51 protein-coding genes (2 of these 51 cut by a window edge) are annotated in these 57,671 nt (G+C 49.2%); 36 read left to right on the top strand and 15 right to left on the bottom strand.

All coding sequences use genetic code 11. The annotated features are described in order from the left end of the window. From KJS65_RS21320 to KJS65_RS21180, 29 genes are all read left to right on the top strand, one after another. On the top strand, positions 1-1,778 hold the 3' portion of the coding sequence (locus KJS65_RS21320) for a cache domain-containing sensor histidine kinase (protein ID WP_213651848.1). 52 nt of this gene lie to the left of the window's left edge; 1,778 of the gene's 1,830 nt are visible here — the last part of the coding sequence; its start codon lies beyond the left edge, outside the window; it ends in the stop codon at positions 1,776-1,778. Beyond that, the gene (locus KJS65_RS21315; RefSeq protein ID WP_213651847.1) at positions 1,771-3,354 is read left to right on the top strand and encodes a response regulator transcription factor; all 1,584 of its coding nucleotides are present in this window, start codon (positions 1,771-1,773) and stop codon (positions 3,352-3,354) included. Before KJS65_RS21320 ends, KJS65_RS21315 begins: the two co-directional genes overlap by 8 nt. 184 nt (positions 3,355-3,538) lie before the next feature. Next, the gene (locus KJS65_RS21310; RefSeq protein WP_136607510.1) at positions 3,539-4,477 is read left to right on the top strand and encodes an ABC transporter permease; all 939 of its coding nucleotides are present in this window, start codon (positions 3,539-3,541) and stop codon (positions 4,475-4,477) included. A 21-nt stretch (positions 4,478-4,498) separates the two neighbouring features. Then, a complete protein-coding gene (locus tag KJS65_RS21305) occupies positions 4,499-5,410 on the top strand; it encodes a carbohydrate ABC transporter permease (protein ID WP_213651846.1) in 912 nt (303 codons plus the stop codon). Positions 5,411-5,528: 118 nt separating this feature from the next. Next, positions 5,529-7,001: an ABC transporter substrate-binding protein gene (locus KJS65_RS21300; protein ID WP_213651845.1), complete on the top strand. Its 1,473-nt coding sequence runs from the start codon at positions 5,529-5,531 to the stop codon at positions 6,999-7,001. A gap of 136 nt (positions 7,002-7,137) precedes the next feature. Next, on the top strand, positions 7,138-8,424 hold the full coding sequence (locus KJS65_RS21295) for a glycoside hydrolase family 125 protein (protein ID WP_213651844.1): 1,287 nt from the start codon (positions 7,138-7,140) through the stop codon (positions 8,422-8,424). 44 nt (positions 8,425-8,468) lie between these two features. Continuing rightward, entirely contained in the window at positions 8,469-11,612 is a 3,144-nt protein-coding gene (locus tag KJS65_RS21290) for a beta-galactosidase (RefSeq protein WP_213651912.1), read from the top strand. A gap of 57 nt (positions 11,613-11,669) precedes the next feature. After that, entirely contained in the window at positions 11,670-14,423 is a 2,754-nt protein-coding gene (locus KJS65_RS21285) for an alpha-mannosidase (RefSeq protein ID WP_213651843.1), read from the top strand. A gap of 869 nt (positions 14,424-15,292) precedes the next feature. After that, positions 15,293-17,023, top strand: coding sequence for a peptide-binding protein (locus KJS65_RS21280; protein WP_213651842.1), 1,731 nt, complete (start codon positions 15,293-15,295; stop codon positions 17,021-17,023). Between the two features lie 118 nt (positions 17,024-17,141). Further along, positions 17,142-18,113 (top strand): ABC transporter permease, encoded by a 972-nt coding sequence (locus KJS65_RS21275; RefSeq protein ID WP_213651841.1) that lies wholly within the window; start codon positions 17,142-17,144, stop codon positions 18,111-18,113. A gap of 14 nt (positions 18,114-18,127) precedes the next feature. Then, entirely contained in the window at positions 18,128-19,099 is a 972-nt protein-coding gene (locus KJS65_RS21270; RefSeq protein ID WP_213651911.1) for an ABC transporter permease, read from the top strand. Next, positions 19,066-20,088 carry an ABC transporter ATP-binding protein gene (locus KJS65_RS21265; protein WP_213651840.1) on the top strand — a complete coding sequence of 341 codons (1,023 nt, stop codon included), beginning with the start codon at positions 19,066-19,068 and terminating at the stop codon, positions 20,086-20,088. Before KJS65_RS21270 ends, KJS65_RS21265 begins: the two co-directional genes overlap by 34 nt. Next, entirely contained in the window at positions 20,081-21,091 is a 1,011-nt protein-coding gene (locus tag KJS65_RS21260; protein WP_213651839.1) for an ABC transporter ATP-binding protein, read from the top strand. The genes KJS65_RS21265 and KJS65_RS21260 overlap by 8 nt, the downstream gene beginning before the upstream one ends. Before the next feature lie 312 nt (positions 21,092-21,403). After that, positions 21,404-22,978, top strand: a complete 1,575-nt coding sequence (locus tag KJS65_RS21255; RefSeq protein WP_213651910.1) for an MFS transporter — start codon at positions 21,404-21,406, stop codon at positions 22,976-22,978. A 312-nt stretch (positions 22,979-23,290) separates the two neighbouring features. Beyond that, positions 23,291-24,301 (top strand): LCP family protein, encoded by a 1,011-nt coding sequence (locus KJS65_RS21250; RefSeq protein ID WP_213651838.1) that lies wholly within the window; start codon positions 23,291-23,293, stop codon positions 24,299-24,301. 160 nt (positions 24,302-24,461) lie between these two features. Continuing rightward, a complete protein-coding gene (locus KJS65_RS21245; protein ID WP_213651837.1) occupies positions 24,462-24,887 on the top strand; it encodes a CBS domain-containing protein in 426 nt (141 codons plus the stop codon). Between the two features lie 213 nt (positions 24,888-25,100). Continuing rightward, positions 25,101-25,403 carry a MazG-like family protein gene (locus tag KJS65_RS21240; protein ID WP_213651836.1) on the top strand — a complete coding sequence of 101 codons (303 nt, stop codon included), beginning with the start codon at positions 25,101-25,103 and terminating at the stop codon, positions 25,401-25,403. 11 nt (positions 25,404-25,414) lie between these two features. Beyond that, positions 25,415-26,326 carry a DUF2232 domain-containing protein gene (locus tag KJS65_RS21235; RefSeq protein WP_244864701.1) on the top strand — a complete coding sequence of 304 codons (912 nt, stop codon included), beginning with the start codon at positions 25,415-25,417 and terminating at the stop codon, positions 26,324-26,326. Between the two features lie 10 nt (positions 26,327-26,336). Then, entirely contained in the window at positions 26,337-28,355 is a 2,019-nt protein-coding gene (locus KJS65_RS21230) for a DHH family phosphoesterase (protein ID WP_213651834.1), read from the top strand. Next, positions 28,352-28,795, top strand: coding sequence for a 50S ribosomal protein L9 (gene rplI / locus KJS65_RS21225; RefSeq protein ID WP_213651833.1), 444 nt, complete (start codon positions 28,352-28,354; stop codon positions 28,793-28,795). The genes KJS65_RS21230 and rplI overlap by 4 nt, the downstream gene beginning before the upstream one ends. A 1-nt stretch (position 28,796) precedes the next feature. Next, positions 28,797-30,158: a replicative DNA helicase gene (gene dnaB, locus KJS65_RS21220; RefSeq protein ID WP_136607495.1), complete on the top strand. Its 1,362-nt coding sequence runs from the start codon at positions 28,797-28,799 to the stop codon at positions 30,156-30,158. A 351-nt stretch (positions 30,159-30,509) separates the two neighbouring features. Beyond that, a complete protein-coding gene (locus KJS65_RS21215) occupies positions 30,510-31,793 on the top strand; it encodes an adenylosuccinate synthase (protein WP_213651832.1) in 1,284 nt (427 codons plus the stop codon). A 167-nt stretch (positions 31,794-31,960) separates the two neighbouring features. Then, on the top strand, positions 31,961-32,704 hold the full coding sequence (locus KJS65_RS21210) for a hypothetical protein (protein ID WP_213651831.1): 744 nt from the start codon (positions 31,961-31,963) through the stop codon (positions 32,702-32,704). A gap of 284 nt (positions 32,705-32,988) precedes the next feature. Next, on the top strand, positions 32,989-34,548 hold the full coding sequence (locus KJS65_RS21205) for a M23 family metallopeptidase (RefSeq protein WP_213651830.1): 1,560 nt from the start codon (positions 32,989-32,991) through the stop codon (positions 34,546-34,548). A gap of 198 nt (positions 34,549-34,746) precedes the next feature. Continuing rightward, positions 34,747-35,478, top strand: a complete 732-nt coding sequence (yycF, locus tag KJS65_RS21200) for a response regulator YycF (protein WP_136608177.1) — start codon at positions 34,747-34,749, stop codon at positions 35,476-35,478. After that, entirely contained in the window at positions 35,479-37,305 is a 1,827-nt protein-coding gene (gene walK / locus KJS65_RS21195) for a cell wall metabolism sensor histidine kinase WalK (RefSeq protein WP_213651829.1), read from the top strand. Then, the gene (locus KJS65_RS21190) at positions 37,302-38,582 is read left to right on the top strand and encodes a YycH family regulatory protein (protein ID WP_213651828.1); all 1,281 of its coding nucleotides are present in this window, start codon (positions 37,302-37,304) and stop codon (positions 38,580-38,582) included. The genes walK and KJS65_RS21190 overlap by 4 nt, the downstream gene beginning before the upstream one ends. Positions 38,583-38,703: 121 nt before the next feature. After that, positions 38,704-39,501, top strand: coding sequence for a two-component system regulatory protein YycI (gene yycI / locus KJS65_RS21185; RefSeq protein WP_213651827.1), 798 nt, complete (start codon positions 38,704-38,706; stop codon positions 39,499-39,501). A 5-nt stretch (positions 39,502-39,506) separates the two neighbouring features. Continuing rightward, on the top strand, positions 39,507-40,313 hold the full coding sequence (locus KJS65_RS21180; protein ID WP_213651826.1) for an MBL fold metallo-hydrolase: 807 nt from the start codon (positions 39,507-39,509) through the stop codon (positions 40,311-40,313). Here KJS65_RS21180 and KJS65_RS21175 read toward each other — a convergent pair. Continuing rightward, positions 40,282-40,488, bottom strand: coding sequence for a hypothetical protein (locus KJS65_RS21175; RefSeq protein WP_213651909.1), 207 nt, complete (start codon positions 40,486-40,488; stop codon positions 40,282-40,284). The genes KJS65_RS21180 and KJS65_RS21175 overlap by 32 nt on opposite strands. Before the next feature lie 660 nt (positions 40,489-41,148). On the opposite strand from KJS65_RS21175, the gene KJS65_RS21170 reads away from it, so the two are divergent. The 4 genes from KJS65_RS21170 to KJS65_RS21155 all read left to right on the top strand — a co-directional run bounded on the left by KJS65_RS21170 (position 41,149) and on the right by KJS65_RS21155 (position 43,846). Beyond that, a complete protein-coding gene (locus KJS65_RS21170) occupies positions 41,149-42,396 on the top strand; it encodes a S1C family serine protease (RefSeq protein ID WP_213651825.1) in 1,248 nt (415 codons plus the stop codon). Positions 42,397-42,524: 128 nt separating this feature from the next. Further along, the gene (locus tag KJS65_RS21165; protein WP_136607486.1) at positions 42,525-42,692 is read left to right on the top strand and encodes a CxxH/CxxC protein; all 168 of its coding nucleotides are present in this window, start codon (positions 42,525-42,527) and stop codon (positions 42,690-42,692) included. Positions 42,693-42,924: 232 nt separating this feature from the next. Further along, positions 42,925-43,404, top strand: a complete 480-nt coding sequence (rlmH, locus tag KJS65_RS21160; protein ID WP_213651824.1) for a 23S rRNA (pseudouridine(1915)-N(3))-methyltransferase RlmH — start codon at positions 42,925-42,927, stop codon at positions 43,402-43,404. A gap of 100 nt (positions 43,405-43,504) precedes the next feature. Further along, the gene (locus tag KJS65_RS21155) at positions 43,505-43,846 is read left to right on the top strand and encodes a hypothetical protein (protein ID WP_213651823.1); all 342 of its coding nucleotides are present in this window, start codon (positions 43,505-43,507) and stop codon (positions 43,844-43,846) included. Positions 43,847-43,864: 18 nt separating this feature from the next. On the opposite strand, the gene KJS65_RS21150 is transcribed toward KJS65_RS21155, so the two are convergent. The 11 genes from KJS65_RS21150 to KJS65_RS21100 form a co-directional block, all read right to left on the bottom strand. Further along, entirely contained in the window at positions 43,865-45,514 is a 1,650-nt protein-coding gene (locus KJS65_RS21150; protein ID WP_213651822.1) for a recombinase family protein, read from the bottom strand. Beyond that, entirely contained in the window at positions 45,426-47,069 is a 1,644-nt protein-coding gene (locus KJS65_RS21145) for a recombinase family protein (RefSeq protein ID WP_213651821.1), read from the bottom strand. The genes KJS65_RS21150 and KJS65_RS21145 overlap by 89 nt, the downstream gene beginning before the upstream one ends. A 7-nt stretch (positions 47,070-47,076) precedes the next feature. Next, complete coding sequence (locus tag KJS65_RS21140; RefSeq protein ID WP_213651820.1) at positions 47,077-47,241, bottom strand: hypothetical protein; 165 nt, start codon at positions 47,239-47,241, stop codon at positions 47,077-47,079. 29 nt (positions 47,242-47,270) lie between these two features. Beyond that, positions 47,271-47,588, bottom strand: coding sequence for a DUF960 family protein (locus KJS65_RS21135; RefSeq protein WP_213651819.1), 318 nt, complete (start codon positions 47,586-47,588; stop codon positions 47,271-47,273). A 29-nt stretch (positions 47,589-47,617) separates the two neighbouring features. After that, a complete protein-coding gene (locus KJS65_RS21130; RefSeq protein WP_213651818.1) occupies positions 47,618-48,085 on the bottom strand; it encodes a JAB domain-containing protein in 468 nt (155 codons plus the stop codon). Then, positions 48,082-48,483, bottom strand: a complete 402-nt coding sequence (locus KJS65_RS21125; protein ID WP_213651817.1) for a hypothetical protein — start codon at positions 48,481-48,483, stop codon at positions 48,082-48,084. Before KJS65_RS21125 ends, KJS65_RS21130 begins: the two co-directional genes overlap by 4 nt. Positions 48,484-48,670: 187 nt before the next feature. Beyond that, complete coding sequence (locus tag KJS65_RS21120) at positions 48,671-50,098, bottom strand: hypothetical protein (RefSeq protein ID WP_213651816.1); 1,428 nt, start codon at positions 50,096-50,098, stop codon at positions 48,671-48,673. A 140-nt stretch (positions 50,099-50,238) separates the two neighbouring features. Beyond that, a complete protein-coding gene (locus KJS65_RS21115; protein WP_213651815.1) occupies positions 50,239-50,772 on the bottom strand; it encodes a hypothetical protein in 534 nt (177 codons plus the stop codon). A gap of 452 nt (positions 50,773-51,224) precedes the next feature. Further along, positions 51,225-51,728 carry a hypothetical protein gene (locus KJS65_RS21110; RefSeq protein WP_213651814.1) on the bottom strand — a complete coding sequence of 168 codons (504 nt, stop codon included), beginning with the start codon at positions 51,726-51,728 and terminating at the stop codon, positions 51,225-51,227. A 220-nt stretch (positions 51,729-51,948) separates the two neighbouring features. After that, positions 51,949-53,103 carry a hypothetical protein gene (locus tag KJS65_RS21105; protein ID WP_213651813.1) on the bottom strand — a complete coding sequence of 385 codons (1,155 nt, stop codon included), beginning with the start codon at positions 53,101-53,103 and terminating at the stop codon, positions 51,949-51,951. A 102-nt stretch (positions 53,104-53,205) separates the two neighbouring features. Continuing rightward, the gene (locus tag KJS65_RS21100; RefSeq protein ID WP_213651812.1) at positions 53,206-53,469 is read right to left on the bottom strand and encodes a hypothetical protein; all 264 of its coding nucleotides are present in this window, start codon (positions 53,467-53,469) and stop codon (positions 53,206-53,208) included. A gap of 252 nt (positions 53,470-53,721) precedes the next feature. On the opposite strand from KJS65_RS21100, the gene KJS65_RS21095 reads away from it, so the two are divergent. Beyond that, on the top strand, positions 53,722-54,099 hold the full coding sequence (locus KJS65_RS21095; RefSeq protein ID WP_213651811.1) for a helix-turn-helix domain-containing protein: 378 nt from the start codon (positions 53,722-53,724) through the stop codon (positions 54,097-54,099). Positions 54,100-54,141: 42 nt separating this feature from the next. Here the strand turns inward: KJS65_RS21095 and KJS65_RS21090 are convergent, their stop codons facing one another. The 3 genes from KJS65_RS21090 to KJS65_RS21080 all read right to left on the bottom strand — a co-directional run bounded on the left by KJS65_RS21090 (position 54,142) and on the right by KJS65_RS21080 (position 56,132). Beyond that, a complete protein-coding gene (locus KJS65_RS21090; protein WP_213651810.1) occupies positions 54,142-54,390 on the bottom strand; it encodes a hypothetical protein in 249 nt (82 codons plus the stop codon). A gap of 111 nt (positions 54,391-54,501) precedes the next feature. Then, on the bottom strand, positions 54,502-55,539 hold the full coding sequence (locus KJS65_RS21085) for a hypothetical protein (protein WP_213651809.1): 1,038 nt from the start codon (positions 55,537-55,539) through the stop codon (positions 54,502-54,504). A gap of 74 nt (positions 55,540-55,613) precedes the next feature. After that, complete coding sequence (locus KJS65_RS21080) at positions 55,614-56,132, bottom strand: hypothetical protein (RefSeq protein WP_213651808.1); 519 nt, start codon at positions 56,130-56,132, stop codon at positions 55,614-55,616. Between the two features lie 149 nt (positions 56,133-56,281). Between KJS65_RS21080 and dcm the strand changes: the two genes are divergently transcribed. Together dcm and KJS65_RS21070 are read left to right on the top strand one after the other, a co-directional pair. Next, positions 56,282-57,559 carry a DNA (cytosine-5-)-methyltransferase gene (dcm, locus tag KJS65_RS21075; RefSeq protein WP_213651807.1) on the top strand — a complete coding sequence of 426 codons (1,278 nt, stop codon included), beginning with the start codon at positions 56,282-56,284 and terminating at the stop codon, positions 57,557-57,559. Continuing rightward, a protein-coding gene (locus tag KJS65_RS21070; RefSeq protein WP_213651806.1) for a very short patch repair endonuclease crosses the window boundary here: on the top strand, positions 57,552-57,671 show its start. It continues 339 nt past the right edge of the window; only the first 120 of its 459 coding nucleotides appear in the window; it begins with the start codon at positions 57,552-57,554; its stop codon lies beyond the right edge, outside the window. The genes dcm and KJS65_RS21070 overlap by 8 nt, the downstream gene beginning before the upstream one ends.

The following is a 57,671-nucleotide window of genomic DNA, read 5'->3' as shown; positions in this document are numbered from 1 at the left end:
TGATCCTGATCTATACGATTATCACCACAACCACGTTTTTGACGCTGGCATTCGTTATTTTTTATTTTATCTCCCAATCATTTCAGGAAAAGGAACTGGCAGCACAGCAGAAGACCGTGCACAGTGTATCCGAATATTTAAATCTGAAAATGACAAACGCGGAGCAGGCCGTACTGCAAATTTATCAGGACAATGCACTGTCCGATGATTTTTTGGCTTTTATGAAAAATGATTATGAAACCTACATTAAACATCATCTGGACGTGTATACGGAATCCGGATATTTCGCTTCCAGGAATGTAGACAGCTTCATTCGCGGCCAGCTGGAAAAAGATACGGATCTGTCCAGCATTATGCTGTACAGCAAAGAGAAGAAATTCGTGTATCGTTATGAGCAAAATGATAACCAGGAGTACCAGCAGCTGAGGGAAGGCGAAGGAATCCCCAAAGAAATGATTCCTTTACTGGGCAAGGACCTGTCAGGAGATATTAATCTGAAGTTTAATACGGTGATTGCTTCACCGGAAACAGGCACATACAGCATTGCATACCGGATCAACGATCCCGCGACGCTGAAGGATGTCGGATATATTCTGCTCGTGTATCCCACTCAAAATATATTCAAGGCGATCGATAACATGAATCAGAACTTTACCGGTCATTTGATGGTGATGCTGCCAAACGGGGAGATCATGTTCGATACAGCGGCCAAGCCGACAACGAAGCCATATCCCTATTACGATCAAGTCATATCGGTGAAGGGACAGGAGCGGTTGATGCTGGATGAAGACTCGTTTGTTACCCGGCAGGATAACAGCAAGTCCAAGCTGGAAGTCGTGCAGGTGGTCCATGTGTCGGATGTGGAAAAAAGCTATGGCAATTTGAAGAGGCTAATTATCGGTCTGACGGGACTTAGCATCGTAGTAACCTTTTTATTATCGTATTTGGCAGTGAAAAATGTATCCAGGCGTACTCAAAATATTATTCACGGGATGCGGATCGTGCGTAACGGAAACCTGTCGGTCCGGCTGCCGGTCGTACGTGAAGACGAGCTTGGAGATATATCCGCCAGCTTTAATCAGATGTGTGAGGACTTAAACCGGCATATCCATCAGGTCTACATTTCCGAAATTAAACAGAAGCATGCGGAGCTGGTGGCTTTTCAGGCTCAGATCAATCCGCATTTTTTATATAACACGCTTGAAGTCATCCGGATGAGGGCGATCGCCAAAGGTGCGGATGATGTGGCTGAGATGACATATATTTTATCATCGCTGTTCAAATATCTGGTGAAGAAAGAAACGATGGTAAAAATCAGCGAGGAAATTGAAAATTCCCGCAATTACCTGGAGATGTTCCGAATTCGCTACAAGGAGCGGTTTCATTTTACCATCGATGTGGAACCGGGTGTGCAGCAGGCTTCCATTTTAAAGTTATCAGTTCAGCCCGCGATTGAAAACTATATTCTTCACGGGATTCGTTCAGGCCGAACCGATAACTGGATAGGTATTCATGCGTATGCGGGAGAGCAGGGCATCCTTATTGAGATTGAGGATAACGGAAAAGGTATATCCGGTGAAAAACTGGCTGAAATTCAAAGTAAGCTAAAGGAGCCGGGTGAGTTTTCATCGGATTCGCTGGGACTCAAAAATGTGGCGGAACGCCTGCGGCTGATGTACGGAGATCCTTACGGATTGAAGATTGACAGCACACCGGATCAAGGAACGCGGGTATCCATCTGCATCCCGTTTTCAACAGAGGAGGAACAGCATGTATAAAGTGTTTCTGGTGGATGATGAGCCGTTTATTGTAGAAGGACTTTATTCCATCTTGGACTGGTCCGATTATCAGCTCGAGATTATTGGAAGCGCAGAAAATGGAAAGGAAGCGCTCGCTTCGCTGCAGGAGCATCCGTCGGATATCTTGATTACGGACATCACGATGCCGGAGATGACGGGGCTGGAGCTGATTCGGGAAGCAAGAGCCTTGTTTCCCGATTTGAAAATAATCATCCTCAGTGGTTACAACGAGTTCAACTATGTTAAAGAGGGCATGAAATACGGGATTGAAAATTATCTGCTCAAACCGATCAATGTGGAAGAACTGAAGCAGACATTGATAAGCACGGTGGATAAAATCCAGAGCACTCAAGCGCAGACCATGGCCCATCAAGATATGGACATTCTACGTAGCAATATCCTGAACCGGTGGGTGAGTGGACAAATTGAGCATGATGAGCTGCTCGAACGCGGCCAGCTGTTAGGCTTAGAAGTCTCGCATGAATGTTATGAAACCGCTGTGATTAAACCAATGATTCCCCCAAGCCCGCAGCATGACGACTTGATTCTATACCGCAACGAAAAGCTGGAGCAGGTGTATCAGCGGGTACGATCAATGACGGAGCATGATGAACTGGCACCAGGAATTTGCTTTGTGGATTGGGACAGCGATATTGTCGTTGTGTTTGGATACAGCAGCAGTGAAGATCAAGATGCCGTGGAAGCTGCATTTAGCCAGCTGATGGATCAGCTGCGCATTATTTATCCGTTTGAGCTGTTGGTATCGATGGGCGAGCTGCAGAGCGGCCGTGACGGGGCGGCGGAAAGCTATCGGGATGCCAAGAGAGTGCAGCAATTTTTCCTGATCAGCCCGCATCATCTGATTTTGACGATCAAGCGGGTAGAGGAGCTGAAAAACCAATCCGGAAGCAGTATCCATGTGCCGGATTGGGGGGAGTACTCCAGGCTCCTTCTATCCCTTCAACAGGAGGAACTGCTGCAGCGGATTGAGACCGATCTTGATCAGCTTTCCAGTACGGAAGGGATTACGCCGTACCAGGTTCAGAACCGTGTTGTTGAAATGATTATCTGGTTCAAACAGGCCATTAAGGAAGCGAATCTTCCTGATCCGGAGGAAGCCGAGGGATATAAGAGCATTTTTGCTGGCGTATTCAGTTCCCTGACGATGGGCGAATTAAAGAAACAAGTTATGCTCGCAGCCGAGAATGTTATGGCATATCTGCAGGGTCAGCAATCGCTGAGTCCGGTGGTAAAGCAAGTACTGGCACAAATCCATGAGCATTATGCGGATGAGCTGTCGCTGAAGCTGCTCGGACAGGAATACAATATCAATGCGGTTTATCTGGGACAGCTGTTCCACCGCGAAACGGGAAAGTCACTCTCCGATTATGTGAACTCCTACCGCATTGAGAAGGCCAAGGAGCTTCTGAAGCGCTCAAACCTGAAGGTTCAGGAAGTGGCGCGAATGACGGGGTATCTGGATAACAGTTATTTCTTTAGACAGTTTAAAAAATACGTCGGCGTCTCGCCTGCGGAATTCAAAGGGCTGGTGTGATCCATTCGGATCGCATCAGTTTTTCGTTTTTAGGGGCAAAGGCTTACATTTACAGCTTATTTTACAGCGATCTATGCCTATGGACTTATTTTGTATTTAGTTTGTCCATCAATTCTATAGTAATTCAACTTTTTCGGAAAACGCTTTCAAATTATACTGAATGTACAGAGGGGGAGGGACGAACATGAAAGGCTTTGCCAACATGCTAAAAAACATCAGCCGGAACAAGTGGTTTTTGTTGATGGTCTTGCCGGCAACCATTTGGTTCCTGCTATTTTCCTATTTGCCTATGGTGGGTACGATTATAGCTTTTAAAAGCTATCGCTATTCCAGGGACGGATTTTGGGCAAGCTTGTTTCATAGCGACTGGGTCGGATTCAAGAACTTTAAGTTTTTGTTCGCTACCCAAGACGCTTACATCATAACTAGGAATACGCTGCTTTATAATTTGGCCTTTATTATTCTGGGTCTGATCTGTTCAGTAGCAATGGCAGTTGTATTGAGTGAAATTGTAAATAAAAAACTCGCAAAAGTGTATCAGACGGGGATGTTTCTGCCACACTTTTTGTCATGGGTCATTATCGGTTATTTCGCATTCGCTTTCCTGAGTGAAGACAAAGGGGTACTGAACCAGATTCTCACTGGTGTCGGGCTGCATCCGATCTCATGGTATTCGGACAAAACCTATTGGCCAGTCATACTGATTGTCATGAACGTATGGAAAGAGCTCGGATATACAAGCGTCATGTATCTGGCGGCGATCGTCGGCATTGACCGTTCGTATTACGAAGCGGCCATGATTGACGGAGCAAGCAAATGGCAGCAGTTCAAGAGCATTACACTTCCATCCATCCAGCCGCTGATTATCACGCTCACGCTGCTGAATGTGGGACGCATTTTCTACTCTGACTTCGGTCTGTTCTTCCAGCTACCGCGCGATTCGGGAGCACTTTATGCGGTAACCAACACGATCGATACTTACGTATACCGCGGTCTTACAGCAACGGGCGAAATTGGCATGAGTACCGCCGCCGGATTATACCAGTCGCTGGTCGGATTTATTCTGGTCATGGCTGCCAACTTGATCGTTCGGAAGATCGACAAGGACAGCGCATTGTTCTAATCCAGAAAGGGGGTAAAGGCTTTGGCCAAGACAAGAACTTTAAATCAGCCTTCACGGCTGTCCAACACGGTTTTGAATGTGATTGCATCTATTTTCTCAATCGCTTGCGTATTTCCATTCCTGTTCGTCGTTATTATCTCGTTTACGAATGAGAAGGCGCTGGCAACGGATGGATACCGGATTATTCCGAAAGAGTGGAGCGTTGAGGCTTACAAGTATATTTTCAAGACGGGTGACCAGCTGCTGCGATCTTTTGGGATTACCGTATTGGTTACCGTGGCAGGTGCGGTGCTATCACTGATTCTGATTTCGCACTTTGCATACGCAATTTCCCGTTCCAGCTTCAAATACCGTAACTTCTTTTCGTTTATTGCGATTTTCACGATGCTCTTTAACGGGGGCATGGTGCCATCTTATATCATTAACACCCGGATGCTTCATTTGAAAGACACGCTATGGGCACTCATACTGCCGCTCGCGGTAAACGCCTTCTACATTATGATAATGAGGACGTTCTACCGGACGACAGTACCGGATGCCATCATTGAAGCGGGCAAGATCGACGGAGCCGGTGAACTGCGCGTATTCTACAGCGTTGTGCTTCCGATTTCGCTTCCCGGTCTGGCTACGATTGGCTTGTTCAGTACACTGGGCTACTGGAATGACTGGTTTAATGCCCTGCTGTACATTGACAACCCGAATCTGGTACCATTGCAAGCGCTCCTTATGCGTATCGAGAACAGCATGCAGTTCCTGGTAACGAACTCTGCAATGAGCAGCTCGGGTCAAGGTATGGCTCTACTTAGCTCTTTGCCTCAGGATTCTGCGCGAATGGCGATGGTCGTTTTGGCAACTGTGCCAATTGTACTGGCCTATCCATTCTTCCAACGGTTTTTCATTTCCGGTCTTACCGTAGGTGCGGTGAAGGGCTGATTTATCAGCCCCGGGCGCCTGCTCGTGAGTCAACCCATTACCGGGAAATTGAAAATAGCAATTTAGCTCCACAGCGTAAGCAGTAAAATGAGAAAGATCAACGAAGGGGGATTTTCACATGTGGAAAAAGAAATTGGCTACCATGGTCAGCTTGGTCACTGTATTTTCAGTTGTGCTCGCCGGATGCGGCGGATCCAAAGATGAAGGATCCAGTGCAAGCGGTAGCGATAAGAAAGAAAAGCCTTATCAACTGGTTTGGTATCAAATTGGCGATCCGCAAAAGGATACAGATAAGGTTGTTGAAAAGATCAACGAATACACCAAAGAGAAAATTAACGCAACCGTTGACCTTAAAATGATCGGCTTCGGCGATTACAGCAAAAAAATGCAGGTAATCACCGCTTCTGGTGAGCCTTACGATATCGCATTTACATCTTCTTGGGCGAATGACTATCTGCAGAATGTTGCCAAAGGCGCATTTGTAGCGATTGACGATCTGCTGGATAGCAAAGGACAAGGAATTGTGAAAGCGCTCGATCCGAAGTTTATTGAAGGCGCGAAGGTAGACGGTAAAATTTATGGTATCCCTACCAATAAAGAAGTAGCAACCCAAAGAGTATTCCGCTTTAACAAGCAATTGGTGGACAAAGACAAGCTCGACATCTCCAACGTGAACTCGCTGGAAAGCCTTGAGCCAATTTTGAAAACATTCAAAGAAAAAGAAGGCTACGCTCCACTATGGGGAGACAAGAATACATCTCCTTACCTGGCATATGACTTCATTACTGAGAAATTGCCAATGGCGGTACCGTTTAATTCAACCGATTATAAAGTCGTGAATTTCCTGGATCAACCTGATACAATGAAGACATTCGAAACATTGCATAAATATTACAAGGCAGGATATCTTCCAGCTGATATTGCAACATCCACCAACTCCGATTATCAGAAAAACGGAAAATGGCTTGTGGATATGGCTGACAGCCAGCCATACGCAGATCTGACTTGGTCCCGCAGCATGGGTTATGATGTAGAATCCAAGCCTGCTGGTGATGCAATTGCAACGAACACATCTGTTCTCGGCTCGATGATGGCAATCTCCAGCACTTCCGAAAATCCAGAGAAGGCTATGGAATTCCTGAACCTGCTTAACACCGATCCTTATCTCCGCAACCTGGTGGACATGGGTATCGAAGGAACACACTACAAGAAAAATGCAGACGGAACCGTTACAGACTTGCCAGCTGCAAAAGACTATGACATGCCTTCCTTTGCTCTTGGCAACGAGTTCATTCTGAACCTGTATGACAATGATCCGAAGGATAAATGGGAACAGTTCAAGAAATTTAACACCGATGCAAACAGCAGCCCGCTGCTTGGTTTCCACTTCGATCCATCTAAAGTGCAAACTGAAATGGCAGCCCTTAAAAACGTATCGGATGAATACATGCCTGCTCTGATGACAGGCACAGTGGATCCAAAGGATTACATTGCTAAAGCTGACCAGAAGTTCAAAGCTGCAGGACTGGATACCGTTATGGCTGAAGTTCAAAAGCAAGTGGACGAGTGGAGAGCGGCACAAAAGAAATAGTTTGACCTTTTCGTAATTTCAGAAGAGCAGTACAACAAAGAAAAGACCTGGACGGCACACATGCGCTTGCCAGGTCTTTCTATTCATGTCCAGGCACTCATTATATGTTTTAATACAAGAGAGGAAGTTACTCACTATGACAACTGTATTACCAGCTGCCATTCAAAAGGCGATGAAGAAAGCAGATGAAACGCTGCAAAACGAAAAACTGGCAAAGATGTTCCGTCAATGCTATCCTAACACTTTGGAAACCACCACGCGTCTGCTTGATGATGGCACGACTTTTGTATTTACCGGCGATATTCCGGCAATGTGGCTGCGTGATTCCAGTGCCCAGGTACGCCAGTACCTGCCGTTTGCTAAAGAGGACAAGGATTTGCAGCGTCTGATTGGCGGACTGGTAAGCCGTCAGGTGGAATGCATCCTCATTGATCCATATGCGAATGCGTTCAACGAACAACCGAACTATAAAAGCTGGGATCAGGATTTGACGGAGATGGGTCCTTGGATTTGGGAACGCAAATATGAGATTGATTCGCTTTGCTACCCGATACAGCTGAGCTATCTTTACTGGAAGGCGACAGGCAACACGGATATTTTCGACGCCAAATACAGAAAGGCTGCAAAGTCGATCATCGCGCTTTGGAAAACGGAACAAAATCACTTTGAAGATTCCCAATATTTATTTGCACGTACGCAAGGACCGAAATCGGACACGCTCCGTAACAACCGCAAAGGGATGCCGGTGAACTATACCGGAATGACCTGGTCAGGCTTCCGCCCAAGCGATGATGCCTGCACGTTCGGGTATCTGGTTCCTTCCAATATGTTTGCTGTTGTTGTTCTTGGCTACATGGAGGAAATTGCCCGGGAAATTTACAAAGATGAGGACTGGGAAGAAGCAGCGGCTGTGCTGAAGGAAGAAATCGACTTTGGTATCCAAACATATGGCACCTACCGCCATCCGAAGTACGGCAAGATCTATGCTTATGAAACCGACGGCTTCGGCAATCATAATCTGATGGATGATGCCAACGTGCCAAGCCTGCTGTCCATTCCGTATATCGGCTATGCGGACAAAAATGATCCGGTATACCAGAATACCAGACGTTTCATCCTGAGTGAAGAGAATCCTTATTATTATGAAGGCACAGCCGCTAAAGGCATCGGCAGCCCGCATACGCCTGACCGCTATATTTGGCACATCAGCCTGGCTATGCAGGCACTGACATCTATAGATGAAGCCGAGGTACAGGAAATCGTTGAAACCATTCTGCGTACAGATGCCGATACTGGCTTTATGCATGAAGGATTCCATGTGGATGATCCATCACAGTTTACGCGCCCTTGGTTTGCATGGGCTAACAGCATCTTCGCTGAACTGATCTGGGGACTTATTGAAGAAGGAAAAATAAAGCTATAAACGCTGATCCATGGGAGCGAAAGGAGCGAACATTCTTGAGCGATATGTTGATATTTTACGATAAATCTTTTCCGTATGAGGGAGCACGGCCGGGAGAGCAGGAGCTTCACATGCTGCAGGAAGCGGGCCAAGTAGCAGATGCTGATGGACTTGAGTCTGCGCTGAACGAGACTGCGGGAGGTACACTGGTGATGCTGCATGCACCTTATGTGCCGAAGCAGGCATGGACGGCCGTACTGGCCTTCTTGAAGCGCGGTGGCAACCTGGTCAGCCTGGGCGGGGCACCGTTCAAACGTCCGGTAAGAAAGTCAGAGGGCGAATGGAAGGTTGAAGCAGAGCAGACTGCATATCATCAGCAGCTTCATATACATGAGGCGCTGCGCGTCGAGTCGGATCCGGTAAAGCTGCTGAAGGCAGATACACTGAATCCGCTGTTTGAAGGCCATGAGGCGCTGTTCGAAGTGGCGGACACCTGGAACCTGGTTCCGCATGTTACAAAAAATGTTGAGCTGCCTCATCAGATGGGCTCGGCTGGTTCGATGGATACGCAAATTTCAGCCGTGTTCAAGGGTATCTCGGCTGAGGGGCGTGAAGTTGCTGCGCCTGCGGTCCTGTGGGAGAACAGCAGGGGACCTTTTGCCGGTGGACGCTGGCTGTTTGTCAATCAAAACGTGGGTAAGCATTTTTGGGAACAGGGCGGAGCGGAAGCGCTGCTGGAGTGGGCTGCATATTGCAGTCATGGCGTCACCGAGTGGAGCCTTAAGCCAGGTTATGCAGCTTATCTGCCAGGAGAACGCGCAGTCCTGACGCTGCAGGCGCAGGATCTTGGGCGCGATGTTGGAGAGCAGCTGACGGAATGGAACTTCTCCATTACCGTACTTCATCAGGATGAGCAGGATCCCGTCTTTACAACAGAGGTTTCCATTCAAGCTGGTCATGAGCTTGAGGTACTGCGCATTCCTGTTCCAGCTGAGATTAAGCCGGGAATGTATACGGTAGAGTGCCGGGCGGAGTCAGAGCATGGAGAGACACGTCTTCTGAAGCAGGGGTATTGGGGACATGATGCTGACTTGCTTAGTGAAGGGACTCCGGTAACTTGTGGTCGCGACTATTTTATTAAAGATGGAAGACCGTTGCCTGTCGTAGGTATGACCTATATGGCATCCGATGTAGCACGTAAATTTTTGTTTTTACCGAATGCGGCAGTTTGGGACCGGGATATGGCTCAGATGGCCCATGCGGGCATCAACTGGATCCGGACCGGAATCTGGACCGCATACCGCAATGTCATGCAATCGGATGGACATGCCTCCGAGGAGGTACTGCGTTCCATTGACGCTTTCCTGCTGACTGCGAAGAAGCATGGATTACAGGTAACCTTTACATTCTTCTCCTTTACACCGGAGCCATGGGAAGGTCTGAATCCCTATTTGGATCCGCGCAGTCTTGAAGCGCAAAAACGTTTTATCCGTTCCATTACCCTGCGCCACAAGGCGACGTCCAATGTGGATTGGGATTTGATCAACGAGCCGTCGATGTTTGATCCGGAGCGTATTTTCTCGGATGGGCCGCGCTCCGCGCGTGACCCGTTTGAAAAAGCGGCATTTGTGGAATGGCTGAAAAATCGTCATAGGGATATTTCCGCTCTGCAGGAGCGTTGGAACATGACACCGGAGCAGCTACCTGATTTTACGGCTGCAGTACCGCCGGAGGCTTCAGAGATCAACTTCGATATTCAGGATATCCACTCGGGCAAGAAGGGTACCCGCTGGCTGGATTATGTGCTCTTCTCTATGGATATGCATAACCGCTGGGCATCCGAGCTTACAGGAGCTATCAAGCGGGATAACGCGGATCAGCTCGTGACTGTAGGCCAGGACGAGGCGCTTGGCGCATCGCGGCCATCACCGTTTTTCTATGGCGAAGCCGTAGATTATACAACAGTTCACTCCTGGTGGCTTAATGACCAGTTAGTGTGGGACGGTATCTTTGCCAAGACCGTGGACAAGCCGAACCTGATTCAGGAAACCGGCATTATGTATGTGGAAACACCAGACGGACGTGCCAAACGGAGTGAGAAGGAGCTTCGCTCCATCCTGGAACGTAAGTATGCATATGCATTCTCAACCGGGGGCGCAGGCGCAATCCACTGGATTTGGAATACCAACTTTTATATGGATAATGCCAATGAGTCACATATCGGAGCCTTGCGTGCCGATGGTACTGAGAAGCCGGAAGCGGATGTGTCCTATGACTTCGGCAGCTTTATAGGCAAGACCCGCGACTTGTTCGTGGAACGCCAGCTTGAAGACGTGGTCGCTATCTTCCCGTACTCCAATGACTTCTCCAACCGTAAGCTGGCCTTTGAAGCAACGACGCGCTTGACCCGGATTCTATCCTACGAGCTGAAGGTACCCTTCCGCGCAGTAGGCGAGTACCAGATCGACGATCTCAGACAGGATGCTCCTCCCAAGCTGATTCTACTGCCAAGCGCGCACAACATCGCTGATGAGGCATTCGAGCGCCTGCTGGACTATATCAAGGAGAGCGGATCTACGCTGCTTGTGACAGGACCGATTGGCCTGGATGATTACTGGCATCCAACAAGCCGCTTAGAGAAAGAGTTGGGACAATTCGAGAATGGTACCCGCATGCTCAGCAATGTGCTGAGAGAAGAGGTGCTGGACCTAGACGGGAAACAACTGCCGGTATCTTTTGGAAGTCGAAAAATTGCCCAGCTGCTTAAGGAAATTCCTGGCGGACAAGGCGGCGTTAACGGCGCGGCTCAGACGGCAAATACAGAGCCAACCAAGCTTATTAAAATGTCCATTGGGAATGGACAAATGTTTTTCTGTCCGCTGCCTGTTGAAATGAATGACCGTGAAGAGACGGTTACCGAGCTATACCGTTATGTCCTCGCTGAGGCGGGTTACAAACCGGAAATCAAGTGGGTTTCAGGGGGAGTTTCTGGAATTTACGGCAGAAAGCTTCTATATAAAGAGGGCGCGCTTTATATCTTCGTTTCCGAGCAGGCGATGAATACGCCGGTAGCTGTCAAGGATGAAACGACTGGAAAAACATATGCCTTTGAACTCGAAAAGGAACGCTCTGTGTTGTTCGCGGTAGATGGACATGGAGAGCTATTGTCAGTGTACCGTCCGCATGAAGTGAGCGTTGAAGTAAGGTAGCTTTTAAATATAAACAAATCATGATTTTTACTAAACAGCGAGAGGAGATCACCTCACATGACATCTGAGACTAAGTCTAAAAGAACCGCACATATTATTTCACATACCCACTGGGACAGAGAATGGTATCTGCCATACGAAAAGCATCACATGCGTTTGATCCGGACCATGGATGTACTGATGGATACTCTGGAAAAAGATACGGAATACAAAAGCTTTTATCTGGATGGACAAACGATCATCCTGGAGGACTATCTTCAAGTTCGTCCCGAGCAGAAGGAACGTCTGGAGAAGTATATCAACGAAGGCCGTATTTTCATCGGGCCATGGTATATTCTGCAGGATGCATTCCTGACCAGCGGCGAGGCTAACATCCGCAATATGCAGATCGGGCACAAGGATGCCCGCCGTTATGGACAAATATCCAAGATCGGCTATTTCCCTGATACATTTGGTCTTGTAGGACAGACACCGCAGCTTATGCGCCAATCCGGCATTGATAATGCCGTGTTCGGCCGCGGCGTTAAACCGACGGGCTTTAACAACACCGTTGCTGACTCTGATTATGAATCTTCGTTCTCCGAACTGATCTGGGAAGGTCCGGACGGCTCCAAGGTACTGGGGATTCTCTTTGCCAACTGGTATAGCAACGGCAACGAGGTACCCGTAGATCCGGAGGAAGCGAAAATTTTCTGGGACAGAAAGCTGGCTGATGCTGAAAAATATGCATCGACCCCTGAGCTGTTATACATGAACGGATGCGACCATCAGCCAATCCAGACAGATTTGGCCGAGGCGCTCGAAACCGCGCGGACGCTATATCCGGATACGGAATTCGTGCATTCCAACTTCCCTAAGTACCTGGATGCGGTGAAGAAGGCCAAAGAAGGCGAGCTGTCCGTCGTTCGCGGCGAACTCCGCAGCCAGCGTACCGATGGCTGGGGAACGCTCGTCAATACGGCTTCGGCACGTGTTTACTTGAAGCAGATGAACCAGCATGGACAGGCACTGCTTGAAAAGGTGGCAGAACCGCTGGCTTCGTACGCCCGCATCGCTGGCCAGGAGTATCCGCATGATCTGTTTACGTATGCATGGAAAACGCTGATGCAGAACCATCCGCATGACAGCATTTGCGGCTGCAGTGTGGATGAAGTCCACCGTGAAATGGTTACGCGCTTTGCGAAAAGCCGCGATGTTGCTGAATCGATCATTGAGGAGAGCAAGCAGGCGGTAGCCGATGCGGTAGATACTTCCGTTTTCCGTACATTTGGGGAAGATACCGTTCCGTTTGTTGTATTTAATACAACCGGCTGGAAGCGCAGTGGCACCGTGTCCGTTGATCTCGATGTGCAGCGTGTATACTTCCGTGACGGAGGTACCCTTGAAGAGATGAGTAGCCGAATGAAGGAGCTTGATCTCGGGGCTCGTGCCGTTGTGGATGCGGAAGGCAAGCCAGTGGCATTTACGCTTGAGGATCTTGGTCTTCGCTTTGGTTATGATCTGCCGGATGACAAATTCCGTCAGCCATTTATGGCGCGTGCTGTTCGAATTACGTTGGAAGCGGACCGGATTCCTTCGCTTGGTCTTAGAACCTATGCTTTGGTTGGCGGATCTGCAGCCGAGGAGCTATCGATTCAAGCAGGCTCCCTTGTGAAAGAGGGACATGTCATGGAAAATGACAACCTGCGAGTGGAAGCCGCAGCAAACGGCAGCATTACCATTTCCGATAAACGTACAGGCCGTGTGTACAGCGATCTTCTGATCTATGAAGATACCGGCGATATCGGCAATGAATACATGTATAAGCAACCGGAGGGCGAAGAGGCTCTGACGACCAAAGACCTGAAAGCCTCCATTCGTGTTGTAGAGGATACGGCTTACCGTGCTGTCCTGGAGATAACCCATGATTGGGAGATTCCAGCCTCTGCCGACAAGCTGCTGGATCAGGAACAGGTAGAGTTGATCTATTTCCCTGTGCGCAAAGCGCAGCGGGTGAAGGAAACCGTTCCGATGAAAATCAGCACGCGGGTCACACTGGAACGGGGAGGCCAAGGCGTCAAGGTTGAAGCCAGCTTTAACAATCAGGCAAAAGATCATCGTGTACGGATGCTGATGCCTACGGACATCAAGTCTTCCAACCATCATGTGGACTCCATGTTCGAAATTGTGACTCGTGACAACAATCCTACCAAAGAATGGCAAAATCCAAGTAATGCGCAGCATCAGCAAGCTTTTGTTGATGTCAGCGGTGACGGGGCGGGTCTGACGGTAGCCAATCTGGGTCTGAATGAATACGAGGTGCTAAGGGACGGCCGCAACACGATTGCTGTGACACTGCTCCGTTCTGTAGGGGAGCTCGGTGACTGGGGGCATTTCCTTACACCAGAGGCTCAGTGTCTTGGAGAGCATACAGTTCATTTGGAGCTTATCCCTCACAGTGGTGATGGTGTTGATACTGGAGCTTATCAGGAAGCATATCAGTTCCAAATTCCATGGACTGTCAGCCAAACGGGACTGCATGAAGGAACCATTCCTGCAGAGCACACATCCATTACATGGGAATCCAAGAATTTGGCCTTCTCTTCTTGGAAAGTAAACGAGGAGTCTGGCGATGACATGCTGCGCTGGTTCAACATGAAGCCTGAACCAAGTACGCTGGAGCTTCAGCTCACCAATCAAAATAGTTCCGTGTACAAAACGACCATTCTCGAGGAATCCAGTGAGGATCAGCTTGAAGCGCATGCAAACCGCATCGAGCTGCCTGTTGGATCTTGTGAAATTGTAACGGCTGGTGTTCGGCATCTTTCGTAATCATGAGGTAGCTTAAAGTGGGGAAAAGGGGACTTAAGAAGTCTCCTTTCCCCAAATTATTAAATAATTCCATAAAGGAATTTGTAGTATTTAACCGAATAATAAATAATGCATTACATAATTTTTTTCATTGACAGATGAATTCGTTTCCAGTAAATTTAACCGTATTATATTAATTCCAATTGTGTTAGGTAACCTTACACCAAAAACAATAGTTTTACGATGTAAGCGGTTTACATTTTTACTGTCACTTCCAAACGACCATTTCTCGTTCAGGCATCCTCTGCTTTTAACATTAAAATTCGACATGAAATGGTATCCTTTTTCACGATAAACCCTGTACTGGCGCTAGATTTTGAACATTAAAAAAAATTAATCCAAAGTGCCCAAAAAAAATATTGACGTGATATAAATTTACACGTATCATTTACATTAAATTTATATAGGAATTTTTAACCAGTACGATCTATTGTCATTCTTGCTGATTTCAATTGACCGATGGTCATTTAAAGCATTAATGCTTTATTGCGTTATTAGGTCCGCGTAAATTTGTCCGGATTGTTCACATTTTCAGCCTAATCTGAAATGGACATTTTCGGAAAAAGTATCTCCTAACATTTGGATATATTAAATTTTAATATATTGTTTCACCTGTTGCCGTCGTCTTGTTTTTACGTCGTTGAATACAAGAGGGGGAATTGTTTCAAACGTAATTCGGGGGTCTGTAGAACGAATTCAACACAGGTGTAAAAGTCCCTAATAGCCAGACGGACATGTTTCGTTTGAACTATTAGAAAGGTCTTGGGATGCTCACTGCAGTTACTGCAGGTATCCATCATTTTTATTTTCAAAGGGGAGGAATATGGTAAATGGCAAGTAAGAAAAAATGGTTGTCTTTGATGGTATCATTGTCTGTTGTCAGTGCTCTTTTCGTAGGTTGCGGCGATTCCAAAACTGTAGATGCTCCGAAGGACGAGCCTAAGAAAGAAGAAGCGGCAAAAACGGATGACAAGCCGGCTGAAAGTGGAGAGCCTACACAAGGTGGAACACTGACAGTAGGTACTTTCTCCGACATCGTTAGCGTGAACCCGATCTTCGTACAGGATACGGCTTCCGGTGATGCTGAGCAGTTCCTCTATGCAAAATTGTTCGACTATGACAAAGAAGGAAATGTCGTAGCTGAGCCTTGGTCCCTGGCCGCTGAGCCTATGAAAATCTCTGAAGATGGCCTCACTTACGAAGTTAAGCTGAAGGACAATCTGAAATGGAGCGACGGACAGCCAATTACAGCTGACGACGTGAAATTTACGCTTGAAACAATCATGAATCCAGAAACGGGTTCACCAGCAATCTCCAACTTTGACAAAGTATCAAAAATCGAAGCTGTAGACGCTCAAAACCTGAAAATTACCATGAAGCAAGTATATGCTCCATTCAAATACAGCCTTGCTGCGGAAATTGCACCGCAACATGTGCTCAAAGATATTAAAGTTACGGAAATGCAAAAAAATCCATACGGAACAGATCCTGCAAAAACCGTTACAAGCGGACCATGGAAATGGACGGAATGGAAACAAAAAGAATATTTGAAATTCGAAGCAAATTCGGATTACTGGGGTCCTAAGCCAAACATTTCAACTGTTGTCTACAAAATCTATGCTGACCAAAACACAGAGGTTCAAGCACTGATCAAAGGCGACATCGACTTGGTAAGCGGCGTTCCTGTAACTCAGCTGGATGCAGTTAAGAAAATTGATTCCATCAATGTTGCATCCCTGCCAGGACCGCAATATGAGTTCGTAGGTCTGAACCGTAAGCCAGAAAACTTCAAGGACAAATTCGTTCCTTGGGAAGGCCAAAAAACAAGACAAGCGATGGCTTATGCCGTCAACCGTCAAGGTATGGTCGACAACGTTCTGAAGGGCGTTGGACAGCTGATGAACGCTCCGTTTATGCCTAATTCCTGGGCTGATCCAGGCGACGCAGCAGTAAACTACCAGTTCGATCCGGAAAAAGCTAAGCAATTGCTTGCTGAAGAAGGATGGAAAGCCGGCAGTGACGGCATTCTGGTCAAAGACGGACACCGCTTCTCCTTCGAGTTGCAATATAACTCGGGCAACAGCCGTCGTGAACAAGTTTCGTTGGTAATGCAGCAAAACTTCAAGGATGTTGGTATCGAAATGATTCCTAAAGCGATCGATTTCGCAGCATGGAATGAGCAAAACCTGACTCCTGGTAAATTTAACGCAATCCTGCTCGGCTGGTCTCTGAACAGCCCGGATCCGGACGGAGAATCTACGTTCAGTTCCAAGTTCTTTGCTCCGACAGGACAAAACATGGTCTTCTACAAAAACGATAAGCTTGACAAGTTGTGGGAAGAAGGAACTAAAGTTGTAGACCAAGAAAAACGTAAAGAAGTTTACAAAGAAATCGCAACTGAAATTTCTACAGATCTTCCATACATTTTCTTGTATCAATACGGTACACCGCAAGCACACAGCAAGAAAATCAAGTTTAACGAAGAAGATGCTCCAATCTCGAACTTGGCATATGGCGAGTTCTTCCATGTGATCAAATGGTGGATGGGCGACGCTAAGTAATAATGTAAAATAGGGCACAAACGGGTGCTGGAGGGGGAGTAATCTACCCCCTCTCCCTTTTTTGCGTTTTATGGAAGTCGCGGTTTTGGTGTGTGTAAATTTGTTAGGAGGATCAATTATGACTGAATATCTCATCCGCCGCATACTGCAATCCATACTAGTGCTTTTTTTGATTTCACTGGTAACCTTCGGACTGATTCATGCAGCTCCAGGCGGACCTACCCAGATGATGATCTCACCTGGTATGTCACCAGCAGCAGCCAAGGTGCAGATGCACAACTTGGGTCTTGATAAGTCGGTACCAGAGCAGTATTGGATTTGGATCAAAAACCTGTTAACAGGCGATCTCGGCAAGACATTCAAAAACAATATTCCTGTCGGGGATATTCTGTGGCCGACGATGAAAAACACCTTTGTATTAATGTCCTTTTCTTGGGTAATCTCCATGATTATCGCAATTCCATGGGGGATTTATAACAGTACGAAGCCTTACGGTATTTCTGATCAAACGGCTAACTTTGTCTCGTATGTCGGGTTTGCAATGCCGGCGTTTTGGTTTGGTATTATTTTGCAGCAGATATTTTCATTACAGCTCAACTGGCTTCCGTTATCGGATATGTATGCCATGGATAAGCAAGGCAACTTTATCGATTTGTTGTACCATTTGATTCTGCCATGTTCCGTTCTTATCTTGGCCAACCTCGCAGCTTACTCAAAGTATTCGCGTTCCAGCATGCTCGAAGTATTGGAACAGGATTATATTCGTACCGCGCGCGCGAAAGGTGTCCCTGAGCGCAAGGTTATTTTCCGACATGCATTACGTAATGCCCTAATTCCGATAATTACAGTGTTAGGTATGGAATTGCCATCTCTTGTCGTAGGTGCCACATTAACTGAAAGTGTATTTAACTGGCCTGGCATGGGCCGTCTGTTTGTTGATATGGCAAGAGCGAGAGAATACTCTGTGCTGATGGCAATTGCCCTGGTTACTGCCGTAGTGGTTGTACTGGGCAACCTGATCGCTGATATACTTTATAAACTTGTCGATCCACGTGTACAGCTTGGACGTAAGGGAGGAAAATCCGCATGAGTGACATGAACGCGATGTCCGCACCGAATGTGCAGCAGTCTGTTGAACCGCAGGTGCCGGAGAACACTCCGCTTCCTCCGAGCGACAAACCACCGGGTCCATGGAAAACAGTGTGGACCAAATTCAGAAAAAATGGCTTTGCGATGTCAGGCCTTGTCGTATTGTTTCTGTTTATATTAGTTGCAGTTTTCGCGCCTTGGATAGCTCCTTACAAGCCAGACAGGATTGACCTTATGATCGCCAACCTGGCTCCAGGAACAGGAAATCATCTTTTGGGTACAGACGAAGTCGGGCGGGATATTTTCTCTCGCTTGGTTTATAGCAGTCGCATTTCCATGTTCATCGGTTTCTCGGTCGCTGCGATCACGGTTATCATCGGCTCCATTATCGGGGCGGTTTCCGGCTACTTCGGTGGATGGGTCGATACTATCTTCATGCGCATAGTCGATGTCATGAACTCGATTCCAACACTTTTCCTGAACATTCTCGTTATGGCCATTTTCGGTACGAAGATATCGTATATGATCATGATCTTGGCATTTACCAGCTGGACAGGTGTCGCCCGTCTCGTACGGGGCAACTTCCTGCAGCTGCGCGAAATGCAGTATGTCGAAGCTGCCAAAGCAATCGGTGTTTCCAGCGGGGGCATCATCTTCAGGCATCTGATGCGTAATGCAAGCTTTCCGATTATTGTCAATGCAACATTGATGGTAGGCGGCGCTATTTTATCGGAATCGGGTCTTTCTTACCTTGGACTCGGTATCCAGGCTCCTGCCACAAGCTGGGGACTCATGCTGAGCAACTCGCAGGAGTTCATGCTTACCAATCCAATGCAGGCGGTTTATCCGGGTCTTTGTATCCTGATTGTCGTGCTTGCTGTTAACTTCATTGGCGATGGCATTCGTGATGCCCTCGATCCAAGACAGAAAAATTCCCGGGGGAGGTTAGCTAAATGGCGGAAAAGCTTCTCGAAGTCCGGAATCTAACCACTGGCTTCTTAACGGATAAAGGTTTTGTGAAAGCAACGGACCGTATCTCCATTAGTATTGAAAAAGGGAAAACGCTTTGCCTCGTCGGCGAGTCCGGCAGTGGTAAAAGCGTAACCTCCCTTTCGATTATGCGTTTGATTGATTATGCTGGTGGCGTCATTTTAGAAGGCAACATCAACTTTAAGGGGCAAGACCTGGCAGCCAAGAAGCAAGAGGAACTGAAGGAAATCCGCGGGAATAAAATCTCGATGATTTTCCAGGATCCGATGTCAGCACTGAATCCCGTCTTTACGGTTGGGGACCAGATTGCTGAAAGCTTGAGTCTTCACCAGAACAAGAACAAGGATGAAGCGTGGAAGGAAGCCGTTGAGCTTCTGAGAATGGTGGGTATCCCTTCTCCTGAAATCCGGGCCAAGCAGTATCCGAACCAGCTGTCTGGCGGTATGTGTCAGCGTGTCGTTATTGCGATCGCATTGGCGGCTAAACCAGAGCTCCTCATTGCCGATGAGCCAACGACTGCGCTTGACGTTACGGTTCAGGCTCAAATTCTGGAACTGCTTCAGGATTTGAAAGAAAAGCTCGGAACTTCGATTCTGCTCATTACCCATGATATGGGCGTAGCTGCGGAAATGGCCGATCATATTGCCGTTATGTACGCTGGAGCCATTGTGGAGCAGGGAACTGTGGAAGAGATCTTCTCGAACCCTTCTCATCCATATACAGTAGGTCTCTTGCAGTCCATTCCAGGCTTTGAAGGCGAACGCGGCGGGGAATTGTACACCATTAAAGGTACGATTCCGGCGCTTGGTAATCTTCCGCAAGGCTGCCGCTTTAATCCGCGGTGCCCGCATGTGATGGATAAATGCCGTCAGGTTGAGCCAGGAGATATCAAAATTGGCAGCGAGCATTTTACGAAATGCTGGTTGTATGAAGATAAAGAGAAAGCAGCAGCTGCCTTAGGGAAAGGGGAAAGCATCCATGGCTAAGAACTTAGTTGAAGTAAACAACATTAAAAAGTATTTCCCTATCCACAAAGGCCTGCTCAATCGTGTTGTTGGTAATGTTAAAGCCGTTGATGATGTCTCTCTCTCCATTCGTGAGGGGGAAACCTTCGGTTTGGTTGGAGAATCCGGCTGCGGCAAGTCTACGCTCGGACGCGTTATTCTTCGATTGCAAGGGGCAACAGAAGGTTCCGTTAAAATTGACGGACGTGATATTCACGCATTGAGCCACAGAGAACTCAACAAAATGCGTGAAGATATGCAGATTATTTTCCAGGATCCGTTCGGCTCGCTGAATCCGCGTTTTCTAGTCAAGGATGTTATCGGTGAACCGCTCAAGATTCATACGAAGATGTCCGCAAAAGAAATTGATGAGCGCGTTGTGGAACTGATGAAGCTGGTAGGTCTCGATCCAACACGCCGCAATCGGTATCCGCATGAATTTTCCGGTGGTCAGCGCCAGCGGATCGGGATTGCACGCGCCATTGCATTGAAACCGAAATTCATTGTAGCGGATGAAGCTGTATCCGCACTTGACGTATCGGTACAATCGCAGGTTATCAACCTGCTGATGAAGCTGCAAAAAGAAATGGGACTAACATTCCTGTTTATCGCGCATGGTCTGAATGTGGTTCGTCATATTTCCGACCGCGTGGGTGTAATGTATCTGGGTAAGATGGTTGAAGTCGGTGAAACCGAGGCGCTGTATGCGAATCCGCTGCATCCATACACGGCGGCATTGCTCTCGGCGATTCCGAAGCCATCCCCAACCAAGAAACGGAACCGGATCGTACTGCAGGGAGACGTGCCTTCACCGGCGAATCCGCCATCCGGCTGCCGTTTCCATACTCGCTGTCCGTTTGCTCAAGAAAAGTGCAGCCAGGTAGAGCCGAAGCTGGAAGAGATTCTGCCAGGGCGTCAGGTTGCATGCCACTTCCCGGTTGGAGTGGAAGGCGGCTCGGACCTGAGTAAGCTTCAAACAAAATAAGTTAAGCTACACAGGCGGATTGGGGTCCTCCTGAGCGTTGAGTTAAATACGAAATGCCATTTAACAGCCTTGTGCCAGAGTTCTGGTCACGGGGCTGTTTTTTGTTAATTGTTGATATGTCAAAATGGGTATATATTTTTGAGAAAAAATGACTTGACGGTCATTTTCTTTGCTGTTATTCTCCGGTTAGATATAATGATCTGAATAAACAATGACAGAATAGGGCGTACAACCTCACAGAATGGGATTTAGGGAGCACATATCTAAGCTTGAATATACGTGTGTAAGGGAGGATATCCTGTGCAGAAAAATATGAAGGCTTCACTCGTTATTTTTGCAATTGGCGTGTTCATGGCCGCATTGGATAACGGTATTATTACTTCTTCACTGACGACTCTCATTTATTCCTTCGGCGTGAGCCCGACATGGGGCGCCTGGACCATTACGCTATATACACTTGGGCTTGCCGTCAGTGTGCCGATCGCAGGTAAGATGTCGGATCGTTACGGACGTAAGCGGCTGTTTATGATTGAAGTGATCTTATTTGGGACCGGATCATTGCTGGTGGCCCTTAGCCCGAATTTTACATTTTTCCTGATCGCGAGGCTTATTCAGGCACTTGGCGGCGGCGGTATTTTCATCATTGCCAGCTCATATGTCCTGTCGACGTTTCCGAGAGAACGCCATGGGCGCTCGCTGGGGATGCTCGGAGGCATGAATGGAATCGCGTCGGTGCTGGGTCCGAATATTGGATCTTTTATTTTAGGGGCTACGGGAAACTGGCACTGGCTGTTTTTGATCAATGTGCCGATTGCGGTTCTCCTGCTGATCTTTGGCGTCCGCTTCATTAAAGAAGAGCAGCAGCATACCAGAGCGAAAATGGACTGGACCGGCATTTCAGTTCTGATCCTTGGTGTGCTCAGCCTGATGTACAGCTTCACGAATCTGGATGGCGTGAATGTGATAGACAGTCTTCTTTCCTGGAAATTTTATGTGTTTTTCCTGGCGGCTGTTGTTCTGCTTGTCATGTTTTATGATATGGAGAGACGGCTTCAGCATTCCGGTACAGAGCCTGTCGTACCTGTTAATCTGCTGCAACAATCCACCTTCCGTTGGACGCTGTTTATTGCATTTTTCTCGGGAGCGATTCTCGCATCTGTTATTTTCATACCGGGATTTGTCGAGCAGTATTTGAATGTCTCAAGCACGGTTGCCGGGTACTGGTTTACTCCTGTGGCGCTTGCAGCGGGCATCGGCGCAGCGGGTGGCGGATTTTTAGTCGATAAAAAGGGACCGACATGGACCATTGCAGTGGCAAGCAGTTTGGGTATTATAGGCTTCCTGTTGTTTGCGCTCTGGGTACAAAATATATGGCAAATGATTATTGCAGGTGTTTTTGTCGGGATCGGCTTTGGCTCCATGCTGGGCGCGCCTGTGAACGTGCTGGTCACCGAGGGAGCAAGTGAAAAGAATAAAGGGATCGCCGTGGCAACCAGCTCGTTATCCCGTCAGATCGCCATGGCGATTGCGCCGACGATATTTGCAGGTTTCTTAGCACGTTCATTCATGAACATGGGCAGCCATATTAAGCAAGGCTTCGCCGAGAGCGGCATTCAAGTGCCGGCTGACGCGATGCAAAATTATGGCCCGAAGGGTGGCGCGGCAGGGAGCGGTGATTACCACAGTATTCTCGAGGGCTTTCGCAGTATTCCGGATGAAGGAGTGCGTAATGTCCTGCTGAATGCTCTTCATGTGACCGTGAAGCAGGGCTATAACGGACTTTTCTGGTCGGCGCTTGTATTCAGTGTATTAACTCTGGTGTCTGCGCTTATTCTGGGTGCCATCCGCCGTAAAAAAGCAGTCAAACAGGAAGGCAGCAACGTATGAAAATATATATGGATTTTACAGTAAGAGCTCTGTCATTCCGACAGAGCTTTTTTGATGAAGGATCGATGCGGAAAAACTGCAAATATTTAGCGGTAAAGGAACCTTTTTTTCAAAAATCGACACCGAAATACGGTTTCTTTTTATAAAATTAGCGTTTACAATGTTAATGTCGTTTGACAATATTTAAACGGATATTCACCATAGAATGCGTCAAGAAATCCATCATCCGTTTATATAAAGAAAGGAGGCCAGAGAAAACCGTTTTTTCTAGGAATTAGGACTTTTATTCTAAATAAAAGAAGGAATCATTGAATGAAAAAGAGAACAAAAATATATATATCCATAGCTGTTATCCTTCTTCTGGTTGCAGGGAGCGCCTTTGCCTTCCGCAAGCAGCTCGCGGTAATGGCATTTGATGTTTTTCTTTCCAAGCGGGTGGAGAGCTCGCTGCAAAAATCCTATCAACCACTGGAGTCCAAGGACAATACGCCCAGCAAGCCAGCCGAACCCGTAGTATATCAAAACAAACCGTTTTCGGTCATGCTGCTTGGCTCGGATCAGCGTAAAGATGAACCGGCCCGTTCGGATACGCTCATTTATGCGGTTGTACGCCCCAAGGATTCCAAAGTATTGCTCATTTCTATCCCAAGGGATACGTATACTGAGATTATAGGAAAAGGAAAGAAGGATAAAATTACGCATGCCTACGCATTTGGCGGGCAGCAGATGTCCAAGGATACCATGGAAGCCTTTTTAGGCCAGAAGGTGGATTATTACGCCACCATTAATTTCCAGGGACTGAAGGATGCGGTCAATGCGCTTGGCGGTGTGGAGCTGCCGATTCAGAAGGATATTGTGAACAAAGGCTATGACCATGAAAAATTTACGGTTAAAGCGAATAAGCCTATCTATACCGGTGAGGAAGCACTGAATTATGTACGATACCGGGAAGATAGCGATTTTAACCGTACGAAGCGCCAGCAGGTATTCCTGGACGCTGTTGCGAATCGGATGCTTCATTTGAATCAGATTTCCAAAATTCCGGAGCTGCTAGATATCATGGGCGATAACTTCCAAACCGATATGCAGCCAAAGTTCATTATCGATCTGGCGAAGCAGGTATTAACCGGATCCGAAGCTCAGATCTCCAGCTATACGATTATGGGTGAAGGGATGAAAATTGACGGCATTTATTATGATGAGCCGATTCAGAAAGATGTAGACAAAGCCAAAGAACTCATTGATAGCTGGAAAAATCCCAACACATTATCGGATGAACTGATGCTGCCAGATGACAAGAAAGAGGAGAGTACCGTAAAATAGTATTACGGCACACTTCTCCGCATGTGTACATTCAATAACTTGAAATGATCGGCAGCCACAGGTGCGGCTGCTGATTTTGCGTCTGCTTGAAACAATGCCGGGATTGAAACGTATGAAGATAGGAGAAGCTTGAAGAAGGGTAGAGGAGGATTAGTCCCACATGAATATAGCGTTTTTTCTGCTACCTAAACAGGAGGTCGTTACCGTAACGATGGACTCCACATTGCGGCAGACACTCGAACGGATGGAGTATCACAGGTATACAGCAGTTCCTATTCTAAGCAAGGATGGAACGTACGCTGGAACGGTGACCGAAGGCGATCTGCTTTGGCATATGAAAAACTCAAGTGGCAAGATGAACTTCGAGAATGCGTCCAAGTTTCTGCTGAAGGACGTGCCGCTCAAGGTGAATAATAAGCCGGTGTCCATTGATGCGAATATGGAAGATTTGATTAACCTGGCTAAAGTCCAGAACTTTGTGCCGGTGGTAGATGATATGAACCGTTTTATCGGAATCGTCCGCAGAAGCCAGATTATCGAATACTGTGAGCGGTTTGTGTCCAAGGAATCCATGAATTCGCGTTAGGTTCATAACGTATATTCATTTTCAAAAATATTTGCGGTTACCTTAAGCATAAGAGATATAAAATGATAAAAGACCTGCTTTTGATTTGTATGATCCGCAGGTCTTTTTGCCGCAGCTTGAAGCATGAACGGCGGCGGGAGCTATTTTCGTTAGCAGCAGCTTTTTATGATATAATGGAGAATAAAGCTTTTTCAGGGAGTGTGACCTTCAGATATGCCAAAGGATTTGGATGTAGCCAAACGCGCGAAAGTCATCGAATGGCTAAAAACCGAAGTGGTTGACAACGTATCCCGACTGTTTAAGGCATTATGGGAAGGCAGCACGACCCGTGTGGGTGACAGTCTCGCCAGTTTGATCATGAGTTCCTACATATTGGCTCGCAGGCTTGGAATATCGTACCGGGACCTGGATGATCTTTTGACCGAGAAACTTAAGAAACATAAGCAGGAAGGCCACCAGCTTGAGGAGTGGTATCAAGATATTTCCGCGCTGGAAGAACATATGCGTAAGAGGTGAAGACATTGAAAATGCGCTGGACATCGGTAGTATGGAGCGTTGTGTATCTGCTTCTGCTGCTCTCCTTACTTTCCCCTTTATCGATCGTGACGGTGTTTTTTCTGATATTGCCCGCCACGATTCTTTTTGCAACCTTAAATCTAAAATCTTTTCTGCTACACGCCATCCCGGTATGGCTGATTGCCTTTATCGTGCATCCGGTAAATCTGCTTTTGGCTGCGTACTTCCTGATCCCTGCGATAGTTATGGGCCGGGCTTACAAGAAAAAAGCTCCCGCACTGCGCACGTTGATGACAGGAGCGGGGATTATTCTGGCCGAAATGCTCGTACTGCTGCTGATTGGCACGGTGTTTTTGAACTTCGACCTGTCCAGTTATGTAGATGATATTGTGAAAATGACGACGTCGCCGTTGAAGGATGTGGGCGGAAATAATCCGCTCATGACGGATATGGCCTGGACCCCGGAAGATATGAGAATGTTAAGCAACGCAACGATGCAGATGATTCCGTTTGCGATGATTATCAGCTCCTTCATGATGGCAGTTATTACACATTCGCTGGCGCGTCCAATCATAGAAAGCATGGGCCAACATGTACCTAAGATGAAGCCTGCCCGTGAGTGGATGATGCCGAGATCGCTGATCTGGTACTATCTGATCGGAGTTGTGATTGAGATATTCGCCCGCAGTTCCAGCAATTCATATATGACGATGATTGCCGCGAACCTGGTTCCGCTGCTGCATATTTGTTTTATGATTCAAGCCATTGGATTTTTCTATTACTTGGGACATACGAGAAAATGGCATCCGGTTATACCATTGCTGTTCGCAATTCCGATCTTGCTGTTTCCGCCGATGCGGATCATCGGAATACTGGATCTTGCATTTCCGCTGCGTCAATTTATGACTAAATCAAAACGTTAGGGTGGGTGTCATGCCTAAATTTCTACAACAGCGCTGGCACGGCTATTATACCGTCTGGGCGTTTATGCTGATGCTGCTTTTGGTCATTATTGTGATCCGGTACAATTGGCCGCTCGGAATCATAAGCCTCATTCTGGTGGCGGCGCTCTGCTACCTGTTGCTGAAGGCGGAAATGCGGTATCGCAAGAACCTGCTGGAGTATATCAACGGCTTGTCCTTCCGTGTTAAAAGAGTTGAAGGCGAAGCAATTAACACCCTGCCGTTCGGGATTGTGCTCTATGGCGAGGACAAGACTGTCGAATGGAACAATCGTTATATATGTAAAATATTCGAACAAAAATCGCTCGTCGGTGATTCGCTTCAGGAGCTGTTCCCGTCACTGTCATCGATCATGAATGAAAAAAAAGATGGCAGCCATAAGGACGGCCACAAGGATAATCACAAGGATGGGCAAAAGCATTTTCAGACGGAGATCAAAATCGGTGAGTCCTATTACCATTTGATGCTGAATACGGAGGAGCGTCTGATCTATCTGTATGATGTGACCGAAATGGCAGTCCTTCGCGAGAAATACGAATCAGAGAAGCTGGCGATCGGCATTATGATGATGGACAATCTCGATGAGGCGGCTCAAGGAATGGATGATCAGCAGCGCACCTCCCTGATTGCCAAGGTAACGACAGAGATTACAGAATGGGCAAAGCATTACGAGGTATACCTGCGCCGGCTTTCGTCGGACCGGTACCTGATGATGCTGAATTATAAATCGCTGCAGGAGCTGGAAAAAAGCAGATTCGTCATTCTCGATGAGGTTCGTGAAATGACTGCCGAGCTGAAGGTGCCAATGACGCTGAGTATCGGGCTTGGCTTCGGTCCGGAAAGCATTAGCGAGCTGGGCGAACTGGCGCAGTCTTCCCTGGATATGGCGCTTGGGCGCGGCGGGGATCAGGCAGCTGTCAAAGCAGGACAGCGTCTGTCCTTTTATGGCGGGAAATCCAATGCGGTCGAGAAACGTACTCGGGTACGCGCCAGAGTCATTGCACATGCCCTGCGTGATTTGATTCAGGAAAGCGATAAGGTGTTTATCATGGGACACCGTTTGCCGGACATGGATGTGATCGGGGCATCCATCGGGGTGCTGAAGGCGGCGCAGATCTATAACGTCGAAGCCTATATCGTCCTTCCGGGCACGAATCCGTCGATAGAACGGATGATGGCTCAGGTGCAGAAGGATGAGAAGCTTATGGAGCGGTTTATCTCGCCGGAGCAGGCGCTTGCGATGCTGAATCCGCACAGCCTGCTGGTGGTGGTGGATACCCATAAGGCTTCCATGACGATGGAGCCGAAGCTGGTGCAGAATGCGAGCCGGATTGTCGTCGTGGACCATCACCGCCGCGGCGAGGAGTTTATCAACGATGCCGTACTGGTCTACATGGAACCTTATGCTTCTTCGGCTTGTGAGCTGGTTACCGAGCTTTTGCAATATATTCATGAGAAAATTCAGCTTACCCCGATGGAAGCAACGATGCTGCTGGCTGGTATAGCAGTGGATACGAAGCATTTTGCGCTTCACACCGGTTCACGTACTTTTGAAGCGGCAGGGTTCCTGCGCCGCAGCGGTGCCGATACGATTCAGATCCAGCGGATGCTGAAAGAAGACTTGCAGGAATATCTGGCAAAGTCAGATATCATTAAGCATGCTAAAATGGTATATGATCATGTCGCTCTTGCAAAAACCGAGCCGGGAGCTGTCATCCCGCAGCTGTTAATTGCTCAGGCGGCAGATACGCTGCTCAATATGACGGATGTGGTGGCCTCGTTTGTCATCAGCGAACGGCCGGATGGCCTGATAGGCATCAGTGCGCGTTCACTGGGCCGGATGAATGTTCAGGTTGTGATGGAAAGACTTGGCGGCGGCGGACATTTAACGAATGCGGCCGTACAGCTAAAGGGCAGCGTAGAGGAAGCTGAGCAGCAGCTGCTTGAGGTTCTCGCGCAAATTGAGGAGAAAGAGGGTTTGTTCGAATGAAAGTAATTTTTTTGAAAGATGTTAAGGGTCAAGGTAAAAAGGGAGAAATTAAAGAGGTTTCTGAAGGATATGCAGGTAATTTTCTGCTGCCGCGCGGTCTCGCCCGCCTGGCAACGGATGGAAATATGAAAACACTGGAAAACCAAACTGCAGCGGAGCAGAAACGTAAAGAGCAGGAGAAGGAAGACGCTCAGCAGCTCGGCAAAAAGCTGGAGGAGACGATGATTCAGCTGAAAGCCAAAGCCGGTGAAGGCGGACGATTGTTCGGAGCCATTACCAGCAAGCAGATCGCCGAAGCACTCGCGGCGCTGAATGTGAAGATCGACAAACGCAAAATTGAACTGGAAGAACCTATTCGCCACCTGGGTGTGACCCAGATGACAGTTAAGCTGCATCCTGAAGTAAAGGCAACGCTTAAGGTTCAGGTTACGGAGGAATAAGATGGGCGGAGAACTCTTTTTCGACCGGATTCCTCCGCAGAATCTGGAGGCAGAACAGGCGGTTCTAGGTGCAATTCTGCTGCAGAGTGAAGCCATGATCACCGCGATGGAGCGGGTGCAGCCGGAGGATTTCTACGATGCGCCGCATCAGCTGATCTATGAAGCGATGATCCAGCTCGGAGAAGAGAATCAGCCAGTCGATCTGATTACCCTGACTTCACGTCTGCAGGACAAGGGCCAGCTGGAGGATGTCGGCGGGGTCAGCTATCTTGCGAAGCTGGCACATGCGGTACCGACCGCGGCCAACGTAGAATATTATGCCCAGATCATCGAAGAGAAATCGATGCTGCGGCGATTGATCCGCACAGCCACGCAGATTGTCAGCGAGGGCTATACCGGCGGTGAAGATGTATCCGGCATGCTCAGTGATGCCGAACGTAAAATCCTCGAGATATCCAACAGGCGAACGGGCAGCGGCTTCGTCGCCATCCGCGACGTACTGATGGAAGTATTCGATCGAGTTGAGATTCTGCACCAGCAGAGCGGAAGCACGACGGGGATACCAACGGGGTTTGTGGATCTGGACAGGATGACCAATGGATTTCAGCGTTCAGATTTGATCATTGTGGCTGCCCGTCCTTCTGTGGGTAAAACGGCATTCGCCCTAAATATTGCTCAGAACGTTGCTGTACGCGCCAAAGAGACCGTAGCGATCTTCAGTCTCGAGATGTCGGCGCCTCAGCTCGTTAACCGTATGATCTGCGCCGAAGCCAATCTGGATGCGAATATCATGCGGACGGGCGACTTTAAGACCGACGATGATTGGGCCAAGCTGACGATGGGCATTGCCTCGCTTGCTGAGGCTGAGATTTATATCGATGATACACCGGGCATTACGGTAGCGGATATCCGCGCCAAGTGCCGCCGTTTGAAGAAGGAAAAGGGCCTTGGCATGATCGTGATTGACTACCTGCAGCTCATTCAAGGACGAGGCAAGGCTGGCGAGAACCGTCAGCAGGAGGTATCTGAAATCTCGCGTACACTGAAACAAATAGCCCGTGAGCTAAGTGTGCCGGTTATTGCACTATCTCAGCTCAGCCGGGGTGTGGAGCAGCGTCAGGACAAGCGCCCGATGATGTCCGACCTTCGGGAATCGGGTTCCATCGAGCAGGATGCCGATATCGTAGCCTTCCTCTACCGCGATGATTATTACAATCAGGAGACGGAGAAGAAGAACATTATCGAGATCATCATGGCGAAACAGCGTAACGGCCCAGTAGGTACCGTTGAGCTGGTATTCCTTAAGAATTTTAATAAATTCGTTAATTACGAAAGGACGCATGCAGAACCATTTGCCATGTGAGCTGAGCATTTGGGTATGTCTTGCGTCTACCGTGAAGATAAAAGCAAATATCATGTTCTAATTCCGAACAATTGCACATACGAATGTGTGATTGTTCGTTTTTTATTTGACTTTAAAAATTCGGACTGTTACACTGGTAATGCTGCTTTGGGAATCAATTTCATAATGGATTCATACCGAGTGTATGAACCAATCCAGCTTAATTTCAAACAGCAAATGGCATTATGACATTGATTATTAGTGCAGCGAGACTCCACTTGCATCGTGCATGCATAGAGTTTCTGGTTTTCGTGCAAAATTCATAGGAATTATTAAAATGAGGTGTACTAAGCACCAAGCGGGGGAATGAAAATGTCAACAGTAGTCGTTGTGGGAACACAATGGGGAGACGAAGGCAAAGGCAAAATCACGGACTTTCTCGCGGAGAGCGCCGATGTGGTGGCCCGTTACCAGGGCGGCAACAATGCCGGACATACCATTCTGATTGACGGTAAAAAATATAAGCTCAGCCTGATTCCATCCGGCGTGTTTTATTCCGATAAGATTTGCGTCATCGGTAACGGTATGGTTATTAATCCGGCTGCACTCATTGAAGAGATCAATTACATTCATGATAATGGATTTACAACAGATAATTTGGTCATCAGCGATCGTGCTCATGTCATCATGCCATATCATATGGTGCTGGACGGACTCGAGGAAGACCGCAAAGGGCCGAACAAAATCGGAACCACACGCAAAGGCATTGGCCCTTGCTACATGGATAAGGCAGCCCGGAACGGTATCCGGATCGCCGATCTGATGGATCCCGAAGAGTTCGAACTGAAGCTGCGTCACCTGATGAAAGAGAAAAACCAAGTCATTCAGCAAATGTATGGTGCGGAGCCGCTTGATGTAGAGGAAGTACTCCAGAAGTATCTCGAGTATGCTGAGTTCATCCGCAAGTACGTGACGGATACATCGGTTGTGCTGAACGATGCCATCGACGAAGAGCGCAAGGTGCTGTTCGAAGGTGCTCAAGGCGTGATGCTGGATATCGACCAAGGTACGTACCCATACGTAACCTCCTCGAATCCATCTGCCGGCGGTGTCTGCATCGGTTCGGGTGTAGGACCTTCGAAAATCAGCCAGATCATCGGTGTTGCCAAATCCTATACCACTCGTGTGGGTGACGGCCCGTTCCCGACAGAGCTGAATAATGAAATTGGTGATTACATTCGTGAAAAAGGCCATGAATATGGCACGGTTACCGGACGCGCACGCCGCGTTGGCTGGTTTGACACTGTCGTGGTACGCCATGCGCGCCGTGTCAGCGGATTGACCGGATTGTCCCTGAATTCGCTGGACGTGCTCACAGGACTGGATACTGTTAAGATCTGTACCGGTTACAAGTACCGCGGAGAGATCATTACCCATTACCCGGCGAGCCTGAAAATGCTTGCGGAATGTGAAGCGGTATATGAGGAAATGCCAGGCTGGAACGAGGATATCACGGAAGCGAAGACTCTTGAGGATCTGCCTGAAACGACACGGAATTATGTGAAACGCGTTTCCGAGCTGACAGGCATTCCGATTGCCATCTTCTCCGTGGGCCGCAACCGCAGCCAAACGAATCAAATTTTGCCAATCTACTAAGCATAAGAAATAAAGCCCATTTGCCGGGAATGCCCGGTAGATGGGCTTTTTTTGCATCCGGGGATTAAAAGCTACCATAAACCGTCAATACTTCTAGTAATAGAAAGTTTCTGGACTTTCCGTACTAGCAATCATCCAGCATGGTTGGCATAAAGGAGGAAGACGGCATGAAAATTACACGGTGGCTGCTCAAAATGGTACTTACGGTAGCTTTGATCAGCGGATTAACCGTACTTACGACCGGAGCCATAGTAAACAGCTATGTGCAATCCCTGCTATCAAGTTTTAATATAACGCTTGAGGGGCAGTCTCTTAGCTTGGGTAGTATGATGAAAGGAATGCTGGGCTTCAAGAGCGGAAGCAGCGCTGACAAGACGAAAGAGACGAAGGATTCTCAAAATACCACAAACAGTCCAGGAAATCAGGATACAACAAGCCCGCCGGTTTCTAGCGGCGAAACAGGATCTCTTACAGGAGACAGTACGGGTAAAAACAGCAGCGACACATCGACCAGCGGAAATACAAAACCCGCAGAAAGCGGCGCAAACGGCAGCAGTCGTACGGACGGAAGCTCTACAGAAAACGGGCAGGCACCGGACAATGCGCTTCCGGTCATGGGTCAGGGACTGCTGGGAGAGTCCGCTGCAGGAAGTCAATCCGCGCAGGATCAGCAGGTCGTGATCAGCCCGGATGATGTGGTTAAGAAGAAGCAGGAGCTGACAAGCAGTGAGAAGGAGCAGATCTTTAACATCCTCATGACGAAGCTGCCGCAAACCGAGATGCAGAAAATCTCAAGTGCAATGGAAGATGGGCTGACCGAGAAGGAATTGCAAACCATTGAGGAGTCCATCGCCAAGTATTTGAGCACCGAGGAATACAATGTCCTGAAACAGATGCTGGAACAGGAATAGAGGTCCGGTGGCGCATTAGGCCGTTGTCGAATTTCCAGATCAATACGGCATTCATGCCGGGAAATGTTATCTTTTTGTCACCATGATAAATAAACAAAAATGATCATATATTACTGGAAACCCGCTCATGGAGCGGGTTTATTTGCTAATTACGCAGAGTTGAATTGTTAACTTACGTTGTGTTAAAGTAGACAAGGGCGTAAAAAGGTATCAAAATTTTAACCTTTTTGTCTATGGATTTGTAAAATCCATGGCCCGATATACAGAGCACAAGGGAGAGTATTATGAAGGGTTTTATGGGTTTTCGCCAAACGGAGGAGAAGCAAGCAGAGGCAACATCGGCAGGGCAAGCTTCCGGGCACGAAGAACATGATGACAGCATGAGCACTTCTACCCTCACAGAGCCGAAAGGGCGCAGATGGAGTGCTACCCGGAAATGGATTGCAGGTACAACTGGAGCAGTTGTGGTCATTGTCGGTCTGGTATTTGCGGGCAATCAATATGTCGACGCCAAGACGGTTCCTTACTATCATGTCTACATACATGGGGAAGAGGTCGGAACAATAGATGATCCGGCACGAATTGATAAACTATTCAGCCAGAAACGGCAGGAATATCAGGATAAGTATCCGAATGTGGCGATGGAGCTGCATACGGAGGGTATTACAACCAAGTTGGAGAAAGCTTTTAAGGCTGAGCCCGATACACACAACACGATGGACAAGCTTGGTAAAAAGCTGAAGGCTTATGCAGAAGGCGTGGAGCTGAAGGTGGATGGCAAGGTAGTTGGCATCGTTAAGGATCAAGCTACGATAAACGCAGCACTGAAGAAAGTGAAGCAGAAGTACGCTCCGCAAACTGCGGCCGCTTCGGGAGCAAACAATGCATCGATGAAGAAGCTTGCAGCCAGCGGTACGGCCAAGCCTACGAATATGGCCGCTAACCCGGCAGTGAAATCGGTGCGCATCGAGGAGAAGGTGACTTCAGCTCCAGTAGAAACGGATCCAAACAAGGTTTTGACTGCTGAAGAGGCCGCCAAGCTGCTGATCACGGGTAAGGACGCGCCTCTGGCATATACGGTGGAGGAAGGCGATACAATCAGCTCCATCTCCAACCAGTTTCACGTGAACCAGAAGGAGATCTTTTCGAACAATCCGCAGATTAAGGAAAAATATCTGCAGATTGGCGATCAGCTGAAGCTGACGGTTCCCAAGCCGCCCATTACAGTAACAACGGTTGAAAAGGTATCCGAGCAGGTGGCGACAGCGCCTGATATCGAGATCCGCAAGTCCAAGGATCTTCCGGCTGGTAAGAGCAAGGTAGTCCGTCCCGGCCAGGAAGGCCTCAAGGTTATGAATTATGTCGTTACGAAGCACAATGGCAAGGTCGTTGATGAGCAGTGGGTGGGCCAAACCGTTGTGAAATCTTCGCTGACCGAAGTCGTGCTGCAGGGAACCAAGGTTCCAGGCAAAGGCTCAGGCAAGTTCGCCTGGCCGGTAAGCGGCGCCACCATCTCCAGCTCCTATGGTTCGCGCTGGGGCAAGACACATAAAGGCATTGACATCGTTTCAGGCAACCGGACGATCAAAGCCGCGGATGACGGCACGGTCACATTCACCGGACAGATTAACGGATACGGCAATGCGATTATCATTAACCACAGCAATGGTTATGAAACATTGTACGGGCATTTGAAAAGTATATCGACACATACGGGAGCGCATGTGAACCAGGGTGACAAGATTGGTATTATGGGCAGTACCGGCCGTTCCACCGGGACCCATCTCCATTTTGAAATCCATAAGGGAAGCTCCATTCAAAACCCGATGAAATACTTGAATTAATCCGTAGTTCCAAACACGTTCAGCAATCATACACGATGATATAGATGGGCACTGTCTCTTATCCGAGGCAGTGTTTTTTTTGAACAAATGCATGAGATAAACCGTGTTTAAGCGCTTGGACAGGATGTGACGCGAAGCGAGGTATGGTAAAATGTTAGGAGGACTGTACGAGTTCCGATGAACGGGGTGAAAGAGCGGATGCAGGGAACGATTCTGGTGGTGGATGATGAACAGCCCATTGCCGATATTTTGAAGTTTAATTTGGAAAAAGAGGGTTATGAGGTCATCTGTACCTTTGACGGCGTAAGCGCGGTCGAGATGGCGATCTCTATTCAGCCTGACCTGATGCTGCTTGATTTGATGCTTCCGGGCAAAGATGGGATGGACGTCTGCCGCGAGCTGCGTGCTCAGGGCATGCACATGCCGATTATCATGCTGACTGCAAAGGATGGCGAGATCGACAAGGTATTGGGCCTGGAGCTCGGCGCGGATGATTACGTCACGAAGCCGTTCAGCACGCGTGAGCTGCTTGCGCGGGTGAAGGCGCATATGAGGCGCCAGACGAAGACGGCGGGCACAGAAGCCGCTGCCGTGGCAGTGCAGGAGCAGAAGCAGGGCATTCAGCTGTTTGACCTTTTTATAGATACGGATATGTATTTGGTGTACAAGGACGGCGAGGCGCTGGATTTGACGCACCGTGAGTATGAGCTGGTGTATTATCTGGTGAAGAATGCCGGAAGAGTGATGACACGGGAGCATTTGCTCCAAGCGGTATGGGGTTTTGAATATTTCGGGGATGTCCGCACGGTGGACGTCACGATCCGGAGGCTGCGCGAGAAGATTGAGGAGAATCCGAGCAAGCCGGAGTATATTTTGACGCGCCGGGGTCTTGGGTACGTGATGCGCAGTCCCAAAAACGGAGGCCTGTAAATGAAATGGACCTCCTTTTTCCGCACCATTCAGGCGAAGCTGATCATTATCTATGTGCTGCTCATTCTGATCGCCATGCAGCTGATTGGTGTTTATTTCGTGAGCGCCATGAAAAACTCGCTGACCCGAAATTTTACGCAGGACCTGCAGGAGAGAGCTGAGCTTCTGTCCGTACTGGCCGCGGAAAAACTGGAGAGCACCGCCGATACAGGAGAGAATAATTCTGTTGAAAGTCTGGGAGCGATCGTGACGAATCTGTTCAACATGGACGGAGCGGAGATTCAGGTACTGGATGCGAGCGGCAAGGTGCTGATTACATCCAATCAGTCGCATATGGACTATGTGGGACGCAAAAATACGCAAACCGTGGTCAGTCGCGCGCTTCAGGGCAGCAAGGATAACGAGGAATACGTCATTGACGAGGACAATGTCCGCAAGAAGGTCGTGGCGAAACCCGTGTTTAACAAGGGTAAAATTGTCGGCGCGGTATACATTGTCGCCTCGATGAAAGAGCTGTACACGACGATGGGGCGGGTTAACAATATTTTCATATCCGGTATATTGCTGGCCCTGGGACTGACGGCTGTGCTGGGAGTCATTCTCGCGCATACGATTACCCATCCGATCAAGGAAATGACGCGGCATGCCACAGCGGTGGCCGAGGGGGATTTTGACCAGAAAATGCCCGTCTTCGGCAATGATGAAATCGGCCAGTTGAGTGAGGCCTTTAACTATATGACAACCCGTCTGCGGGAAGCGCTGCTTGTAAATGAGGAAGAGAAGGAAAAATTAGCTTCCATTCTCACCAACATGAGCGATGGCGTGATTGCGACAGATGAAGCAGGACGGATTATTCTGATGAACCGCCGTGCAGGTGCGATTTTGGGCGTGGATGAAGAGGAACTGTCCGGCAGTGGCATTGCGGGGGTGCTGGGACTCAGCGCGGAGCAGACGCAGACGTTCACGGAGGGTACGTACGTGACGATGCTGCTGCAGATGAACCCGGAAGAGGAGCATTCGTATATGATTCGAGTGACATTTACTCCGATCCACCGCCGGGAATTTGGCATTACAGGTACGATTGCCGTACTTCAGGATGTGACGGAGCAGGAGAAGCTCGAAGCGTCGCGGCGTGAATTCGTGGCGAACGTCTCGCATGAGCTGCGTACGCCGCTCACGACCATCAAGAGTTATACTGAAGCCCTTGATGACGGAGCACTCGATGATCCGCCGCTGGCATCACGGTTTGTGGGCGTGATCCAGAATGAGACAGGCCGGATGATCCGGCTCGTAACGGATCTGCTGCATTTGTCGCGGCTGGATAACAAGGAAGCCTTGATACGCAAACAGCCAACAGATGTGCTTGAAATGCTGGAGGATGTGGCGGACCGGTTTTCATTCCAAATGCAGCAGAAGGACATCGGGGCCGAGGTCAAGGTGGAAACCGGACTGCATAAGGCACTTTGTGACCGCGATCAAATCGATCAGGTACTGGACAATTTGGTGTCCAATGCGATGAAATATACGCAGCCTGGCGGGAAGATCTCCATGGGAGCGACCGAGGCGCCGGGTAACATGCTGGCTATTTCCGTACAGGATACGGGGATCGGGATTCCGAAAAAGGATCTCGACCGGATTTTCGAGCGGTTCTACCGGGTCGACAAGGCGCGTTCCCGCAGCATGGGGGGCACCGGGCTCGGGCTGTCCATCGCCCGGGAGATTGTGCTTGCCCATAGCGGCACAATCTCAATCCAGTCGGATCTCGGACAGGGGACCAAAGTGACGTTTACATTGCCGCTCACTGAGGTTGAGGGGGTGGCAACATGAAGGAACGGATGAAGTCGCTCTTGCTGCTGCTGCTCGTCTTGGGCAGCCTGATTCAGAGCTATTACCTCATTTATCGCCTTCCGGGGAGCGACACGGCCGCCAAGGCGATGAACAACTATATCAAAACAGACAATATGGGTCCGCAGGATAAGGTGGAAAACCTGCTCTATCCGGATAAGATGCTGATTCATATGGGCGAAGGCAAGCATACCATTTTCTACCCGAATTCAACGTTCTATAAATTGATATACACCCGTCTGAAGGGACGCAGTTTCGAAGGCTTCCAGCGGCGGCCTGTCGAAAATATGGACTGGAATAAGATCCGTAACGAGAATCCCGGCATTGAGCTGACCTTCGGCTCCGGCATTCCGGTGTCATTGCTGCAGCGGGTGATGCAGATTCAGCCCGATTCATTGTTTGGAGCTGAGCGGATTAACCGGATCTGGATCTACAGCGCGCCAAGTGATTCGAAGGCGCATGCGCTGTTCTTCAGCACAGAAGGCGATGTAGTGTATGAAGCCGGCAAGGTCGATCTGACCGTGCAGGATGTGCAGCAGCATGTGGACTTCGGCAAAAACTGGATTCCGTATGCCATGCAGGCGGACGGCTCGTATTATCTGCCGGAGAAGCCGGTGGACATGGTGGACGCGAATTTGGAGATCGGCTCGTATACGGTAGCACAGATGCAGCAGAGCCTGTTTTTTGATCCGGGCATTACCCGGTATATTCAGGAAAAGGACGGCTCGGAAATATATACAGACTCTAAGCGCAGTCTCCAGGTACGGCAGGAACAGAAATGGATGAGCTACACGGACCCGGCGGCTCCGCCGGCCGGGGAGAGCAGCGATGATAAAGACATTTTGGCGGCAGTAGATTTTGTGAATGAGCATGGCGGCTGGAATGGCGTATACCGGCTGGACTTATCCGGCATCGGAACGGAGCAAAGCCAGATTATGTTCCAGCAGTATTACGGCTCTTATCCGGTTCTCGATACGATGAACTTCCATTACGGTACGATGAAGCTGGATTTACAGCAGGGCAACGTCTCTACTTACGAGCGTTCCCTGATCTATATGAAAATGGGACAGCAGACCAAGCAGATGAAAAAGCTGCCTGGCGGCGATGATCTGAAGGCGATGCTGGCAGCATTCAGCAAGGAGTCTCCGATTGTGGATCTCTATCCGGCTTATCTGCCGGAGCTTGAGACCAAGGGACTGAAGCTGACACCTGTCTGGGCCGTGAAGCTGGCGAACGGACAGATTCGGACGATCAGATAAGGATGATGACGAAGGTGGAAGCTGCGGAGGGACCGTATTGTTCTGAAGAAGTGACAACCATCGGGAGAGCAATACCGTAGTGGTTAACACTCACAATGACTGCATATAAGGAGGCAAAGGGATGGATTGGGGACGGGCCAAAAATGTATTGATATATGCTTTTTTGCTGCTAAACCTGGTGCTGGGTTATCAGCTATGGGCCGATGTGCGTGAGCAGGCGGACACCAATCTGGATTTTGCCTCCTTGTCGGAGAGTACGCAGAAAGTCATGAAAGAAAAATCGATTCAGCTGCTGTGCCAGATTCCGAGCATTACGCCGCAGCTACCTAAGATCACGTATCAATATTTGAATGGGGAAAGCATCGGCGGGCTGGTCATATTACAGGATAAAATTGAAAGTCAGCTGATTTTTAGAGATAAAGAATTGGTGAGTGCCTTAAAGGGGCGGATTCCGGAGATCGGAAACTATCAGTATGATCCGCTGGCAAGCGAGTATATGAGCAAAAGCGAGATGGAGCGGGTTAAACAGGCCGGAGCTGCCGGACGCTTCGTCATGCACGCGCTCGTGGATCAGAAATGGCCGCTATTTAACGACCAGCTGGAATTGTACTACAGTGAGCAGCGGATAATCTCCTACAGCCAGTCTCCAATCGAGATTGCGGCATCGGGAGATGAGGAGAATCAGAAAATGCTGCCGGCTAGTAATGCGCTGAAAACCCTGGTGGAGCGGCATATTCCGCCGGGTTCGAATATCAAGGACATTCAGCTTGGGTACTACGGGCAGGTATATAACTCCGAAAGCCAGGTGGCCGCGCCTTCGTGGCGGTTTACGCTGGAAAGCGGAGAGATGTATTATGTACAGGGCATCAGCGGGGATGTTACTGTGAGCAGTCCGAAGACGGAGAAAGAAAGGGAGTAGTGGTTATGGGAATATCTTTTACAGTGCTGTCCAGCGGTTCTACAGGCAATGTCACCGTGGTCAGAAATGAAGAAACGACATTGATGATCGATGCAGGCCTGAGTGCCAAACGGATTGATGAGCTGCTGAAGGAGCGGGACGTAACGGGCGAGGAGATTGACGGTATTCTTGTCACCCATGAGCATTCGGATCATATCAAAGGTCTTGGGGCCGTGGCTCGCAAGTACGATCTGCCAATCTACGCCAATGAAAAGACATGGGAAGCAATGGAGAAGTCCATTGGCAAGATCGCGGAGGAGAACCGGATTGTGATGGACAGCGGCGAAGTCCGCGACTTCGGTTCGCTGCGCGTGGAATCGTTTGGCATTTCGCATGATGCAGCGGAGCCCGTAGCCTATAATTTTTATGACGGTAATGAGAAGCTCAGCGTGGCTACAGACCTCGGATATATGAGTGATAAGGTGAAGCAGTCGCTCAGCGACTCGAACGTGATGGTGCTCGAAGCGAATCATGATATCGAGCTGCTGCGAATGGGCAGATACCCTTGGAATATTAAGCGCCGTATCCTTGGTGATATGGGTCACTTATCCAATATCGCTGCCGGTGAAGCCCTTAGCGAACTGCTCACGGGTGATCTGAAGCGGACGTATCTCGCACATCTCAGCCGCGACCATAACATGATGGATCTGGCTAAAATGACCGTGCGCGACAGTATGGAGGAACGAGGCTGTTTTTATAAAGACAGTGAATTTAAATTATGCGATACGTATTATGACCGCCCTACACCGTGGGATAAGGTGAGTGAACCATAAATTGGTCGAGTTCGGCCGCTTTCCTCTCCACTTCTTCACGGGTGAGGATGCCCTTGTCTACCAGCAGCTCAATCATCGTGCTGAGGGCAAGGGTATTGCGGTAATGCTCATCCTTCAAATCTCCAAGCTTGGCCATCATCTGCACATAGTCCATACTGGACGGAAATCGTTCCATCATATTCATCCTCCTGGCATGATTTTCTTGGTAACTCTCTTCTACTATTATTTCCAAAAATCAACAATCAAATCCACAACTCACCAGTACAACCTTTTAAAATAAATTAGGTACGAAGACCTCCATGTGTTACAATAATCTGTACCGGAAAAAAACCTGAAAGTCCTTGCAGCAGTTGGGCTGAGGGCGATTAATAAGCCTCCAGATTTTAGGTAAATTATCGAGTGTAGCCTTGCTTTGGAAGTGGCTGTACTTTGCTGGTCTGCTATTATTCTAGTAGCTTGCTGATGGAAATATTCCTGTTTTTTGATAGAGTCTCGTAAAAATTGGATGTCTGGATCAAAAAGTTTAAGGAATATGGATTTTTTTGCTTAAGAGTGGCTGTTTTGTGGTGATTAAAAATAAAGGGGATTTCAAACGCAACCTTTAGGGCCATCATGCAGTTTATAATAATGAAGACTTTTGCACTACAGAAAAAACAGCGCCAAAAAGGTAATCTTTAGGTAGATTGAAGATAACTGAAGATCATGCAGACGAGCTCTTACATGGAAATGATTATTCAGATGAGGACCGGACAGGATTACATACCTAAGAGGGTATTGGAGGTACACAAACGGCAGGTTGGATTTGGGTGCGTGACAACAAAGGGGAGAGGATCACATGGGGCTGTTTCAAGATGATTTTTATTCGACCAAAGTGACGAAGCGTGAACGCGGATTCCGCAAAGCCCGCAAGGCGCAGGAAGCTTGGCCAAGATCCAGGCGCAGCCGGGGGATGTCCACGCTTCAGGTTGCTACGATCAGCTCGGTCATCAGTGCATTTGTAGCTGTGCTGTTGTTCAGTATGATCACGGGACTGCCTTCCTCCGGGAAAGAAGCGGTCGCGGTTAGTGCCATCAATTCCAAGCAGCTGGACAGTAACGCCGATCCTTATGACAGATTAGTAACGGCTGCAGCCAAAGTACGCCCTACCGTAGTAAGCATTGTGAATTACAAGGATGCCAAGAAGGATAAGACCAGTTTGGAGGATTCGGCTCTAGGATCAGGAGTTATTTTCAAAAAAGACCAGGGTCAAGCCTTTGTGATTACGAACAACCACGTTATTGAAGGCTCACAGGAGCTCGAAGTGGTATTGGTAAATGGTGAGATGAAAAAAGCAAAGCTCGTCGGCGCAGATAAGGTGAATGACATCGCCGTGCTGGCAGTCAACGATAAAGATATTAATGAGGTAGCGGAAATGGGCGACTCCGGCAAGCTGCGGCTTGGGGAAACGGTGTTTGCGATCGGCAATCCGCTTGGACTCGGGGACACACTGACTTCCGGTATTGTAAGCTACACGAACCGTATTGTGCCCGTATCTCTGAACCAGGATGGCGTATATGACTGGGAGCAGGAGGTCATCCAGACCGATGCGGCAATTAACGAAGGCAACAGCGGCGGAGCGCTAGTAGATCTGAACGGAAAAGTCATCGGCATTAACACGATGAAGATTGCGGATGCCGGTGTTGAGGGATTGGGCTTTGCCATTCCTGTGGAGCAAGTGATGAAGACGGTCGATGAGCTGATGACACATGGCAAGATTGCCCGTCCGTATATCGGCATTTACTCCATGGATCTCGGTAACCCGTATGCCCAAATGGATGAGGATCAGCTCAAGGAGCTGAAACTGCCAAGCGATGTGAAAGACGGAGTCGTGGTGCTGGATGCCATTGGTCCGGCGCAGGAAGGCGGCCTGAAGCTCAATGATGTGATCGTTAAGTTCAATGATGATCCGATTACGACGACGCTGGAAATGAAGAAATTCCTGTACGATAAAGTCAAAATCGGCGATACCGTGAAGGTTACCTTTTACCGTGATGGCAAGGAACAAACGACGAACGTGAAGCTGGCGGAAAAGCCGGATCAATAAAGATAACACCAGAAAAACAGATGTGCGAAAATGTTGAAAAAGGGCTATAATCTGAGTAGGAATTAAGATTTTTGCAAAAGATGGACTTATGACAACCGTGTGCAACGTTAGAAGGGATGCTTTCATTTATGTATGTAGTATGCAAAGAACATTTGGAGCTTGCTATTGATATGTTTGTGGATGAATACGAGGATGCTCCGGACGTTGTGGACCTGAAGGATACAGAGTTTTCCGATTGGGATCCGCCGGTGCAGTGCGCACACTGTGAGCAGGCCGGCAAGTTTCTGGTCGTATAACCACAAGAGCATAAGGTAAAAGGGGAGCGTGGGAGCACGCTCCTTTTTAGTTGTCATGGAAATGCGAGATGTGTTATCCGTGAATTTTTGTGTGTAAGAGATCAGGATCATGAAAATACGAGGAAGAAGAACTAGCCTATTCCAAGCGGCCCGGATGGACAGGGATGGAAGGCAAGGGAGCTTCCCATAATACAGTACATATCAAGGTTTAATGAACGGAGGGCATACGAATATGTTGATTCAATTGATTGGGGTCGGCAAGCTGAAAGAGAAGTATTTGGTGCAGGGCATCCAGGAATACGCCAAGCGGCTGACCCCGTACATCAAATTCCAGATGATCGAGGTCGCGGACGAGAAGGCCCCGGACACCTTGAGCGAAGCGGAAGTGTCAATCGTGAAGGAGCGCGAGGGCGAACGCATCCTCGCGCATGTCAAAGAGAGCGCGCATGTGATCGCTCTCGCCATCGGCGGCCAGCTATGGAGCTCGGAAGAGCTGGCTGCCGAACTCGACAAGCTCGGCACGTACGGGACGAGCCATGTCGTGTTCCTGATCGGAGGAAGCCACGGGCTCTCCGATCAGGTGCTGCGCCGCGCCCAGCAGAAGCTGAGCTTCGGGCGCATGACGCTGCCGCATCAGCTGATGCGGCTGGTGCTCACCGAGCAGATTTATCGCGCGGTGAAGATAAATCGGGGGGAACCATACCATAAGTAGGGCGAAATTTTGGGTACTTAAGCCTTCTTGAGAATAACCCAAGTAAAGTAGCATACTTTTATCTATATCTAAGAGGAGCAAATAGAAGGAGCGTATTAATATGATCGTGCTTAATGATTCAGACACTATGCGAAAATACCTTCGGGGAGTGCTTGCGCGAGCTGGTCACCATGCTCCAAATGTAGAGGCTTGCGTTATTGCTCTCTTTGGTGGAGTAATAGCATACAAGGATAAGGGGACTGACTTGGAAGTGAAGGAACATGAAGGGGATATGAAGAATGTCCTCTGGACACAAATAAAGGGCAAGAGATACGCATTCACTTATAACCATGATAAACAATGTATCGATATGCGAGAAAATAGCACACATGGACCAGCCAGAGAAAGCTTCGACGATACATGGACACTCAGCCGAATTAGAGCATTGTTTTCATCGCTGTAATCAGATTGTTAAGCATAGCTAAATTGTGATGGTCAGATTTTGTGTTAATCGTGGGGCTTTTCCGGACAAAGGAAAAGCCCCTTCCGCCGTTGATTCAGCAGAAGGGGCTACGCTTAAAAAATGCTTCTCGGTCTCCTCGTTGAAGGCGAGCTCTACGCTGCCGACGCGCTTCCTGTCGTCCAGCGTGATCCGTTTCACGATCAGGTGCAGCAGGGTCTTGCGCTGCGGGAATGGCGAGCGGCTGAGCAGGGCGTCGAACCGGCCCACCAGGGAACGAACGAGCTCGTAGGAGACGGGCTCGGCCTGATCGTCCCGGAGCTCCAGCTGCAGCTTCGACCGGCGGGTAAGCTCGGTGTCGAGCTCCCTGTTCAGGTCGTTCAGGCGTTCCGCAAACAAGCTGCGGTCGATCTCGTCCATCTCGTATAGCTCAAGGTACTTGCGCTTCTTCATCTCCAGCTTGTCGATGCGGGCTTGGACTGCTGCCAGTTCATCCCGTAGGGGTTTAATGCGTCCCAATCTGTGCTCGTTAACGCTGCGGGTGACTTTCTTAAGGATGTCAGGCTTCATGACAGCGTCCCGAATGCGCTTCATCACTATTTTCTCAGCTTCGTCCTTGCGGACGCTGTTGGCGTGGCATACGGAGCTTCCTTCGCTTCGAAAGCGACCGCAGGAGTAGTACATGCGAACGATCTTCGTTCCGTCCTTCGCCCGGTTCACCGTTCGGCTTGCGGTCATCGCCGCGCCGCATTCGGGGCATCGGATGAGCCCGGTCAGCAGGTATTCCCCCTCGAAACGCTTTTTCGGCATGACACTCTTCTTATGTCGTAGGAGCTGTACCTTCTCCCATAACTCTTCAGAGATGATCGCCGGATGATGACCCTCGGCAAGTATGATCTCTGAGGATTTGCCTTTGCGCCTCCTCTCTGCCCAGTTCTCGTAGCGGTTATAGCGGATTTTTCCGACAAACATCGGATTATCGAGAATGTCCCGGATGGCGCAAGTGGAGAAAGTCTTGCCCGTCTTGGTCTTGTGGCCCCGGTGGTTCAGATCGTTGGCGATCGCTTTCAGGCCGTGACCGGCGGCATACTGTTCGAAAATGTTGAGGACGAGTGCCGCCTCCTCCTCGATGACGACAATCCTGGTCTCCCTTCCACGTTCATCAATCTTTACGCTCCGGTAGCCGAGTGGCACCTTACCGTTGTGCTTGCCTGTTCTGGCGCGTTGCCTGTGGCCCATTTTCACGTTGTCCACGATCGTGTTACGCTCAAGCTCCCCCACGGCGCCCATCATTTGCAGGGCGAATTTTCCCATGGACGTGGTTGTGTCAAAATTCTCCGAAAGTGAGCGGAAGGCAACATTGTTCTTTTCCAGCAGATCGACGATATGGAGAAGGTCGATGTTCTTGCGAGCCATCCGGTTGAACTTCCAGACGAACACCTCGTCAAACATCTTGTCCTGAGCGTCGCGAAGGAGCCGTTGCAGCTCATAACGTCCCTCAATGCTCTTTCCGCTGATGCCCCGGTCCACATACTCCCCCACGACCTCCCAGTTGTGCACCTTGCAATACTCGCGCAGGGTGTCAAGTTGGGCGTCGATGGAGTAGCCGTATTCGGCCTGCTCCTCCGTGCTGACGCGGGCGTAGATGGCGACTCTTACTGTTTGGTTCATGCTTGTTTGTCCCTCCTTGTTGGTATCGTGGAATCTCCAGGCTCAGCAGTGCTGCAGTGCCCTGGATGGTCGCCGCCGAGATGTCCCGGTCACGCGGGACAGCGATGTAATCGATAAGGCTTCGGTAAAGCTTCTTTTGCTGCTCGGGCGAGGCATTCCGCATCATGGGCCGAAAGCTGTCCAGGGCTTGCCGAATGCTCGCCTCAGGAATGAGGCGCTCAGGCTGTTCGGCTACAGATCGCTCTAACTTCTCCCTTTCTTCCTCCAGAAGCCCTGATTCAGCCCGGATCATGTCCAGTCTTTTTCTGAGTTCCGGGGCATCGATGTGCCCGTCCTCAAAAAGTTCGTAACAGCGGAGGCTTCGCTTTTTCTGAGAAGCGAGCTGGGCGTCGATTTGCTTCAATGCCTGCCGGATGGGTAGCAACTTCCTGTCCCGTCTGAGATTGATCTCCTCCACCAGCCGCTCTGCAACGGAAGGATGGGTGATGAAATGCCGGACCCGGGATTCGACCCAGGCTTCGGCTTCATCCGCCCGGATATGATTCGCCCGGCAAACCTTGCTTCCTCCAGAGTTGTATCGGCTGCACACATAGTAGAAGCTGCTAGAATGAATGCCGTTTTTTCGTTTCCGTGTTACGTGGGACGGAATCATACTGCTTCCGCAGCTCGGGCACTTGAGAAGCCCGGACAGCGGGAAGGGACGCGTGATGCGCTTTGTTGGCGGGCATGAGCTTCCGGCAAGCCGCAGCCGCACACGCTCCCAAAGTTCTATCGGGACGATTGGCTCGTGCTCGCCGTCTACCGTTTGTTTGTTGCCTTGTTCGTCCGTGTAGGTAATCTTGCCGATGTAGTTAACGTTGGTCAGGATGCCGCGTACCGAAATGCTATGAAAGGCCTTGCCGCGCTTCGTCCTGTGGCCGTCCCCGTTCAACCGGTTGACGATGGCCTTCAGGCCGAGGCTGCTGGCGTACATCTCGAAAATGGAGACGACCCGCTCGGCCTCCTCGGGCACGATCTCCACGTAGGAAAGGCGCGGGTCGTCGGGATGGGTGACCCATCGGTATCCGAGAACTTGATTGCCGCTGTTCCATCTGCCGAGCTTGCTGCGCTGCTGCATGCTGTGGCGCACGTTCTGCGCAATTTGCCGCCTTTCGTGCTCGGCCACGGACCCGGCCATCTGAAGGGCGAACTTGCCCATCGGCGTGTCTGTCTGGAACTCCTCCGTCAGGCTGCGCAGGGCGATGCCGTGCTTGTCCAGCAGCTCGACGATGTGCAGGAGATCCGCCAGATTGCGGGAGAGACGATTCAACCGCAGACACACGACTTGCTGGAAGCGACCGCTGCGGGCATCATCCAGAAGTTCGCGGAGTTCCGGTCGGCCATCAATAGACTTGCCCGAGCGACCCGCGTCGACATAAACCTTGTAAACATTGATGTGAGACTTGCGGCAGTAGTCCTGCAGGGTGTCCCTTTGGGCATCCAGGCTGAAGCCCTCGACCTGCTGCTCGGTTGAAACGCGAATGTACAGGGCGGCCAGTTGTTTTTCGTAATTCATGAATCCCCTACGCGACGATCTGCGCTTCGATGCCCAGACTTGCGAGGTATTTCAGCCAGTAGGCAGCTCGCTGTTGCCGCTCCTCTTGTTCGGCATCGAAGTACTGGCAGATCATGTCGGCAAGGACGTCTATAAAGAGGTCTTGTTCGTTCGATTCTTGTATGGTATTCACGGCTGATTCCTCCCTGGCGTTTGTGGTCTTCAGTATTCTTCTGGCAGCAGAATGTGGGCGTGAATGCCCTCGTCAACGATCCATACGGTGAGGTCGACGGGATTTTCGATGCCGCCAAGGGTGTACTCGGTGCGTCTTTCAGGCTGCTCCTGGCGGTGAATGATATGCTGAACCTTCTGCCCCTTGAAGTCCTCCATCGACAATTCGAAGATTTGCAGGTAGTCCATCTCCAGGTCCTGGTCCAACTGTGCATCAATAAATTTGAACAAGATGAACGGCAATTCATGCGGAAGGTTGTCCCAAATTCCTTTGGTCGCCGCACGCGGAGCGAAAGTGAGTTTTGCCATCGGTGGTCGTGCCCCTTTCTAAAGATGATTTACATTAGTCCTCGTTCTTTCAGGCTGACAAAGTTCCCTTCTCCCAGCACGATGTGGTCGAGAAGCTCGATCCCCATAAGCAAACCCGCATCCCGGATGCGTTCGGTGATTTCGACATCTTCGGAGCTTGGCGTCGGGTCTCCGCTCGGATGGTTGTGGCATCCGATGATGGATGCGGCATTGGCGAGAATGGCGAGTTTGTAGGTTTCCCTCGGGTGCACCAGCGAGGCATTGAGCGTCCCGCAGGATACCATGTGGATGGCTGTTGGCTGGTTCTTGGTGTCCAAAGTGAGGATGCAGAACGCTTCCCGGTCAAAATCACCGAGAAATTGGCGGAATAAGTCAGCGGCATCGCCCGCCCTGTAGATTCTTCGTTGCGGATACAGGATGGACGTTTTCTCACGAACCAGCCGCAGGCTCACCACCTGAACCCTTTTCGCTGGCTTTTCAAATTCGTTTATCGTCATTCCGGATCAGCCCCCCCTTCAATGGCCTGTAGGGCAAGCCATGTTTCCAGTTCGATCTCCTGTTCTCCCTTCAAGGAGAACACGCTTGTGAAGCTCTCGTTATCGTGCATGAGCATGATCCGGTAATACGGGATGCCTTTGATTGTAAGCAGCTCGACGAACTCTACATTTAGGTAGGGGTAATTGAGGCCGAGTGAGAAGATGGAGGCATTCGGTTCCTGGGGTTCCAGGCACACGATGCAGTAGCCTTTACCGTCTAGCCGAAAGACGTCTCCCTTACCGTCGAAATCCAGCAGCTTGCGAAGCTGGTCGAGCTCTTCTCTGACCGCGTGTATCAGGACGGGTGCGCATTTGTGAGCCATGGTGTCTATGTCTGTCGTGCAGTGAATGTTTAACATATTGGTTTCGCCTCCAAGCGGGTATTGTTCCGCCCCTGTTACTCAAGGGGTACAAGAAGATAATATATATCTGAAAATTCAGACATTCCGCTTGGGGGGATCCCAACCTTTTTGCCTTCTAACTTCTGCCCGAACCGTCGCTTGTGCCTGGACGATTGGGGCGGTAAGGACGGTTTTCTTCAGGCGTTCATTTCCCTCTGCGTTTTTTCTTGAGGGAGAGGGAAGACTCCGGCTTGTAGTGTTCGTTGGTAATGATGACCTTTCTGTCGCCTGTTTTACGGGATTCGAAGAAAAGTCCGGCCTGTTCCAGATTCGACCGCAGGTTGTTCATCCGCCGGGTGAGCGCATTTGGGCTCTCGGGCCAGTTCCTCCCGGAGATGCGGATGGCGTTTCTCATACATACATCCTGAAGCGCCGTGTACAGGGCGGTTGGGCTGCTTTCCCATTCCCGCCGGTCTTCCATGAGCTTCAAGAGGGCCGCTGCTACAGGGTTATTGTGCAGGATTTCCTGGCTTGCCTGTTGCTGATTTTCGCTATAGGCCTTCAGGAAAAGCTGACCTGGTTTCCCCATGGCCTCGGCAATGGCATACCCCCATTTGGCAAAGTCGGCCATCCTTGGCTTCTCGGCAAGCTCCACTTGTGGGAAAATGGCCATTGCCTTGGAGAGTAAGAGAAGGCACGAGCCCAGGATTTGGGGCAAGTCTTGGCGAAAAGCGTCCCATACTTCCCCTTCATCCTTTCGCTCGGAAGGCGGGATGCGCTTGAATTCGATGACAATGGAGCGGTCCAACAGGTCTGAGCGCGTAACGACAATGTTTATGCCGTTAAGCATGACGCAGCGTTTGAGCTGGAGTATGACTTCCTCGTCGTCGGTATAAAGTCTTCTTTTGGCGATGCTGCCCCCAGTGGCTGCCATGCATAGCAGGTCGCTCCGTTCGGATGATAGGGAATCAAGATTGTCGAATCCCGGCATGTAGTTGTTGCTGAGAATGATGCCCAGGTTGTCGGTGCTGTTGGGCATGGAAAGCAAACCCGTTCTCGCAGGGTCGACGATGGCGCGAATCATCCGCATGGAAGTAGACTTCGCAGCGCCTTTCTCCCCAGCGAGCACGAGAAGCGGATGAGGCATTTCCGGAATGAAACAGCTAACAATGTAGACGGCCAGTAAGAAGAGGTCCTGTTTAAGCTGGGTCCGGAAATGTTTCGAAAGCAATTTCAGCGGGTCGTGCGCCTCATCGAAATCAGGCCACACCTGCGGAGCCGTATTCGTGGTACGGTGGAAGATGCTGGGCCCGTTTTTATATGCCCGGCATCCATTGGGGCCGATGAGGACGGCACCGGACTGCGAATCGGCCAGGTCGTAAACAATGCGTCCGTCCTTTGCAAGGGCTACACGCCTGGATAGCTCTCTTTTCTTTCCTTCGAATGTAGCAATGGACTCGAAGTGATAGGCGGCTTGCTTCAATGCTTCCGGGCTCACAGGCTTGCCTGTAGCGCTATAGAAACGTTTGTGGAGGAGAAGCTTGTATGCTTTGCTGTTAACCTTCAGGGAGCGTCGGACATTCTTTTCCGTGATCTCTACGTATGCTTCGCCTAAATTATCAGTAAAGTACACGCCGTCAGCGCCGAGATTGATTAGCTTCTGTGCATCGGTTTCCTTCGAGTTTTCCCCAAACCTGTTTTTCATCCTGAATCCCTCTTTCCGAATGTGGTTTTTAACAAACGAGTTGCTAAAAGTGTGTCCTGCAAGCGTGACTAGAAAAGGTCGTCCCAGTCAAGCTCGTCAATGTCGTCTTCTGTGTTCCTGTTGGCATACTCTTCGTACTCAAGGCAGCCCTCATCCATCACGTCAGTATCGTCTTCTGAATCAGGAAAGTTGTCCTCCGGGTCCCAATTGGTACGGGCGATTTCTTCCTCGGTCGCCGCCCGAATATCTCCGATGGCGTAATTTTCTCCCGTATTTACCATTGATCCTATTGAAATAGTCGGTATTATAGCCGTGCCAAGAAGATCTTCCGGGTTCAGGTATCCACCTTCTAGGGGAAGACACCGGAGCACGGTGAGTGTATGCATGAATTGACTGCCCGGCTCCCAATCTACAGGGATGACATGTTCCAGGTAATAGGGGTGATCGCTTCCCTCCGGTAGTATATGAAGACCAAGCTTTAGTTTTGCTGAGGCTTCCCCATCTGCACGGTGACATTCCGAGCGAACGATAACACCCAGATGATCGCCGTCCTCCAACGGAGAAAGGTTCGGGCATGGGCGGTACAATTTGTCCACTTGCATTTTGGCACTTCCTTTTCTTTTTGATAGGTCCTACCTTGCCGCCCGGTTACCGCCCGGATCGACCTTTCCGTCCCAAAAAGAGATGGGCGGTTTTGGCGACCATGGCGGAATGTTGTACCCCAGCAGGCAGGCTTTGTAGTGGGGGTCTCCCAGTGGTACATTTGGTGCTTGTCTGTTCTGTTTTCAAGGTGCATTTGTTTATGTAATTATCATATTAGATGCCTGTATTTCTGTCATTCCGCACTAAGCGGGACTGACTATGAGGGGATCGGACCGATTGGGGAGGGGTGACTGCCGGATACGGCTTATGCTATTTTTCTTGTTTTTGAAATTCCTGAATTTTGGAGGGGAAATCATACTTTCTTAGCGTGTTTCCTCTTTCATTCTCTCCTTTTCTCGGAAACAGAAAAAAGAAGAGTCCAGGGCTTGTACAGGGCTCTCTTCCTTTTGTTTCACGAATCGGTATCCTGCGCCTTAAGCGCACGCTTTTGGTCTCTCTCTTGTCTAGCCTCTTGAAGAAGCGCTTTGAGTTCAGTTTCCGGGGTATATTTGAGAAGGGTGGGTATGAGCTGTTCTTTTTTCAGGTGCTTGAGAAGTCGTACACGTTTCTTAAACTTATCCGCTTCCTTTTCCTGTTGTTCTCTCTTCATTGCCCTCTCTGCGGCGGTTCTGGTCTTACGCTTGTTTCCAAGGGCTTTAGCAAGTTCATTTGCCATTTCCCTGCACTCAATCTTGGCACGCTCACATTCACTTCGATCCGGGAAGAGCTGATTCATGTTCTGATTGGTAGTGAGGATTTTGTGGAGAGTAAGAATCCTCCCATGGGAAATAATTTTCCGCGCTTGTTGTTTTTGGGTCATATCTATACCGAATTCATCGTATAAGCAATGGGACTTCTCAACCAGCTTTTTCAGGTTCCGGCCCCTTGGTGATAATCTTAGAATGTTACTATTCATGTTGGTAATGCTTCCTCCGTTTTTCGTTTCTATCTTTCTATATTATATATGTCGGTTGGAGAGAGTGCATTTTGGAAGGTGTATGACGCTGGTAGGCTATGTTCTCCCGTCTCGATTGAATGAGAGAATTGGAAGGGAGGGTTGATCTCGCCAAAATAAAAAAAGAAGACCCGATTCCCAAATAGGAAGAATTGGATCTTCTCATCATGTCGGCTAGCGCCTACTTTTTCAACCACTCCAGCCATTTCGTGTTGACTTGTTCGAAGCTACCAAACGTCTGAACAAAGGCCTTTTCCATCGTCGGCTGTGTGCTGGCCAGGAAGCTGTTGAACTTGTCGCTACCGTAGGTTTCGTACAAGAATGCTGTAAACATGTAACCGCCGATATACTGTGTTTTCACGGAAATATTGTCTTTATAGATGATGATATGCTCCTGAGGCTTCTCAAGTATGATTGGCTTCCAGTACGCCTCGCTTTTCTTGAGGTCGTCTGTGCCTTTTGCCGCCAGGTATTCCGCTTGTCCTTCCTTGATCCACTGCATCTCTTCTCCGCCGGTAAACCATCCTTTTTTATCTCCTCGACGAATATTCTCCTGTAGATAAGTTTGCGGCGTATGGATGAATTCGTGTTTGAACAAATGGGTGAAGTAGGCCTCGTCGTAAAGACCTCCTTCTAGCGTGTAGCCCTTCTTTTGATAGGCAGATGGCGTGAGGACATGAATTTCTGCCCTCAGAACTTCATCAGTACCATAGGTATAGTTGTAAGCCGTTCCCTCACTTACCTTGTCGGTTGCGGTAGGATGCAAATAAATATAGATTGGATGGAGACCGTCGTTCAGAGTGCTACCGATCTCAGGCAGGAGAGATGCAAACTCGGCGGTTGCGACGTTGTACCCCTGTTCGAAATCAGCTGCAGCTTTCTCGACGTCCTTTTCATACTGCTTCGTGTATAGCAGCGTAAAATGCTTCGAATGATATTCAAGCCAACCGTCTGCTTTGTTTTTGGTCGACTGTGCTTGGGCCAAAAGCTCTTTTAGAGTCGAGACTTGGCCTTGAAGCTTCTGGATCTGCGCTTTGTCCTGATCTTTCTTATAGCTATTGAACATGAAGGTGCTCGTCTTGGAGTCGAATGCATAATTTGCCTGGAAGACCGTTCCGATGGCTGGTGCGGCGATGTATGTAGTCCCGTTCTGGGCTATCGTTGAGGGAACCATTTTGTTTCCGACTTGAATCTTCCCCTTACTTGAAGTCATGTTTAGGGTAAACCCGTCCAGCCCAATCTTGAGAATGGGGTTCGTGGCTGCTGTGGCTACCCCGAACCCGAGCAAAAACACACAGATTAATGCGACAATGACTTTGACTTTCGAAGACTTCATTTTCTAGTATCCCCTCTTTGTTTTTTTCGACATCAGACAATAATTCTCGACATTTGAGGAAAATCCTTCCTGTCGATATAAAAACTTCATAATTCTGTGGACTTATTCTTGATGGTCCTTTGGAACTCCCTTCTTGGCTCCATACGTAATTAACGCAAGGATGACGACAATGATGGCAGTCCAGATGTAATGGTGTTTGATAAAGCCGATTCCCCACTCTACAATGGCGAAACCGATCATGACGCAGATGCCGAAAACGACGATCATGCTGTAAAATCCACCGAAGGTGATGCTGAACATCCGATTCAGCATGATAAATAGTACAATACCTACAATGAGACCGAGAATGATTCCGAATGTGCTCACTTGCAATCGCTCCTAAGATAGAATTTGGTTTTGTGAAAATTGGAATGTAGTTAGTACCTTTTGTTCTTCTCCTTTCGTAAGTGATCGTACCCTTCACAAATAAAATGTCGAATTTGTGCGTCTTAGGTACTATCCGTACTATATTCCCATTATAAGAACTCATAAGTATCTTTTACAACATTTTCTTATAGTTTAATGCTCTGTCCGCCAAAGATGTTATTTCCTACCCTTGGGATAAGGGTGGTGGTAGGAATGTCTGAATTCTTGGCGCTGGTAGGCGCGAGGATCAAGCAGTTAAGAGTACAGAAGGGACTGTCGCAGGCCAGGCTAGCGGAGTTGGCCGAGCTTCAGGATTCGTATATCGGGGGCGTGGAGAGGGGTAACCGGAACATCTCTCTGAATTCACTGGAAAAAATCATGTCGGCCCTGGGGGCCGACCCGGTAGAGGCGCTTAAGTTTGGTAGATTGGACGAGGTCGCAGATTTGGACGGAGAAATGGAAAAACAGGAAATCATGGACATTCACTTGTCCCTGCTCCGGGACCGGAGCCTGCCGGAAATCAGGCTGGTGCAGCGGATGGCGAAGGACATGTTCGACACGTTTGACAGGAAAGCAGAGCACGAATCGTGAAAAGGGGGCGAGCGGGCGGCGTAGGCCGCAACGCTTGTCCTTCTATTTATTGTCATGGCCTGAGCGTTCGTAGATGAGACGAAGCCTACACTTCAAAAGCTTACGGTCTGCCTTTGCGAACTGGCAATGGGCTTCGAGCGCCACCGAGAATGCGGTGGAGATGTTGAGGCTAAGGGAATGCTTGTCGACATGAAGAAGAATGCCGGTCAGCAAGTTTTGTGATGCCTCAACCTGTTCCAGTAGCTGATCTGCCTGCTCTGTCAGTTGGGCGATTCGGTTTTTGTTGGACATGGGTGAGTCTCCTTTTCAATGGAAATTGATGTTGTTCAGGATTTGCTGCTGTTCCAAAAAGCGTCGGTACTGTCCTTGTCGCCGTCGACGCAAGTGACGCAAACTTGCGGGTCAAGATCGGGCGTACTTCGGATTGATAGTGATAGATGCATCCGAATGTTTGCGATAGAAGCGCATGTCCCGGCTCGATTGGTTGGCCTGGGCGGTGAATTCTGCTTGTAGCGTCTCATCCTCGAATGTAAAGAAGTCACGCCCCTTCTGGCCCCCGAATAGGGCGATCATGGCGTAGTGGTAGCTGCCAGGGTTGCAGACGCCGCCGCTTCCGAGCGGGACAAGTTCGGCAATTTCCCCGACTGTCAGCTTTTCCTTGCGTTCCGGCTGCCTGTCGAGGGCGAGGAGCAGGCAGGCGAACAGCACGTCCGCGTTTGCCCTTCCCTCTATTCCTTCGGGAGCGTATTTCTTGCAGTCGATGGCCTCCCAATTCAGTGACCAGATCGCGGGTTCGATCGTGGGAGGAGTCTTGCCCGCCAGCTTGGTCAGCGCGTGTCGGTTCCCGTACGCCTTCAGAAAGCGGTCGAGCTGCACACGCGCCCGATTCGCATCCTTGGGTTGCATCTTGGGGAGCAGTGCCCGGAAAAAGTCGGTGTAACGCAGGAGTCCACCCAGGCTGCAGTCGGCGTCAGGCTCGCCTCCTTCATGCCCGACCTCCTTGAGGAGGTCCCGCATCGCTTCCAGCCGTTGAGTGTCCGCGAGTTCTAGCGCGTCGGGGTGGGCCAGATGGGCGAGGAAGGCGGCGATGTCAAAGGCAAGGGATTCGCCGCCTAGCCTGCTTGTCCAGAAGTCGAGCGCCCGGGCGGGTTCAGCAGCTTCCTCCCGCACGAACTCCGGCCATAACTTGATGACGGACAGGGTAGTCTGTCGCTGGGCGTTGGGCGCGTCCTTCCGTTGCCAGAATCCGCCGCGCCAGGACAACGCTGCGCGAATCATCTTTGGATCGACCGCCTTCGGATCGGCGAACTGCTTGCGCCACTGGTTGAGCGGTTCGGTTGGGTACTTGGCGAAGGGGAAGTGTGACATATGCTCGTCGAAGTGATCGTTAATGTAAGTAACGATGGACTTTTTCTTATTCTCACTGATTGTTAAGGTCATTTCTGTGAGTTCCTCCTTTTTCGTTTCGTTAGCGTAATTGACGGTATCGACATAATTGACGGAATTCTGTTTGATCAGAAGGGTGGGTCAAGGTCATCGTCTATCATGTTCCTGTCTCCTTTCTGGTCTTCCTTAAACTGTGGCTCGGCAAAGTCCTTGTCATGACCGTTTAGGGCAATCCACTGCTCAGGTGTCAGGAACGGGTCCCTAAGCTGAATGTAGAAAGGTTCTGCAAGATCTCGTACCCATCGGAGTGCGTCAGGGATCGTTCCGCCATGAAAAATGGGAGGACCCTCTGCCCAGAGGTCCTCCCACACGAAATTTGCTATCTGGATTTCTTGGTCTAGCTTAACGTAGACGTCTGTTCCGTCTACATAGTCATTAGTGCCCTCCTCGTCTGTTGTGCGAAGCACGAGACGAATGGTATGGGTAGGCGCTACCCCGCTTGCTGGAGTACACTCAACGTGATTATCAGCAAACGGGACGGCAGCTGCGGCCATGATCCAGATGTTTTGTTTGTAAGTGCTGGTGAGATCATTGGTGTCGAATTGGTTCTTTAATAATTGTAAGATACGGATAAAATTGATAGACATTTTTAGATTCTCCTTTTGGATAGTAGGTTCTGTTCACGAGCAATGACACAGATGAATAAAAATTAATTGCGAAAGTCTGTTCGCCTATGGTATTCTTATGTCAAAAACATTCCCCCTGGGAATATTTTTGACAGGGAGGCTGGCTTACGATGAAAACATTCAAGAATACCGAATTTGCCCACATAAGAGAGTCAATGGGTTATTCTGTAAGAGAAGTTGCGGGATTGCTTGGGAAAAGCGAGCGTACCATCTACCGATGGGAAAAAGGCGAATCTTTACCTGAGGAAAACTTGCTCCGGGAGCTTAAAACTATCTACGATGTGCGTTCAGGCCAACATTCAGAGAACGCCAACTTCAAGTTCATAGATCTTTTTGCAGGTATTGGGGGTTTACGAAAGGCATTTGAATCGATAGGTGGCAAGTGTGTGTTTACGAGTGAGTGGGATTTGGCTTGCAGAAAAACCTATCAGGCCAATTACGATTGCGATCATCCGGTAAATGGCGATATTCGTGATGTTGATCTGGACAATATGCCTCAATACGATGTGTTGGTAGCGGGCTTCCCTTGTCAGCCATTTTCTATTGCCGGTGTATCCAAGAAAAATTCACTGGGTCGTCCCCACGGTTTTCATGACGCTACACAAGGCACGCTGTTCTTTGATGTTGCACAGATGATAGAACATCACAGACCAAAGGCATTTCTGCTTGAAAATGTGAAGAATCTGTTAAGCCATGATAAGGGAAACACCTTCAAGGTAATCATGAGAACGTTACAAGAAGAACTGGGTTACCATGTTGATTTCCGGGTTATTGATGCAAAGCATTTTGTTCCTCAGCACAGGGAGCGTATATTCATTGTAGGATTCCGTGATGATGTCGGATTTGCCTTCAAACACATGATGTTCCCCCAGTCTGGGCCAAAACTCGGTTCGATTCTACATCAGGAAAATGGAACAGAAGAGCCTGAACCCCCGTACACGGAAGCGCCAGAGGGCAGAGTGGCAGACAAATACACATTGAGTGACCGGCTGTGGGAATACCTTCAAAACTACGCGGAGAAGCACAGGGCAAAGGGAAATGGATTTGGTTATGGGTTGTTTGGTCCTGAAGACATAGCACGTACTCTATCTGCACGGTACTACAAGGATGGTTCGGAAATTCTGATCAGGCAGGAAGGCAGGAACCCACGGAGGCTGACTCCACGCGAATGTGCAAGACTGATGGGGTTCGATAAGCCGGGGCAACAATCCTTTGTGATTCCTGTTTCCGACACTCAGGCGTATAAGCAATTTGGAAATTCAGTTGCTGTACCTGTTGTTGAGGCTGTAGCAGCACATATGCTCCCGTACATTTTCAAGGTAATGAGAACGGCCAAGGATACGGATCAAGTTGAAATGCTTTTTGAGAAGGCTGAAGCCTATGTCTGATATCGTTTCACCTGAGACAAGAAGTCGAATGATGTCCGGTATCAAGGGCAAAGATACAAAACCTGAAATGATTCTCAGGCAAGGCCTTCACAAGCTGGGCTTCAGGTATAAA

Origin of the sequence: Paenibacillus sp. J23TS9, assembly GCF_018403225.1 — a bacterium.
Lineage (GTDB): Bacteria > Bacillota > Bacilli > Paenibacillales > Paenibacillaceae > Paenibacillus_AQ.
Note: the sequence above shows the minus strand (reverse complement) of the source record. Positions and strands in the feature narration are given on the sequence as shown.

Bases quoted from the DNA above. Each gene is read 5' to 3' on its own strand.
- KJS65_RS21315 (WP_213651847.1), top strand. From the start codon at position 1,771: ATGTATAAAGTGTTTCTGGTGGATGATGAGCCGTTTATTGTAGAAGGA.
- KJS65_RS21310 (WP_136607510.1), top strand. From the start codon at position 3,539: ATGAAAGGCTTTGCCAACATGCTAAAAAACATCAGCCGGAACAAGTGG.
- KJS65_RS21300 (WP_213651845.1), top strand. From the start codon at position 5,529: ATGTGGAAAAAGAAATTGGCTACCATGGTCAGCTTGGTCACTGTATTT.
- KJS65_RS21295 (WP_213651844.1), top strand. From the start codon at position 7,138: ATGACAACTGTATTACCAGCTGCCATTCAAAAGGCGATGAAGAAAGCA.
- KJS65_RS21290 (WP_213651912.1), top strand. From the start codon at position 8,469: ATGTTGATATTTTACGATAAATCTTTTCCGTATGAGGGAGCACGGCCG.
- KJS65_RS21285 (WP_213651843.1), top strand. From the start codon at position 11,670: ATGACATCTGAGACTAAGTCTAAAAGAACCGCACATATTATTTCACAT.
- KJS65_RS21280 (WP_213651842.1), top strand. From the start codon at position 15,293: ATGGCAAGTAAGAAAAAATGGTTGTCTTTGATGGTATCATTGTCTGTT.
- KJS65_RS21275 (WP_213651841.1), top strand. From the start codon at position 17,142: ATGACTGAATATCTCATCCGCCGCATACTGCAATCCATACTAGTGCTT.
- KJS65_RS21270 (WP_213651911.1), top strand. From the start codon at position 18,128: ATGTCCGCACCGAATGTGCAGCAGTCTGTTGAACCGCAGGTGCCGGAG.
- KJS65_RS21265 (WP_213651840.1), top strand. From the start codon at position 19,066: ATGGCGGAAAAGCTTCTCGAAGTCCGGAATCTAACCACTGGCTTCTTA.
- KJS65_RS21260 (WP_213651839.1), top strand. From the start codon at position 20,081: ATGGCTAAGAACTTAGTTGAAGTAAACAACATTAAAAAGTATTTCCCT.
- KJS65_RS21255 (WP_213651910.1), top strand. From the start codon at position 21,404: ATGAAGGCTTCACTCGTTATTTTTGCAATTGGCGTGTTCATGGCCGCA.
- KJS65_RS21250 (WP_213651838.1), top strand. From the start codon at position 23,291: ATGAAAAAGAGAACAAAAATATATATATCCATAGCTGTTATCCTTCTT.
- KJS65_RS21245 (WP_213651837.1), top strand. From the start codon at position 24,462: ATGAATATAGCGTTTTTTCTGCTACCTAAACAGGAGGTCGTTACCGTA.
- KJS65_RS21240 (WP_213651836.1), top strand. From the start codon at position 25,101: ATGCCAAAGGATTTGGATGTAGCCAAACGCGCGAAAGTCATCGAATGG.
- KJS65_RS21235 (WP_244864701.1), top strand. From the start codon at position 25,415: ATGCGCTGGACATCGGTAGTATGGAGCGTTGTGTATCTGCTTCTGCTG.
- KJS65_RS21230 (WP_213651834.1), top strand. From the start codon at position 26,337: ATGCCTAAATTTCTACAACAGCGCTGGCACGGCTATTATACCGTCTGG.
- rplI (WP_213651833.1), top strand. From the start codon at position 28,352: ATGAAAGTAATTTTTTTGAAAGATGTTAAGGGTCAAGGTAAAAAGGGA.
- dnaB (WP_136607495.1), top strand. From the start codon at position 28,797: ATGGGCGGAGAACTCTTTTTCGACCGGATTCCTCCGCAGAATCTGGAG.
- KJS65_RS21215 (WP_213651832.1), top strand. From the start codon at position 30,510: ATGTCAACAGTAGTCGTTGTGGGAACACAATGGGGAGACGAAGGCAAA.
- KJS65_RS21210 (WP_213651831.1), top strand. From the start codon at position 31,961: ATGAAAATTACACGGTGGCTGCTCAAAATGGTACTTACGGTAGCTTTG.
- KJS65_RS21205 (WP_213651830.1), top strand. From the start codon at position 32,989: ATGAAGGGTTTTATGGGTTTTCGCCAAACGGAGGAGAAGCAAGCAGAG.
- yycF (WP_136608177.1), top strand. From the start codon at position 34,747: ATGCAGGGAACGATTCTGGTGGTGGATGATGAACAGCCCATTGCCGAT.
- walK (WP_213651829.1), top strand. From the start codon at position 35,479: ATGAAATGGACCTCCTTTTTCCGCACCATTCAGGCGAAGCTGATCATT.
- KJS65_RS21190 (WP_213651828.1), top strand. From the start codon at position 37,302: ATGAAGGAACGGATGAAGTCGCTCTTGCTGCTGCTGCTCGTCTTGGGC.
- yycI (WP_213651827.1), top strand. From the start codon at position 38,704: ATGGATTGGGGACGGGCCAAAAATGTATTGATATATGCTTTTTTGCTG.
- KJS65_RS21180 (WP_213651826.1), top strand. From the start codon at position 39,507: ATGGGAATATCTTTTACAGTGCTGTCCAGCGGTTCTACAGGCAATGTC.
- KJS65_RS21175 (WP_213651909.1), bottom strand. From the start codon at position 40,488: ATGGAACGATTTCCGTCCAGTATGGACTATGTGCAGATGATGGCCAAG.
- KJS65_RS21170 (WP_213651825.1), top strand. From the start codon at position 41,149: ATGGGGCTGTTTCAAGATGATTTTTATTCGACCAAAGTGACGAAGCGT.
- KJS65_RS21165 (WP_136607486.1), top strand. From the start codon at position 42,525: ATGTATGTAGTATGCAAAGAACATTTGGAGCTTGCTATTGATATGTTT.
- rlmH (WP_213651824.1), top strand. From the start codon at position 42,925: ATGTTGATTCAATTGATTGGGGTCGGCAAGCTGAAAGAGAAGTATTTG.
- KJS65_RS21155 (WP_213651823.1), top strand. From the start codon at position 43,505: ATGATCGTGCTTAATGATTCAGACACTATGCGAAAATACCTTCGGGGA.
- KJS65_RS21150 (WP_213651822.1), bottom strand. From the start codon at position 45,514: ATGAACCAAACAGTAAGAGTCGCCATCTACGCCCGCGTCAGCACGGAG.
- KJS65_RS21145 (WP_213651821.1), bottom strand. From the start codon at position 47,069: ATGAATTACGAAAAACAACTGGCCGCCCTGTACATTCGCGTTTCAACC.
- KJS65_RS21135 (WP_213651819.1), bottom strand. From the start codon at position 47,588: ATGGCAAAACTCACTTTCGCTCCGCGTGCGGCGACCAAAGGAATTTGG.
- KJS65_RS21130 (WP_213651818.1), bottom strand. From the start codon at position 48,085: ATGACGATAAACGAATTTGAAAAGCCAGCGAAAAGGGTTCAGGTGGTG.
- KJS65_RS21125 (WP_213651817.1), bottom strand. From the start codon at position 48,483: ATGTTAAACATTCACTGCACGACAGACATAGACACCATGGCTCACAAA.
- KJS65_RS21115 (WP_213651815.1), bottom strand. From the start codon at position 50,772: ATGCAAGTGGACAAATTGTACCGCCCATGCCCGAACCTTTCTCCGTTG.
- KJS65_RS21110 (WP_213651814.1), bottom strand. From the start codon at position 51,728: ATGAATAGTAACATTCTAAGATTATCACCAAGGGGCCGGAACCTGAAA.
- KJS65_RS21105 (WP_213651813.1), bottom strand. From the start codon at position 53,103: ATGAAGTCTTCGAAAGTCAAAGTCATTGTCGCATTAATCTGTGTGTTT.
- KJS65_RS21095 (WP_213651811.1), top strand. From the start codon at position 53,722: ATGTCTGAATTCTTGGCGCTGGTAGGCGCGAGGATCAAGCAGTTAAGA.
- KJS65_RS21090 (WP_213651810.1), bottom strand. From the start codon at position 54,390: ATGTCCAACAAAAACCGAATCGCCCAACTGACAGAGCAGGCAGATCAG.
- KJS65_RS21085 (WP_213651809.1), bottom strand. From the start codon at position 55,539: ATGACCTTAACAATCAGTGAGAATAAGAAAAAGTCCATCGTTACTTAC.
- KJS65_RS21080 (WP_213651808.1), bottom strand. From the start codon at position 56,132: ATGTCTATCAATTTTATCCGTATCTTACAATTATTAAAGAACCAATTC.
- dcm (WP_213651807.1), top strand. From the start codon at position 56,282: ATGAAAACATTCAAGAATACCGAATTTGCCCACATAAGAGAGTCAATG.